Origin of the sequence: Spirosoma profusum, from assembly GCF_014699005.1 — a bacterium.
GTDB lineage: Bacteria > Bacteroidota > Bacteroidia > Cytophagales > Spirosomataceae > Spirosoma > Spirosoma profusum.
The window spans coordinates 1-42,693 of the sequence record NZ_JACWZY010000047.1; the positions used below are offsets into that span (position 1 = coordinate 1).

The window sequence follows — 42,693 nt, forward strand, 5'->3', positions numbered from 1 at the left end:
AGGCGCTGCATTTTATGGCCTTCTTTATCATTTTCTTTCGCAAGATCCCTAAAAAGAAGAAACCCTAAACAGGTTCACAGTAAATAATGAGTGCTGACGCTATTGCTGGTGTACAAATTCATATCATTGAGCAGAATCTAGATCCTCAGTCAGAATACGAGTTTAATAATTTATTGGATGCTTTCAATACTTTACAAGCGCTTGACTACCATCTCTTCAAAGAACCACTGTTATTGATGAAAAGCCTAATTGGGCTAATTAGTGATAGAATAGATAGCGGTTACGTACAGACACTCAATACGTTGATTCTTAAATTTAAAGAGATCATCCAATATCAAATGTATTATGAAGCCATATTTCAAAATATGACCCTTGATTTTGGAAATAAATATTATGCTTATCAAGACTTGTTGCTACGAGACCTAAGTATTTCGGATGAAGTAAGAGACTTTACTAATTATGTCCAGACCTCTGGAGCCAGCTACAAAACCTTTATAAAAAACTCACTCTTACAACACATTAAGGAGTTTAAAAAATATAGTGCTTTTGAGGCTGCCGACGTATTTGAAAAGGCGCTTTTAAGCATCTAACTAATATATTGGCATTTATCGAACAAATTTTTTAGTACAAAAATGGAAGATATTAGAAAGTATTTTAAACAACTTGAAAAGCCAATACCATTACAAGAAATTGAAGCTGCTGAATTTAAAATGGGCTTCTCAATTCCAAAATCTTATAGAGATTTCCTTCTGTTAGGTAATGGTGGATTTCCAAATGACGAAAAATGTTGTTTCCAAATTAATGTTGGCCATGAATACTATGGCGATTCTATATCTGACTTTCACGGACTGGCATCGGTTGTAGGCTCTTATGAAGGCGGAGTAGAAAGCGAACATGATGACGGATACCCATATTTTTATCACTATGAAATGCTAGGTATTGCAACAACTCATTTAGGTGGCGGTATTTATATAGGTTATTTGCCAAATAATTACGAGAAAATATTTTGGATAAACTATGTTATAGGTCAGGATGAAATAATGCCTGTAAAACTTTCTGACTCTCTAGATGAGTTTATGCAAATGTTAATATCAGATGAGCAGTTAGATGTATAAGTTCCAAGTAGTAAACCCATAACATGATTTGAGATACAAAACGGAAACCATGCAACGGATTGAGTTATACACATATTGAATATCAGACACATTCTCAAAAAAGGCTCCTATGTGAGACAGAGGGTTACGGTACTGCCTCAATATTGGGGCGTTTTAAGAGAATTTATGCTTACTATAAAATTTTGATAAATATGGTAGATATTTCCAACTTCTGGGTTCAGCCAGCGAGAGGGTATAACGAAAAAACAATTGGTAGAACACCAGAGCAAATCCTGGAAAGGGAAAGCAAGATTGGTTTCAAATTCCCAGCTCTTTATAAAGAGGTCATGATGATTCAAAACGGTGGCTATATTCATAAAAGAGCATTTCGATTTAATGATGGTATTCGGGAGCTTTTTTTCAATGGAGCAGTCATCGACCCTATAGAAAATCTATCTCAGGGCTATAATACATTTGAGGATGTTTTACAGGAGTATTTGAACAATGAAGAAATTCTTAGGAATGCAAATTCAGAGTTTTGCATGCCTAAAAGGCTGCCAATAATTTCTCATATGGACGGGCACTCGTTTCTATGCTTTGACTATGGCTGGCTTAAAGAAAAAGAGAACATAGAACCAGAAATTTGTTTATTTGATGTTGAAGGGCCTGAGCCTTGGAGAGAGACTTTAAGAGTAAAGAATTTTGAAGAACTAATTGGAAATCTTTATTTTTTCGGCTATGAGTCAGAATATTTTACGGTAGCTGTTAAAAATGAATTACCCCTTGAGGAAATCAAGAAAATTATTGAAAGTCGCTGGGACATCCATTTCGATGAGCAAGAAAATAACAGGTTTGGCGGTTGGTACAATTTTGATTCATGGTTCACTGCATTTTATGAAGGCCCAAACTCTACAAAATTCAGAATCAATCTTACACCAAATCAATTCCTTTCTGGAACATATCTTCAACAAAGCCACTCTGCCAACAATTGTATCTTAACTATTATCAATCAGATTGATACTTTGGACGAGGGGAAAATTCTGTTTATTGAAGATATGCTTCGCACACTCACCACTGCACTTACTGTTGAAGTTATTTTTAGGCCATATGCTCAGTAACAGCGGAAGATTTTGCTAGTATTTCGCTCTCTGCCGTCGATCAGCTCTCACGGGTGCTGGGTGGCGGGAACAGCCAGTAACGTAGGAGAGGGTTCACGTGTGATAGTCAGCGAGTTTTCTGCTTTTCCTAACTACGTCTCAGAATACCCTCCCCAAAATGAGACGCATCACAAACGCTCATTGGTCATTTGTGATAGCCAATCAACGATTATGATCCTACATGAATAACTATCGATTTAGGATTTTCTTGAACTCCTCGAAAGAGCAGATGGGTAATGGTGGAAACCGATTTGTTTCCCGTAACAAGTTAAGAATATGATGATCGTCGGACACCAACCAATCGGCACCAGCAGCAATAGCACAGTCCACAAATTTGTTGTCATCTGGATCGGCACTGACTTGACCAAAATGAAAGTAAGGTTCCTGCCGCAAGTGATTGGGAGCCGCTAGTAAAAGCGATGTGACCAGCTCAGCAGCTACAGAGCTGTAATAATAGCTCGTCATTTCAGCGTATTCTAGCAAGATTTCAGTACTGACAACCCAGATAAACTGCCTGTCAGCAAATGCATCATAAAGCCAACGGTAAGATCCATCCCGAGGAATCGACCGCAGCAGGCCATTTGTATCAATAACCACTTTCACTGAGCAGACCGTATTTGGCCTAGCCGCTCGCTACGATTCTCGAAAGTCAATTGCTCTTCAAGTTGTGCAGTGGTTATACCTTTTTGCTGAATGGCTTTTTGAGCCTCTTCTTCGAGCCGAGTACGGAAATGCTGCATTAGCGCTTGACGCATAGACTGCACCTCGACTTCACTCATCTCGAAGCTGAACAGTTCAAGCAAGGCCAATTGGGCATTGGTTAATCGGGGTGAGACAACCATAGCTAGAATAGATTAACAGTATACAAACTTAACGAAAACAGCCGATTGTTAAGTTTCATGCACAATTTTCATACGACTTTGCTACTTATTCACTAGAAGCCCAATTCTGGGAAAGCTACTTTTATTTGAAAAAGCTAAATCAGGCAAGTTTATTTCTGTCTTAAGAAAATGGGCGTTTAAGGGGAATTTGAACCAGCAGGTATGAGCCAAATTTGGCCGTGAATGAGACTAGGCACCATCTACTCGTGGACCACACGTCTTATCCACTAACTTAGCGACTGCACCAGCCTCAGGGCACAAAGCCAAAAATCCGGTTTTATCACATGGGGACATGGACCTACTAATTACCTCCCAACCGCAATTGACTAGTAGCGCTCAGCACCAGACGACTGCCTGGCGAATAAATTACACGCAAGGCCTGTCCCTGATAAGAAGCCGGCAAGCTCACCGTATGATTCAGGGTTACTACGTCCGTACTGACGGGTACCCGGCCACACGACCACACACTCCCGTCGTTCCAGGTGCCTGACTTCAGGGTGTACATGTTCCCACAGCCTGATGAGTTCACTACGTTCAAGGAGAAAACAGTCGACACAGACCCACCACTCCCATCGACCGCCACTACCGTTATCGCGAAGGGAGAGCCCACGGTTGTGGAAGGTACCCCTGTGATGGTATTGGGCGAAACGAAACTCAGAGTAGCGGGTAAGCCCGTCACCGAGAGGGTGAGACTGTTAGGCGTTTCAGGATCGGTGAAGGTGTTGGCGGGAATGGTATAACTAAAGGCGGTTCCCACCGTAGCGGATTGAGATGAGATAGTATTGGCCACCGCAGGCGGGCAGTTCTGGTAACTCACGTTAGTGCTGGCCGTAGCCAAACAGCCATTCGCACCTGTTAGGGAAAGTGAATAGGTTCCCGCTGCACTCACCGAAATACTGGAGGTAGTGGCCCCAGTGCTCCACCGATACGTACCACTGCCCACTGCCGATAAACTCACCGAGGACGTAGTACAGCTTAACGTAGCACTGGACTGGGCGATGCTGGCTGAGGGGGGGGGCGTATCGATAGCGATGGCCTGCGTAGTAAGAGCCGTGCACCCATTCGGAGCGGTGACGGTGAGTGAGTAGGTGCCCCCGGTGGTAATAGAGCGCACCGCATTCGTGGAGGTATTGTCCCAGCGGTACGTCCCACCTCCGGTAGCTGTCAGGCTAATACTGGTCGTCGTACAGGTAATCGTTGTACTGGCAGGTGTTAGAATGGTGGCCGTGGGTGGGGTGGTATTACTGCTGAGCGACGTTGTGGCTGTCGCCGAACAGCCTCCTGCCGATGTCACCGTCACCGAATAAAGTCCCGATGCATTGGCCACTGCTGTACCGCTAACGGGATCCTGACTCACCAGACCCGGCCCACTGAAGGAATAAGTAGCTCCGCCACTGGCGGTCAGGGTTACGCTGGTAGTGGTGCACGTGAGGGGTCCACTGGCTTGCAAGCTGGCTGTAGGTGGCGTGTTCACAGTCAGCGTTGTGGTGGCGGTTGTGGTCTGACCATTGTTGCTCACCGTCAGGGTGAAGCTTTGGAGATTAGCACTACTGGCGATCAGATTCTGACTGAAGGCGGTATTGCTGCTACTACCTGTAATGGTGCTGGTCGGCGCTCCGCTGGTACCGTTAGTCAGGGTATAGGTATAAGCCCCCGTTAGACTGCCAACCGTGGCGGTAAAAGTAATGGGGCTATTCACACAAACCGGATTGACAGTAACCGCAAAACCGGCAATGGTGGGGGCCAGGGGTTGGTTGAGTCGCACACTCACGTTATCGCTAGAAGCGTTAGCCGCAATGAAGTCCAGGTCGCCATCCCCATCCACATCCCCCAGCGCTACATTAGTGGGACCGTTACCTACGGCGGGGGTGGTGGGGTGGGGGGTGAAGTTGCCCGACCCATTATTGAGCAAAACACTCACCGTATTGCTATTGGCATTAGCCGTCAGCAGGTCCAGGTCGCCATCCCCGTCCACATCTCCCAGAACTACACTTTGGGGATAACTGCCCACGGCGGGGTTGGGGTTGGTGGCGGGGGCGGTGAAGTTGCCCGACCCATTGTTGAGCCGCACACTCACCGTATTGCTATTTCTGTTAGCCGTCAGCAGGTCCAGGTCGCCATCCCCGTCCACATCCCCCAACATCACACTAATGGGACCATCACCCACGGCGGGGTTGGGATTGGTGGCGGGGGCGGTGAAGTTGCCCGACCCGTCGTTGAGCCGCACACTCACGTTATCGTCACCAGAGTTAGCCGTGATGAAGTCCAGGTCGCCATCCCCGTCCACATCCCCCAATACCACACCTCTGGTACCACTGCCCACGGCGGGGTTGGGGTTGGTGGGGTGGGGGGTGAAGCTGCCTGATCCATTGTTGAGCCGTATACTCACGGTGAGGCTATTTATGTTAGCCGTCAGCAGGTCCAGGTCGCCATCCCCGTCCACATCCCCCAACACCACAATCCAGGGACCACTGCCTACGGCGGGGTTGGGGTTGGTGGCGGGGGCGGTGAAGTTGCCCGACCCATTGTTGAGCAAAACACTCACCGTACTGCTACCTAGGTTAGCCGTCAGCAGGTCCAGGTCGCCATCCCCGTCCACATCCCCCAGCGCTACACTTTGGGGACCGTTACCTACGGCGGGGTTGGGGTTGGTGGCGGGGGCGGTGAAGTTGCCCGACCCACTGTTGAGCCGCACACTCACCGTATTGCTATAAGCGTTAGCCGCGATGAAGTCCAGGTCGCCATCCCCGTCCACATCCCCCAGCGCTACACTTTGGGGACCACTGCCCACGGCGGGGTTGGGGTTGGTGGCGGGGGCAGTGAAGTTGCCACCGCCCGTACCGCCCACCCCCACCGTAAACTGATGCACCTGCCCCCGGACCAGATTTGCGCCCGCGCTGCTCTGGGCCTGGGAGGTCACTGTGGTCAGGATCGTTTCACCCGGCCGGAAGTTAGTGGTCGGATCAAAGGTAAGCGTGTTGCCGCTGGCACTGGTGCTGCCCCCCTGTCCGTTGCGGAGTTGGCCGCCCCGTTGCTGGCTGAAGACCCGCACGGCTCCCAGTGTAGCGGTGCCGTTGCTGATGGGGTGGTTAAAGGTGATGGCTACGTTGGTGCTGGCCGGGGCGTTACGCCCGTTGCGGGCGGGGCTCAGGGTCGTGATGGTCAGGTCCGCGAGTTGGTTGAGCCGCACACTCACGTTATCGCTATTTGTGTTTGCCGTCAGCAGGTCCAGGTCCCCATCCCCATCCACATCCCCCAACACCACGCTAGCAGGATAACTGCCCACGTCGGGGTCGGGGTTGGTAGGGTGGGGGGTGAAGTTGCCTGACCCATTGTTAAGCCGCACACTCACCGTATTGCTATAAGCGTTAGCCGCGATGAAGTCCAGGTCGCCATCCCCGTCCACATCCCCCAACACCACACTTTGGGGATAACTGCCCACGGCGGGGTTGGGGTTGGTGGCGGGGGCGGTGAAGTTGCCCGACCCATTGTTGAGCCGCACATTTACGTTATCGTACCCAGTGGCCGTCAGCAGGTCCAGGTCGCCATCCCCATCCACATCCCCCAACACCACACTATGGGGACCATAGCTCACGGTGGGGTTGGGGTTGGTGGGGTGGGGGGTAAAGTTGCCCGACCCGTCGTTGAGCCGCACACTCACGTTATCGCTATAAGCGTTAGTCGCAATGAAGTCCAGGTCGCCATCACCGTCCACATCCCCCAGCGCTACACTTTGAGGATGACTGCCCACAGCGGGGTTGGGGTTGGTGGCGGGGGCGGTGAAATTGCCCGACCCGTCGTTGAGCCGCACACTCACGTTATCGCTACCTAGGTTAGCCGTCAACAGGTCCAGGTCGCCATCCCCGTCCACATCCCCCAACACCACACTCCTGGGGCCACTGCCCACGGCGGGGGCGGGGTTGGTGGGGTGGGGGGTGAAGTTGCCCGACCCATTGTTGAGCAAAACACTCACCGTACTGCTACCTAGGTTAGCCGTCAGCAGGTCCAGGTCGCCATCCCCGTCCACATCCCCTAACACCACACTCCAGGGAAGATTGCCCACGGCGGGGTTGGGGTTAGTGGGGTGGGGGGTGAAGTTGCCCGACCCATTGTTGAGCCGCACACTTACGTTATCGCCAAAAATAGCCGTCAGCAGGTCCAGGTCGCCATCCCCGTCCACATCCCCCAACACCACACTATGGGGAGTAACGCCTACGGCGGGGTTGGGGTTGGTGGCGGGGGCAGTGAAGTTGCCACCGCCCGTACCGCCCACCCCCACCGTAAACTGATGCACCTGCCCCCGGACCAGGTTTGCGCCCGCGCTGCTCTGGGCCTGGGAGGTCACTGTGGTCAGGATCGTTTCACCCGGCCGGAAGTTAGTGGTCGGATCAAAGGTAAGCGTGTTGCCGCTGGCACTGGTGCTGCCCCCCTGTCCGTTGCGGAGTTGGCCGCCCCGTTGCTGGCTGAAGACCCGCACGGCTCCCAGTGTAGCGGTGCCGTTGCTGATGGGGTGGTTAAAGGTGATGGCTACGTTGGTGCTGGCCGGGGCGTTATGCCCGTTGCGGGCGGGGTTCAGGGCCGTGTAACGGATGGGCGAAGCGGGATCCACCGGCTGGACAAAGGCCGGACTTTCTCCCGAACAGCCGTTGGCATCAGTGGCTCGCACGGTGATGGTGAAGCTGCCACTCTGGGTAGGCGTGCCCGACAGCACACCCGTGGTGGACAAACTCAGCCCCGGGGGCAAGCTGCCGCTGGCCAGACTGTAGCTGTAGGGACCACTGCCCCCCCCAGCGGTGAAGGACGACGGGCCGAAGACTTCCCCCACCGTTGCCGTGTTTACGCTGGGAATGGTCACGGTGAGTCCCCCAGCCCCCTGATACTCGTAGGCCCCCATATCGATGCGGCTACCATATATTCTAGCGTTGCCCGCTAAGTCAGTGGCGCTGGTGTTGGCCGTATTGTCCCCCGTATTGACGGCCGGGCTACAATTGTAGATCTGCCCATCACTGCCGCTTACAAAGGGGGAGACGGTCGTGGTTAGGTTGCCCGTTCCACTGACGTAGCCCGTCACTGAGGCCTGGAAGAGGCTATATTGGGTGTTGATCGTGGCTTGAAAGTTGTAAAACGTGCTGGCCCCGCCGTTGCCCCACACCACGCAGTTGGTTAGCGTAGAGCCGCTGTTGCCCTGGTAGCCGGTACTGTAGATAGCCCCGCCAGCGGTAGCGCTATTGCTTTGAAAGGAACAGTTGATCAGACTGGAACGGCCAGTTCCTTGGTAGCCAGCGTTGTAGATAGCCCCCCCATTGGTGGCCGTGTTGCTTTGAAAGGAACAGTTGATCAGACTGGGATTGCTGTTGCCGCCTACACTACCATCGCTGAGGATGGCCCCCCCCCGATCGGATGCAGCGTTTCGCTGAAAAGCACAATTGATCAGGCTGGGACTGCTGCTGCCACCTGTATAACCAGCGTTGGCGATGGCTCCGCCAGCCGTTGCGCTATTGCCTTGAAACAGACAGTTGCGAATCAACGGGCTACACGTGTTACCCGTGCCACTGCCATTGTTGTACATGCCCCCACCGGTATCATCGGGAGAAACACTTCCATTGGCATTGCCCCCGGTAATCACAAACCCATCCAGCACAGCGGTGGTGGTCAGTCCTACAGGATTGCTAATGACATGGTAGCTATTATCGGCAGTCGTAGCCGGGTCACCAAGTTCGCCACTCAGGGTGGTGGACAAAGGGCGGGTCAGCACGCGTTGGTTCAGGGTGGTTTCGGTACCCACAAAGCCCCCGTAGATGGCTACCCCGTTCTTCATGGCAAAGCTTATGGTACGGTTACTGGTGCTGGTGGGTTTGTAGGTGCCGGTGGCTACCCACACCTGATCGCCCGAAGCACTGGCGTTGATCATGGCCTGCAAATCCCCGCTGGCATTGGTCCACGCACTGCCGTTGCCCGTGCCGCCAGCTTTAACGTAGCGGATGGTAGGCGTTTGGGCTAAAGCGGTGCTTATACTAACCAGCAACAGTAGGAACGTGTAGAAAAGACGGTCAGCAGACCAGGGAGAAAAACCAGGAAGAAGTAGTCGTGTTTGCATAGACCAAGTCAAAAGATTGAGAGCAGCCACCACCCGTTAACAGACGGATCGGACAGCCCCAAAAACCGGCGGATGTAGAGGGCGTAGTAAAGCCAAAATCCTCATTCATCGCTAGGGCAAGATTAGGGGTTTCGTCAGGGAGTGACTCGGAGATTTCACCCAAAAACTCGGAGAATTGTCCCACCCGGGAGTGAAAGCGATTATTTTTTGTTTACATCCCGGTAATGACTGGGCGAGAGGCCGAATTCCTCGGCAAAGACCCGGCCGAAGTAACTAGGGTCCTGAAAGCCAACCGCATCGGCTATCTGGGCAATGTTCAGGTCAGGTAACAGGAGTAATTCTTTGGCTTTTTGCAGGCGCAGTGTTCGCAGATACCGGTTCATCGATAGACCCGTCAGGGCGGTCATCTTGCGGTGCAGGGCGGTCCGACTCGTCCCCATCAACGCGCAGATCATATCGATATCCAGCGCCGGGTTATCCAGTTGCGGCAGTACGTGGCTGCGTAGCCTGAACAGGAACTGGTCTTCCCCTGGCTCTGGCGCTTCGTCCGGAATCGGCTCGGCTACGCCCAGGGCTAGTTGACCATAATAGCGCTGCAACCGGTGCCGGCTCTGGAGCAGGTTACTCAATACGACCAGCAATTCATCGTGCGAGAAGGGCTTCACCAGGTAGGCATCTGCCCCCCGGCGCAACCCCGCGATGCGATCACTCACCGCAGCTCTGGCCGTCAGTAGTACAATGGGAATATGGCTGGTTCGTTCATCTTGCTTCAGGGTATCACAGAGCGCAAAGCCATCCTTGATCGGCATCATCACATCACTCAGAACCAGGTCTGGAATGGTCGCCAGCGCCTGGTCAATACCGACCTGCCCATTTTCGGCCCGAACTACCTGGTATTCATCCCGCAGGCAGATCTGAATATACGTGGCTACGTCGTCATTGTCTTCCACCAATAAAACCACGGGCCGCTCACTGGCCACCTCCGGCGAGGGGACGATCCACTCGGTTTGGGCTGGGTTTATGGGTGCCAGTGCGGGAGCTTCCTCTTTCGCCAGGGGTGCCCGACGGGTCAGGGGAAAACGGACAACAAACTCAGCTCCCCCACTGGAAAGGGCTTTCCCCGAATCGGTCAACCAGGGTTGGCCGGGTCCTTCCTGACCGGGCACATCCATGCGGGGCCGATCCAGGCCGGGCCGATTACGAACGGCCAGACCACCCTGCATCAGCCCTACCAATTCCCGAACCAGCGAGAGGCCAATGCCGGTACTACCGCCCGATGTGCTCGGTGGGTTCTCAGCCGACCGCGGCCCGACCGAACCGTCGGACTGCTGATAGAAGCGGTCAAAGATCCTCGACAGACTGGCGGGCTCGATGCCAGGTCCGGTATCGCTCACGGTGATTTGAATCCACGGCTGATCGAGGTGGCTACTTGGGCTAAGTTCTTCGTGGTATCCTGCCGCCGTGAGCGGATGCCAGTTGTCCTGAACGGCAACGCTATAGATTACCTGCCCGCCCGTAGGGGTAAATCTTAGGGCATTGGCCAGCAGGTTCGCCACAATATCCTGCAGTTTATCTTTGTTGAAGTCGGCTTCACAGTACGTATCACTGGACTGAAACTGTAGCTGCACCCCTTTCGCCTGAGCGATGGTATGGAACGACTCTCCGACGTAGCGGACGAAGCTGACCAGATCGGCCCGTTCGAGGTGAAGCGGCATCTCTCCGGCTTCGAGTTTAGAGAGGTCCAGTATCTGGTTGATCAGCCGTAGTAAGTTGCTGCCATTACGCTCAATAAGGCTGGCCATCTGTCGCAGCTCGGGGTCGATCTTCTGGTTCAGGCTGGCTGCCATGCCCAGAATCACGGTGAGGGGCGTCCGAAATTCATGCGAGATGTTCGCAAAAAAACGTGATTTGGTTTCGTCGAGTCGTCGTAAGTCCTGTGCCTGCTGCGCAATAAGCTCCGTGGCCGCTTTGATCTGGGTCTGAAGCCGGGTTTGTTCCTGCTGGTATCGCCAGGCCCGCCACTGGCCCCACCCCCATACCAAACCGATCAGCAAAAACAGCATGAGCAAGAGAAACCAGCTGCGCAGATAAAACGGGCGTTGAACGATGACCTGGATAGCCAGGTTCGCCGACGACATCTGCCCATCGGCCGCCTGCCCTTTCACCAGCAACTGGTACTCGCCATAGGGTAAATTGCCCAACCGGAGTGAAGGCTCGGTCTGATACGTCCACTCGTTGTCCAATCCCGTAAACTGGTAAGCGTATACATTTTTGGGAGCGTCGGCATAATTAAGCAGCGCAAAGTCCAGTACGCTCGTACGATCACCGGGGTGGAGAATGATCCGGTTGCTTTTGATCAGTTCTTCGGTTTTGTCGACCAGCTTGTCCAGTGAATTATCAAACTGACGGAACGAGACGATACGTAGTGGAATGGTGGGCTGGGGTTTTTCCCGTTCGAAATCCTGGGGATCAAACGAAGTAATTCCGTTCAGGCCACCGAAATAAAGATGGCCGCTCTGGTCCTGAAAATGAGCAATGCGGTTAAATTCATTGTGCGTAATGCCGTCCTGAACCGTGTACGACCGGGTTGTCATCCGGACCGGATCAAACTGCATAATGCCATAATCGCTGCTCAGCCACAGATGGCCCCGCCGGTCGGCATACACGGCGTAAATGTTATCGTTCGACAATCCCTCGGTACGCCTGAACTGCCGGTAGCTGTTCTGCTGGCGGTCCCACCGAATAAGCCCGGCATTCGCCGTTGCCAGCCAATACAGGCCTTGAGGATCCTGGTAAACATGCTGATAATTATCAGTAGGCAGCCGAAAGCGCCCCTTGCCTCCACTCCAGTAGCGAGCCACGATACCCTTTGACGGATCAACCGTGTATAAACCCGCAGTCGAACAGATCCAGACGGTGCTCTGCCGGTCGGTACCGATGTAGAGGACATGCGACTTGGCTAGTTCAGGAAACTGGTTGTAACGGCTAAACGGTAAAACTTGTCCCGTTTTGGTCTCAACGAGCCAGAGACCTGAAATGCCGCCCGCCAGAAAGTGCTGGTTACTCAATGGATAGAATGTCCAGATCGATCCGCCATTAGGCAATGGAGATTGCGAATGCGTACCAGTTCGAATGTCATAGGTGACTAAGTTTAGCTGGCCTATCAGCAGTTTCCCCGGCTGGCTAGTGATTAAGCCGTAAGAAATATTGCTCATCAACTGCTTTTTTGCCGATTCACCCGACAGGTTGTCGCTAAACAAACCTGTCTTTTCCAGGTTCGCATATAGCTTATCCCCAACAACGGAGATACCCCGAATAGCTGCTGTCTTTACCTGAATATTGGTTGGCTCATAAAAGAAGCGGTGAAAATAGTTTTCAGCTACTTTAACCTGATACACACCGAAACTGGTCCCTAACCACATCCAGCCGTTTCTGTCGGCGAAAAAACAGCGATTATCAATCGACTGACCCGCCAGTTGCTCCTTCAAATCCAGCAGGGTTCCTGTGGTTGGGCTTAGCAGCCGGGTGCCTGTCCAAATCAATCCGCTACGATCAAATGCATAATAAATCGGCGAGAAAAACGCGGTTCTTCCTTGCCGCAAAGAAGTCGGTAATTGGCGTCGGTTCCCCAACTGATCTACACTATATTGTACTCCCTGGAGATCGGTGTTCGAGCTGTAGATCGTATAGAAAAATTCGATACCCGCATGGGGCTGGCCTAAACAGACGTAAATGGTGCCTGGATCATGTCGAAAGGTGTGAAGAACACGACCATCTGCGGTTAGTTCGACCAGTTGATTCCCATCAGCGACGGCCCATACGGTGTTACGGGCGGTAACGTGGTGAATAACCAGATTCTTATAGTGGGCAAGGGGCACGTAGCGTAGACCTGATTTGGGGTGGTAGGATGTTAGGATAGCAGGTTGATAACTGGCGAAGAAAATCGTGCCATCAGGGCTACCAAACAATTTCTGCCCGGTAATCAGGGAGCTGGTCAGAGGATGCTTTTTAAACTTCTTTTCGAATGAAACGGCCGTGCCCGTCAGCGGATTAAACAGGGTAATCGGCGTCTTACTTTCCGTATAATCGCCCATAAGCCACAAAAGGCCATCGGCATCCTGGGCAATAGACTGTATCTCATCGAAGTCGAGCCCGTTACGGTCTTTGGTGTAGGTGGTGAATTTGAGTCCATCGAATCGGTTCAGCCCGAACTTGGTACCAAACCACATAAAGCCCCGCCGGTCCTGGAAAATAGCGTTTACCTCCCGATGTGATAAGCCGTTTTCAGGGCCATACTGTTGTACAGACGAGGCAAATTGCTGGGCCTGTGCCACCGAACAAAGCGAGAGTAGTATTCCCAGAATAAAGCTTACCGCTTTCAAGTTGACTAATAATGCGAACTAAATCAGTCTGTAAGTTCGCTCATTTGTATTAAACTAGCTATAAATTCTATTCTAGAATTTATAGCATCTTAGGGTTTGAAGTGGAAGATGTGGGTGCGATAGCGGCCCGCTTACAAGAGCAGGGTGGGCAACTGGAACGAAGCAATCAAATGGATTGGGGTGAATCCGTTGACGGCCGGGATTTGGATGGTCATCGGGTAACGATCTACCGCAGACGTTAATCGATTCGTTGCGAACCGTAGGGGGTAACTGATAAAAATGGTTCTTTCTATCAGTTACCCTTATTTTACGAAATCTCGTTAAACGCTCCTGCTTGAGATAATTTACATTCATGTAGCTGCTTCAATAATGGTCCATTCAAAATGGCATTCGATCCATACTATTGGCACGCCATTAAACCCCAGATACATAATGGCGTCTAAACCAATGATGCTCACCAGCTACTACATACTGATAAGCTGTCTGGGTATCATTTTAGAAGGGCTTTACCGGGTAGCCCCGTAAAACTTGTACGACTTTAACCAGAACCATGCACGGCGTCAAGACGCCGTGCAGCATCCCAATGAATGAATAAAATAGAACCTGACTCAGGTGGTCAAAAACGTAATTACCACCTCGAATTGCCCGCACAATTCACCAGTTGGAACCAATTTTATGATGAGTTAACTCGGTTGGCGTTCATTCAGCCGGCCACCACTACCATTCGCATCAAAGTCTTCCAGTCAGCCCATACCCTGAAGGATGGCGAAAGTCTTTCTCTGTATTTAACTTATGAGCGTCAGCATATTGAGCGGATGTGTCTGGAGGAATTGCGTAAAGAACGATCCAATCAACCAAGCTATCTGTTAACCGTTCAGGAGGTAGAGCAACTAATTGGGATCGTTAGCAATCAAGCCTCCCGAATCGGTGATTGGGATTTACTGGTCAAGCTCAATGAGCTATTACGTTATAAGCAGCAACGGGATATAAACCAAAGCAACAATCATATATAGCCTGGGCAGTAGATGACTTTGTGAATCCCCAAACATCCTATCGTTTTAACAAGAAAAGTGCTTTTCACTTTATCTCTTCAAACCCTCCCACTTGAGACGAAGCAGCATTCATGTGTTTGCTTCTTAATTGGGGCGTTTTAAGGAACAGTATTTAGCCTGATATTCCGTACTTTGGCTATCATACAACTAATTATTCAATAGCTATGGGACCTGAATTTGAAGAAATAATCTTTGCTGATAAGCCCCCTTTAATTGATGACATCTTAACTACTCTTCATCAGCGAACGAGCTTGCAGGTAGACTGCCAACAAAATGACGCGCTTCAAGGGCCTGACTCATATGCAGCAGCATATACTTTAACCAATTCTGAAGATGAAAGAGACAGCTTGGAATTACTGTATGATCGAGGCGATCAGCTCTATTTGCTTTGGGGGCCACCAACAACTTATCTAATAGGGGCCACTTTACATACACTGATAGCGATGGGCGGTTCTTATGACTCAAAACCGCCTACTTGGACATTAAAGAAGTGGCCGGAAGTAGCCGAGAAAGTTAAATCACTGCCAAGGTATGAACACCCTAATTGGATATTCGATTAACTTATAGCTCACTCATACAACATGGTTTTTAATATAATTTACTCGATCTTTTTCGGATTAACGGATTTACTTATCTTCTTCCTACTTACGCGATCAGTTACTATAAATTGGAGCATTCTGTTGGCATATGGAGTGGTATTCATTCTATTTATAGTCTTACATAGTGGCCTCTTTCCTCTGAGGTCTTTAATGCCTGAAAAAGATTTTTTTGATCTTATGATGTTCAGTATTGGATTAGGTATTTTGAACATTATGGGGAGAATCCAAAACTGGCAATTCGATCAACGTCTTCAAGACCAGACCTCACCCACTTACTTTGCCTTCCGAAAAACAATAGATTTTATACAAAATAAGTTGGTGTATGTAATGATTTATTTCTACCAACTTTTAGCCATATGGATAATTGAACTCAGGTAAATTGTACTTTCTAAGGATTTTACCCTCTCGATATTGATTCTGCGTATTAAACTAATCTATTTACAAAATGTGAGTTATAAAACGAAAGACTGGAATCCAAAACGTCTATTCTCAAATAAGGCTCCTACTTGAGACGAAGCAGCGTTCATGTGTCTGTTTAAAAATTGGGGCGTTAAAAAAGCCAGACAAGACACTATAATTCAACTATTCATGGTTAGCATCAGCCGATAATTCTCAAATTAATTTAAGCTACGATACTCTATAGGAGAAACCCCCACTTTTTGTTTAAAAAAGCGCGTAAAATGCTGAGGGTATTTGAAGCCTAATTCATACGCAATTTCACCGACCGATTTGCTGGTATCGAAAATCCGCTCTTTCGCCAGATCAATCAAATGAAGCTGGATGTATTCCAGAGCGGATTTCCCGGTTTCTTTTTTGATTAAATCGCCGAAGTAATTGGGCGATAGATGGAGTTCCTGCGCGAAATAAGCCACCGTCGGCACGCCATCGGTTTTGAGTTTTTCGCCTAATAGATACTCATTTAATTTCTGCTCAAACTGTTCAATGAGGCCATGATTCACATGCCCACGGGTCATAAACTGACGGTCGTAAAAACGAGAACAGTATTTCAGGAGCAGTTCGAGGTTCGCGACAATCAGTTCTTTACTATGCCGATCAATATTCTGGCTCACCTCAGAAGCAATATTGCCAAAACAAGCCATCACAACCTCTCGCTCTTTGTCGGAAAGATGTAAGGCTTCGTGGGATTGATAACTGAAAAACGAATAGTCATGAATCTGCTTGCCTAAGCTGGTACCTTTGATGAGGTCTGGATGAAAGATGAGCGCCTTCCCATAGGGCTGATGCATTTCGCCTTCTGGCTCGTTCCCAATGATCTGCCCAGGCCCGAAAAAGACCAACGTCCCTTCGGCATAATCATAATATTGGTTGCCATATCGCAAATCACCACAAAGGGTCTCTTTCAAGATTACTGCATAAAAATTCAGTGTGAACTTCTCCCGTTGTAATGGCTTGGACTGATTCAAATCGACCAAACTGATTAGCGGGTGCTGGGTCTTATTACTAAAGGTATCCGCGTATTTCTTTATCGTGTCGTAGACTATCATCGCTTGCGGTTCGGCTTACCGATTTTTAATCAAATCTACCACCTGAAAACGTCCCGACTGGAGGTGGCAGTAAAAGTGGTATGTAAAACAGTAAAATGTATAAAAGCTATAGAATGCTCATCCGGTAATTTTGCATCGTGATCATTGAAAACGAAATAAATAGCTGTCAATGAAACATCTAGGTTCCAACGATTATGAAACGCACTCACTTATTACTTGTTCTGCTCTTACTCTTTTTCATGGGTAGCATGGCCTGCAAAACAGATAATCTCACTCCTGATGAGCAACCTATTAAAGCGGACTCGACTGGTTTCGTCAATAATCCGGTGAATGACACTTCCGCCAAGCGGCTCCGCATTAAGATCGGCTCTCACACCTATACGGCGACTTTGCAGAACAACGCTACGGTAACTGCGTTCAAAGCCAAATTACCCCTCACTCTTTCGATGAAAGAGCTAAACCGAAATGAAAAGTTTGCCGAGTTGCCAACCAATTTACCAACGAACGCAGCCAATCCCAGAACGATTCAAGCGGGTGATTTACTGCTGTATGGAACCAATACGTTGGTGCTGTTCTATGAATCCTTTCAAACTTCCTATAGCTATACCAGGCTGGGTCGTGTCGATAACCCGGAAGGGCTCGTTACGGCTCTGGGTTCGGGAAATGTCACGGTCACCTTTGAGTTGGAATAAATCAATATCAAACTAAATGAACATCAACATGAAACAACTAACGATTGCACTAGCGGTTTTTGTCCAGATAGCCGGGCAAGCTTTCAGTCAGGGATTGTCATCCCGAACAGAGAAAGCCGAGTATCTAACCTTTACGCTCAGCGATAAGGTTACCAAGCAAAATGTGCAGTACAAAAATCGGTACGGCATTACCGTTGCCTCTCATTTGTATATGCCTAAAAATATGGATACATCTAAAAAGTATCCTGCTGTTGTCATTGGTACACCCTATGGCGGAGTGAAAGAGCAAGGAGCTGGCATTTATGCCCAAAATATGGCCGAACGGGGTTTTATCGCCTTAGCCATTGATGAATCCTACAATGGAGAAAGTGGCGGAGAAAACAGGCATATATCATCGCCGGATGTGTTTACCGAAGATTTTAGCGCAGGGGTGGATTTTTTAGGCACTCGCCCTTTTATTGATCGGGCTAAAATTGGGGCTATCGGTATTTGCGGCAGCGGTGGGTTTGCCCTGAAAGCCGCTCAGGTCGATCATCGAATAAAAGCGGTGGCCACCACCAGTATGTACGATATGAGCGGAGTCATGCGCAACGGCTGGAAGAACAGCATGTCCGCCGATGAGCGCAATAAGACGCTTGATCAATTGGGGGAACAGCGGTGGAAAGATTTTGAAGCGGGAAAGCCCGAATTGCCCCCCTCATTTCCTAGCCAACCTGTCACCACCATACCAGCAGGATTAGATCCTATCGCCAGTGAATTCTTTGAATACTACGCCATGAAGCGCGGTTTTCATCCGAATTCCATCGGTGCATTTACCAAGACAAGCAGCATGGCCTTTATGAACTTTCCCCTGCTGAACTACATTGAAACCATTTCACCCCGGCCTATTTTGTTCATCATGGGTGAAAATGCCCATTCCCGCTACTTCAGTGAAGATGCCTACAAACAGGCAGCGGAGCCGAAAGAAATCTATATCGTTCCGAAAGCCTGCCATATTGATTTATACGACCGCGTGGAGATGATTCCCTTCGATAAACTCACCTCGTTCTTTACCCAATACCTGACGGAAGCAAAACTGAGTGATAAAGCAACTGTTATTGGAAACAATCACTAAAACCAGACCATCAACGAATTACCAGATAGCAAAACCATGATTGACCAAGTTGTATTTGTAACCGGGGGAGCAATGGGTATGGGCGAAGCCGTAGCCCTGCTTGCTGCCGAGCGCGGTGCTAAAGTTGTCGTAGCCGACGTAAACGAAGTGGCTGCCCAGACAGTCGCCGATAAGATTAAATCGTCAGGTGGAGAAGCGATCGCTATCAAATGTGATGTAAGCTCCGCCAGTGATGTAAAAGCCGCCATTGATCGCACAGTAGCAGAATATGGACGACTTGATGCCGCCTTCAATAATGCCGGTATCATGGTGCCCATGACCGATACAGCGGACTTAGAAGAAGCTATTTATGACCGGGTTTTGGACATCAACCTGAAAGGGGTGTGGCTCTGCATGAAATATGAGCTGCAACAGATGCGAAAACAAGGCAGCGGGGCCATTGTCAACAATTCGTCGATTGGCGGTTTGGTCGGTGCCCCTGGTCGTTCAGCCTATCATGCCGCCAAGCATGGTGTATTGGGCCTTACTAAGAGTTCAGCCATCGAATATGCCCCTCAAGGTATCCGTATCAATGCCGTGTGCCCTGGCACCATCGAAACGCCGATGGTTGATACCATGTTCAGAACGGGCGATCTGTCGCAGCAGACGACTACGGAAGGAGCGCCCATTAAAAGACTGGGCAAAGCGAATGAAATAGCCGAAGCAGTATTATGGTTGTTTAGCCCAGCGTCCAGTTTTGTCATTGGCCAGCCTATTTCGGTCGATGGCGGGCTGAGTATCCAATAGTTTTTCACATTAAATATAAACTGCCTGACAAGGGGTTGTTATACCCAAACGGGCGTCTCATCGTATGTCAAACGTTCAAGATAAAGTTGTCATTATTACGGGTGCTTCCTCGGGTATTGGCGAAGCAACGGCTAAACTTTTAGCCGAAAAAGGGGCTAAAGTTGTACTGGGTGCCAGGCGTGAAGATCGTCTTAACCAATTGGCTGAAGCGATTAAAGCGAGTGGCGGACAAGCGGTTTACCGCGTCACTGACGTAGTGAATCCAGCAGATAGCAAGGCTCTTGTTCAATTGGCTAAAGACACTTTTGGCGGTGTAGATGTAATCTTTCTGAACGCTGGACTCATGCCGAACTCCCCTCTTTCCGCCCTAAAAACGGACGATTGGAACAGTATGGTTGATGTGAATATCAAAGGGGTATTGAATGGCATTGCCGCCGTGTTGCCAACCTTCACGGAACAAAAATCGGGTCACATCATCACCACTTCGTCCGTAGCCGGATTGAAAGCTTACCCCGGTGGAGCTGTGTATGGAGCAACCAAATGGGCTGTTCGTGATTTGATGGAAGTGTTGCGGATGGAGTCGGCTCAGGAACGAACCAACATCCGCACGGCAACCATTTATCCAGCCGCGATTAATACCGAATTGTTGAGTACGATTTCTGATCAACGCATGTCAGAGGGTATGACTGCTTTGTATGAACAATATGGTATTGCACCTGAACGAGTAGCCAATGTGGTCGCCTTCGCCATTGAGCAACCAGCCGATACGAACATCAATGAGTTTACTATTGGGCCAACCGCTCAGCCTTGGTAAAACTCGAGGAACCAACATGGCTCGAAAACAAATAAAAGAATGAAAACTATACTCTTTGGGTTGCTCTATTCAGGGCTTTTATTTCTTAGTATAACGGATTCAATCATGGCTCAGAACATAAACAGGGCATCGGCAGCAAGCCCAGGTCCAGCCTCAAACTTTAGTGGAAGTGTTCAGGTAACCATGTTAGTTGCCGCCAATCCCGAAACGGATTGCATTGTGAGTAGTGTTACGTTTGAGCCAAAAGCCAGAACTTTCTGGCATACTCATCCTAATGGGCAGCTCTTGGTAGTGACTAAAGGGACTGGCTATTATCAGGAGAAGGGCAAGCCGATTCAAATTATCCACGAAGGGGATTCAGTTACGATACCTCCCCAGGTAACGCACTGGCACGGTGCAAACCCGTCCGGTCAATTCACCCATATTGCTATTAATCCGAATGTCAGTAAGGGGGGAGCCGTTATCTGGCTGCAAGCCGTAACGGATGTAGAATATAATAAAGTACACTAACAGGCATGAAAAACCGACTAACTACAACTAGTCGGTTTGTTTTTTATTAACTGTTCATCTATAAACGTCCATTTATAGATGAACAGTCCTTTTTTTTGGACGTTGATTTTTTCTCAGGAAACGCTCCCAAGTGAGACGAACGAGCGTTCATGTATCTGCTTTAAAAATGGGGCGTTTTGTAAAACAGTATTTAGCTCGATGTTCCGTACTTTGGCTAACAGACAACAGATTATACAACTATAATGGATGAACTCTTTACTAGGCTAGGCCAGCAATGGGATGAGACAGGATTTTTTGGATTACTTCGTGATCAAAACCTTAGATTTGATTTGGGGGAGCAGGCATTAGAAATCTTAAAAGAAATTGATTTCAGTGAGCTTGACCAAATACCGAAGCAGTACATCTCACTTTTATGGTTCATACCGATTTCTATGGAGTGGCAAGGCCAAAGGCTCGCTGATAGGACGGAGAAATCAATTTTACATCAATACATTAAGCTTCAGTCCGAAATACTAAATGAGTTAGAACGCATTTTAGATGTTCCATAAGTTAAACTAGTTCACTTAAAGCCACTTATAGAGCTGATTTTACACATTGACTATCAAGTAATTAACTAAATGAAATCGCTATTTCACCTCATATTTGAGATAATAAAAATAGGGGTTTTAAGTAGTGCCTATGCATTGCTCCTACTAGTGATTCTAAAATTGGTTCAAGCTTACAGTTCAAAGGCTTGGGTAAATCGGGTTTTAAGGAATAAAGTACGATTCTGGCTTTACACAACGCTTTCTATTTCGGTTGCGCTCTTCTTTTTTATGTTTACTTACTATGGTGATCATGGGCTCGGTGATAGTTCAAGACTTCCAATCGGGTATGGCAAAGATGTCAAGCAAATAAACGGTACGGATACATTTATAGAAAGTGAAGATGGTGGCCAATTAGGAATTACAATCTTTAACTATGATAACAGCTATTTGTACGCCGAAATACAAAAGCAGTCTGATGAGGAGAATAGGTATGTGGTCTGGAACTTACGTACTGACGACTGGATATTTTATAAAACCAAGGGCGACTACGTAAAATATGTAACAGATAAGAACTACATACCTATTGACAAGTTTGAAGACTTTACTGCTTTTTACAGAACATATTGGGGCGGGTGGAGATTCATATTTTTGCCCTAGTAAAATTGCAAAAATACAATTCTTAACTATTGAGAATTTATGTACGAATCATTCTTTGAACGCTCAATCGATGGAAATACATTAGAAAAAATAAGGAGCTTTGGTGAAAAATTAAAAATTAATCTCCCTGCCGAGTTTGTGCAGTTTTATCATCAATTAGATGGGGGAACATTAAAACCTGCTTATAGCCGTGTCGTCTATATTGGAGAAGGACTCTGTTACATTGATGACATTTTTTCAATCGATCAAGTTGAGAAAATGTGGTTTATGGTGAAAGAATGCGAGGTGTATTACAACACAACTAACTACAAATCTGACTCTCTACTACCGATTGCACAAGGTGGGCAAACGTTTATTTGTATAGGTTACAGAGGGGGGTATTTGAACAGAATCTATTGGATTGATATAACTGACGGTATGTATGAGGACTTCAATTTTCCGGTTTTATTTCTAGCAGAAACTCTATTCAGTTTTCTCACTACTCTCAAACCGTATCCTTCTGAATAAGTGTCTATATGTTAGCTAAACTCCCAAAAATTCGGTTTCGCGGATAATTCTCACAATACCCTCCCACGTGAGACGAATCAGCATTCATGTATCTGCTTTAAAAATGGGGCGTTTAAGGAGATGGCCTACCCATTATTTCTGATCTTGTTTTTTCTAAAGTCCGTAATGGTTTTTCCATCATAACGAAACACGCCACTTGTAGACCCCAACGCGCCAAACCAAATACTGCCATCCGTAGCTTCCAGAAGCCCACAAAGCATGCCCGGTCCTTCTATGGACATTACTTCGGTTACAGTTGGCTTTGCATTGTACAGCGATGATTGATCGTACCGGGAAAGTGCCCAGACCTTTCCATTAGGCGGATCTATGCTACCCGTAGTCCAGATGTTCCCTTTTTTATCTTCGATCATTGCTGAAGCACCTCGCTTCGATACCAGGGTATAGCTACTGCCGTCATAGCGCCAAAGACCATCATTGTCACCCAGCCAAATAGCCCCTTTTTTGTCTTCGATGATCGACCAAACGTTGGTAAAGGCTTTACCCGCTTTATTTCTGAAAACAGTAAATGTCTTTCCATCATAAAAACAGGGCTCACCCCTTGTGCCAAACCATAATTTCCCGGTTTTGTCTTCTAGGATGGTAGTAATACTATTATTAGAAAGTCCGTCTTTCGTGCTGAAATTTCGAAAGGATTTCCCATCGTAACGGCTTACTCCATCTCCGGTGCCCAACCAAATAATGCCGGCTCTATCTTCATAAATTGTACAAACAAAATTATTGGCAAGTCCTTGCCGGGTTGTAAACTGTTGAAAGGATTTTCCATCGTAATAATAAACCCCTGAATCCCTGGTAGCTAACCAAAGATTTCCGTTTCGATCTTCCAGGACATCCCAGAAGCTGGGCGAACTTATTTTACTGGTTATATTGGTGAACGATTTTCCGTCGTATCGAAAAATACCCTTCCATGCGGCAATCAAAATAGTTCCGTTTCGCCCTTGCTTGACATTGCGAACCATTGAGTTCGGCCCGTAAGCAGTGACTGTGTCTCTGCTATTGTAATGGATAGTATCTTTTGGGATGTCTGTTGTTTTTTTTCCTGCACAGGGAGTGCAAAAAACAAGTATCCATAAAACACAAACGAATACGCCTTTAGTCATTACTGGTTTTGTTTTCAAGGCTTTCAACCACTGCGGTGGACCGCAAAGCTAAAAGTTTCGATCCTATCGTCAGTTAATGACCTGTAAAAGAAGGTTAACGAAATGTAAATGCTGCCGCTTCGGCGCAGGGCGGCCTGTGCCGTCCGATTTTAGTGACTACTATGGATCTTAGCTCCTAAGATTAGAATATACTTTACAAGAATGTTCACAACTATCTTAGAAAAACCCTCCTAGGTGATACGATAGAGCGTTCATAGATATGCTTCAAAATATGGGCGATTAAATAGACCGTAAACGAGCCAGACATTGGCGCTCAACAGATAACGTGAAGTCCTCATTTCAATAAACCACAGGCTGGCCAAAGCCTGGATTTACTAGCACTCCACTGGTCCCCCACAGGTGGTGGTGCAGATTCCGACCCACCACCGCGGTTCCATCAATTCCATACCCTCCGGCTGGTTATTGAGCTGCGTTTCGGGATACCTAACCGGTGCGTACCCGCCAGGGTGTCACCGAAGACTACGTTGACGGACTTCATTCGCATTTTTTGGTGTTTGGGCCACAATTGAATCATTTGTTATGGCATTTGAATCATTTGTTATCGTCCGAAGGGGAGAGAGTTCCCTACCTTTGATGGAGTCTTGGGCATGTGCTTTCCTCAGGCTAACCACAGTGGACCCATTCGGGGGAGGCCATCGGCCACCTGGGCCTTACTCAATCTTTTAGTCTACTACACCTACTATCGACTGGGGTGTTAGTGGTGCTTCAATGGCTTTGGGTTCGCCGGACAGCATAACCAGACAGCCTAGGTTGTGATCCTTCTGCCGGGTCCGGATGTCATGGCGGTGATTGGGGCTTTGCGGAGTAAGCAAACTTCTGGTTTCGCCCTAAAGGGCTACATTGGATTGTCTCATCTGGCCAAGGGCATCATCTATGGATAAATGGACCGATTCGATTTAGTTTTTAGCGACCCCAGAGCAGGTGTGGCATTTTCTTTTTCCATTAATAACGCATGCAACGAATCATGTTTATGACTATTTCTTTATCATTCGCTCTTCGTTTCGGGCAATGGACGGTCAGTCTGCTGGTACTGATGCTGGGTGCCAGCCTGCTGGTTCAGGGCCAAACCATTCGCTACGTGCGGGTCAACGGCACTAACAACAACCCGGCAACGGCCACCACCTGGGGCAATAGCACCACCAACTTGCAGGGCGCTATCAACGCCAGTAACCCGGGCGATCAGGTCTGGGTAGCCACGGGCGTTTACAAACCCGGTGGCAATGCTAACACCAGCCGTACAGTGAGCTTTGCTATGAAGAATGGGGTGAGAATTCTGGGGGGCTTTGCGGGGAGTGGTACGCCCACCCTGGCCCAGCGCAACCCCAGCAGCCTGACCACCGTGCTGAGTGGCGATCTGGGTGTGGTCGGCAATTATGTCGACAATGCCTACCACGTGATCAGCAATCCCACTGGACTGACCAATACAGCGGTGCTGGATGGCTTTGTCATTACGTGGGGCAATGCGAATGGGAATGCTGATGACCAAAATGGGGGGGGCATGATTAATGTGAATACCAGTCCAACGGTAACCGGTTGTGTCTTTCAACGTAATGTAGCTTTGGTCGGGTCAGGCGGAGGGATGTACAACAGTAATAGCAATCCCAGTGTGAGCAGCTGTAGCTTTCAGGGAAATTCGGCGAGCGATGGCGGGGGTATGTCCAATAAGGGAAGTGCTCCCAGTTTGAGCAATTGTAGTTTTCAGAATAATTCGGCCGGCTACGGCGGGGGGCTAGTCAATCTTGAGAGCAGCAATCCCAGTATGACTACTTGTAGCTTCGTGAGTAACACGGCTAGCTACGGCGGGGGAATGTCTAATCTTATGGGCAGCTCTCCCCGGCTGACCGGCTGTAGTTTTCAGAGTAATTCGGCTACTACTGGGGGAGGCATGTTCAATGATGGTAGCGGTCCCAACGTGGATGCTTGTACCTTTTTGAACAATAGGACTACGGGTTCAGGCGGGGGCATGTACAACGATGGTAGCAGTCCCACTGTAACCAACTGTACCTTTCAAAGTAATACGGCTACTTCGGGCGGTAATGGTGGAGGCATGTACAATGATGGTAGTAGTCCTACTGTGACCACCTGTGGTTTCCAGAGCAATTCGGCTACCACTGGCGGGGGCATATATAATGTCCTCAGCAGCTCTCCCCGGCTGACCGGCTGTAGTTTTCAGAGTAATTCGGCTACCACTGGGGGAGGCATGTTCACCGATAGTGGCAGTCCCACCGTGGATGCCTGTACCTTTTTAAACAATAAAACTACGGGTTCAGGTGGAGGCATGTATAATCTTGCTAGCAATCTCAGGGTAACCACTTGTAGATTTGAGCGTAATACCGCTTCTGGGGACGGTGGGGGGATATCTAATAAAGACAGTGATCTCAGGCTGACAAGCTGTAACTTCCTGAGCAATTCGGTTACTAGCTATGGAGGGGGTGTGTTCAATGAGGGAAACAACTATCTCGGTCTGATCAATTGTGTCTTCCTCAGTAACTCGGCTAACTATGGCGGGGGGATCACTAATAGCAGCAGCAGTGCCACTGTGACTAACTGTAGTTTCCTCAATAATTCGTTTTTTGGCGGGGGCGGAGGGATATACAATATCGCGGCCAATGATATTATACTAACCAACTGTGTGCTGTTTGGGAATGGAGGAGCCAATACGTTTTATTATACCAATAGTGTAACGGTCCGATACAGTCTATTAGAGCCTTCAGTGACGAGCTATACTAATGGCGGTAACAATCTGATCACTCCCGTCTCGCCGTTTGTGAGTTCCACCGATATCCGGCTCAACGGCTGTAGTCCGGCTATTAACACCGGCAATAACGCAGGATACACCACCAATGGCGGTCCCACCAATGACCTGGCGGGAAGCCCTCGTTTTTTCAACAACGGTGTAATCGATAGGGGCGCCTACGAGTACCAGGCGGCTCCCGCCAGCCTCACCCTCACTGTCCCCAGTGTGAACACGGCCACCGTAGGGATAGCCTTCAGCCAGCACTTTGTGGCTGCTGGCGGCACCAGCCCCTACAGCTACAGTCTGGCCAGCGGCAGCCTGCCTACGGGGCTGAGTCTGGCTACCACGGGCGTGCTATCGGGCACGCCCACCCAGGCTGGCAGCTTTACCCTCACCGTGCTGGGCCGGGATGCTACCGGCTGTTCGGCTAGCAGTGCGGCCTACCGGCTGACGGTGAGTGCTCCGCCTACGACCCTGACCGGACTGGCCGCTACCCCAACCACCGTGTGCGTAGGAAGTCCGGTTACCTTCACCGCTACGGTGGGCAACCTCACCAGCAGCTACAGCTACACACTCTGGGGCGGCAGCAACCCCATCAGCGGCACAGGCACCACCTCGGCCTTTAGTCAGAGCCTGACAGCCACCGGCTCAGGGGTGCAGACCTTCACCCTAACGGTGAGCCGCCAGGGGCAAGTCGCCACCGCCACCACCTCCGTTACGGTGACGAACCTCTACAGCCTGAAGGCCGGGGATTGGACCGATGGGAGTGTGTGGTCGTGTGGCCGGATACCCCTACTGTCTGATGCGGTGACGCTGAATCATGTGGTGAATTTGCCGGCCAGTTACCAGGGGCAGGTCTTGCAGGTGCTCTACAGTGCCAGCGGTAGGTTGGTGTTTGGTACTGGCAGTAAGCTGCGGCTGGGGGGGAATTAACCCCCGACCAACGTGTGGGGTATCCAGAGAACGGAGCAGATAGACCAGGGCTATTCTCTGGATACTCCACAGGGCTAACCAACCTCGCTCCTAAATTCTCAACTCATTCTCACAAGCGACAATTGTTTATGAAACCAACGCCCTACTTAAAATTCCACCTTCCTAATAGTCAACCCCAGGTGAGCTGGACACTGGCCGAAGGCAATTATACCCATGTGTATTTTCGCAACGGAGGGTACTACCTATTGTCCATTATGCTAGGTACCATCTGCCAGCGTTTCCCCTAGCTGGTGCGCCTGAGCAAGCATCTGGCAGTTGATCCTGGTCTGATCGTGGGTCGGCATCGCAACGAGTCCCGACAGTTGGTAGTGGTGTTAAGGGTTGGTAATCATAAGCAGGATATAGCGATTCCCCGTTGGCGTATTCGGGATATAAAGCAGTTCTTACGCCAGCTAGGAGTCTAGTCTAGGCTAGGGCTGGTGACTAGCATGGACTAACGGGGGTACAAGGAGTAGAGCCGCCAAATTTTGCTCATGCTTAATTCTCATAACCCCAAGGACACCCGTTTTTCAATTCTCACAAAAGGCTCCTCAATGAGCGACGAGGGAGACTTACAGTAGTGCCTCGATTCCGAGCGTTTATAAGAAAGATGAACGAGATGCACCCCGCAAGCTTATTGGGGAAGCAACTGGCTTTTTTTCCACTTATTGCCTATATTCACTAGTCTAAACCCGTGACCCTCAGTATGGCTACCAAAGGACAAATTCTGGATATGACTCCGGTCGGTATGAAGTTTACTGTCTTACAAGCCAGTGCCGACACCCTAGGCAAGTCCTTAGATCTTCACTGGGAGTTGTTGCCGGGTTGTAACATGAAGGACCCCTTGGTGCATGTCCACCCCCATGCCATCGAAACCTATCAGGTGTTGGAGGGGGACATGGAGTTCTTTATCCATGATCGGTGGATTGCCGCCAGCCAAGGGGACCACCTCTCGGTGCCTAAAGGGGTTACCCACTGTTTTCGCAACCCGACCGATCAGATCGTACGCGTCTTCAATACGCATCAGCCTGCCTTGAAGATGGAAAACTACTTCGAGGATGTCTGTAAAGTACTGGATAAGGTCACCGACCAGCGTCGAAACCGTTTTCGGATGAATCTACGAACGGTTCTGTATATGAGTGTGCTGATGAACAACTATCGATCCGAGATTATTGCTAAAAGCCCGCCTGATGTGGCCATCAAAGGGCTGGGTTGGGTAGCCAAGGTTTTCGGCTTACAGTATTAGCGGGTGGGGAGATCATCCCGCTAGTAGGCGATTCTATTAGAGGCAGTGCTGACTTCAGTAACTAAAAACTTTATTGTCTCCTGAAACGCTCCCACTTGAGACGAACGAGCGTTCATCTGTCTGCACCAAAAATGGGGCGTTTATTAAAACACTTAGACAAATTGCCTTAGATGATTACTCGCCTCGATTAGGATACTAAACAGTTAATAAAATAGAAAGGTAAGCAACTGGGTAAACTTTACTACGAACAAATAGTTAACCTGCTCATAGTCTCTAGTTGGGCCAAGAGCAATTCAGGTCAAGATCTGAGGACTACTCACTCTACTAACAAGGGGCTAACCAGTACCTTTGCCAGTAAACCACTGTAAATGAGTATACCTCTTCCGCCAGCATTGACGCAAAAGTTCTCCAGCGCCCGTGTGCTGGCCCCATTTTTATTTACCCTCACCTGCTTATCCGTCATTATTTATTCGCTTTATCAGAGCCAGCAACTGCGCCAGCATCATGAGGAGTGGGTGCTACAAACGAGTACCATCATTTCGATGTTGGGACTCGTCAATACCTTAGCCGTCGAGGCTGAAACAGGTACCCGAGGCTACTTATTGAGTGGGCATAGAAGCGCTTTAGAGCCCTATGAGGTTGCCTTACAGGAACTTCCTATCCATTTAAATACTCTGCGGCCTCTCATGGCTAGTTATCCTGAGCAGAAGCAGCTCTTTGCGATTCTTCAGCAATTAATTCGTCAACGAGTACAGCTTAGTCAAAGCCTGATTCAACTTCGCCAGAAGGGGCCGAATCCGGGATTAGCCCAACGGGAAATTAAGGAAGGGAAACCCCTGATGGACCGCATTCGTCACCAGATAAGCCAGATGACCGCCCTGGAAAAGCAACGGCTGGTTCGTCGTCAGTCAAGCCTTGGGGAGGCTACTCGCCAAGGCAAATGGTGGGGGCGCTGGTTAGTCGGAATCTGTCTGTTGATGGTGCTAACAGCGGCTTCGCTGGCTCAAGTGCTGCGAAAGAGCGTTCGTCACCAACGGCGACTCCATCAACTTCAGGAAATGCTGGTGGGTCAACTGGCTCAGCAACAGCAACTCGAAGCGGATTTGATCCGACAAACCGATCAGTTGCGAACCACCTTAGATGCCTCTCTCAACGGCATTCTTTCGATGTCGGCGCTGCGTGATGAACAGGGGGAAATCATTGATTTTCGGATGGATACAGCCAACACGACGGTGAAACGAATGACGGGTCGGGATGTGGATGAGCTTCTGGGTCGTACCCTATTAGACATATTTCCCGGCAACGCCCAGAACGGTTTTCTGGCGCTGTATAAACGCGTCGTCAATACGGGTGAGGCTGAACATTCGATGCAATATTATCAAGACGATCAGGGACTAGAAGGGTGGTTTGAGGTATCGGCTGTCAAACAAAACGATGACCGGGTTGTGGTGACCTTCATCAACGTAACCGATCACCAGCAGGCTAAAGAAAAAGCCGAACGAACACTTCATCAATTGCAGGAGTCGAATGACAATTTAGCCCAGTTTGCGTTTGTGGCGAGTCATGACCTGCAAGCCCCGTTGCGCAAGATTCAAAGCTTTGGGGAACTGCTCTTGCAACAACATGGGCCTATCTTACCGGATTCGGGAACCCAATTAGTAAACAGGATGCTCCAAACCGGCGAACGAATGAGTCATCTCATTCGTGGTTTACTGAATTATTCCCAATTGGGCGGCTCCCACAGTCCACACCAACGAGTCGATTTAGGCAGGCTCATGGATGGGATTCTCGACGATCTGGAATTAATTATTGTTGAAAAGCAGGCTCTCGTTGAAGTCGATCAACTGCCTCAGGTTTGGGGCGATCCGGTTCAGTTGCAGCAACTCTTTAGTAATTTAGTGTCCAATGCGCTCAAGTTTACCAAACAGGGCCGAAAACCGCGGATATCGATACGCTGTCAGGTGGTGGCAGCACACACGCTACCTGGTTCCTTATTACCCGTTTCCAGAAGCCATCACTCGTACTACGAACTCAGTGTGCTTGACAACGGGATTGGTTTCGAAGAGCAATATATCGACCGGATCTTTAAACTGTTTGAGCGACTACATGGCAAAAATTCGTATCCGGGCAGTGGGATTGGGTTAGCCATTTGCAAGCAGATTGTGATGAATCATGAAGGCATGTTGCGGGTGGAGAGTAAACTCGATGAAGGGGCTAGTTTCCATATTTACCTGCCTGTCATGAATCAGCCCGACCTGACCTTGCCCAATTGGGTTTAAGCTAAAACCGACTCCTGTTCTTGGCTCAGGCAATTTTGTTACCCTACCAACGAAACGTTCTAATTTAGGCTCTAACAGGCATTCGCCAGGTTCTTCACTTACATAGAAGAGTTATTTACAACTAGCGTAAAAACACGGCAATGTTCGTTTCTTGTTTATTATCCACTTTTTATAATCTCAAGTAACGCTCCAATCTGAGACGAACGAATCTTTCTGTGTGTGCTGCTTAAATTGGGCGTGGCTGTTGCACAACGCAGCTTGTTAGCCTTGAGGCTGTTGCCTATCATTAACTATGGTAGGCAAACAGCAACTCTCCCCAGCATCAGGTACGCTTTCCCTGCTCGGTAAGGTGGTACCAATCACTAATTTTTTACCACAGATTGAAGCAAAGTATTGATCTGTCATTCCACTATGAGCAAACACAAAGCTCGCTTATGAGCACTAAACAAGCGCGTCAAGCCAAGAACTTGACAAAAACAGGGGTCTCATTGATGTACTTAGCAAAGGCGCTGAGAAACTAAATTTGGGGTTACTTTATTCAGGTTACTGGTCGAGTGCTTTCAACGCTTTTAGGGAATCCTCGTTTTTAGGATTAATGGCCAGCGATTTACGATACATAGCAATGGCACCCGGCTTGTCGCCACTTTCTAATAGGGCTTCTCCGTAACTGTTATATACATTATCGCTTTGCGGGTAAAGTCTCGTATTTAACTTAAGGGTAGTGAGCGCTTCTGATAAGTGCTTGTGTTCCAAGAAAGCATAACCCAGATTATTCATCTCATTTTCATTCAAAACATAATGGAGTGAATCATTTTTCAGACGAAGTAAAAGGGAAGTGGCATAGGTTTCGCCCTTTGCGTATAAGGCTTTACCATACAGCTTTGTCAACGATTGGGGGACCGTCAGCGGAGCTTTACCATTCAATATTCGCAGGGCATTAAGGGCTTTGGGATACATTTTTTCACTGTTGACATTGTCAAGCATCACTACCGTTTGCTTTTTAGTTAGGTTTCGCAAAAAAATCGCGGAACAACCGGGCATGCCGCCCGTATGCCACACGATCGTACCCATGCTTTTATCGCGGAAAATAAACCAACCGAGACCGTCATCGGCAGTGCCCATATTGCCAATGTTCAACCATATCTCATTTACCGAACCGTTTTTTAGCCTGCTAGGCGTGAAAAGCTGGTTCAAGCTTGCCCTGGTCAGAAAAGTGCCATTATAGAGTGCCTCATCGTAGCGCAATAAATCAGCGGTGGTCGTGATGATACCACCGTTCCCGGACATGTTATCGTTATTGTAGTAATAACTACGCGTACCATCAAATTTTGTCCTCACGGTATCAAAGGTGGCAGCATAATCATAATTATCCGCATAGGGTTGCAGAAGGTAAGGATGATAGGTCCGATTCCTGAGATAGGTATATAGCATGCCTGCGGGTTTAAATAAATGTTTATCAAGGTAATCACCCATACGTTCACCCGATTGTTTTTCTACCAATCCGCCCAATAGTTGAAAACCAATGTTGCTGTACCACCATTTTTCACCTGGTCGTAACTTTAACTGTACGTTTACTTCGGCAAGTACAGGAACCAAATCGTTGTTGGCTAATATTAACTCCGGATGTTTTGCTTTATAAGCACCAAAAATCGGTGCTAGCTCTTGGTCAGACATACCTGAAGTATGGGAAAGCAGTTGCCGGATGGTAACGTCCTTGTAGGGAAAGTCTGGAAAATAGCGGGCATACGCTGCATCGAGGGTAATCTTGTGCCGTTCAACCAATTGCATTACGGCGATTGCTGTACAGGTTTTGCCAAGGGAAGCCGTATTAAATCCAGTGTTTGGGGTATTTAAGACTCGCTGTTCAAAGTTTGCATAGCCAAAAGAATGCGCATACAGCACCTTTCCGTTTTGGGCTACCAATAGATTGCCATTGAGTTCGCTTCTATCTTCCAGACCTTTATAGTACGCCTTTAGCTGTTCAATTGCGGCATGACTTTGTGCTTTACTGGGAAAACCAGTATTACATACGAGTAACACAAAGAGCAGAGTATAGGTCTTCAAGTTCTTCATAACTCAAAATTGAGCCATAAATCCTGTTGAAAATAGAATGAAATTTGCCTTCTAGAGTTTCTGATATATTTTGGGCAAAAAGCCAGTCTGCTCACGGAAATTACGGATAAAATGACTCTGGTCGGCAAAACCGCAAGAATAAGCCACCTCCGTTAAAGGCATACCGGTAGCAATCAGTTGCAAAGCATGCTGTACTTTGAGTTTTTGCAGGTATTCGCCGAGTGTACACCCCATGTATCTTGAAAAGTGTTTCGATATGGTAATGGGATTGACCCCCACCAGTATGGCCAGCCCACTTAGAGTTGGGGGCTGTTGCCAATTATCCTGGAGAAATTCCAATAGGGTTCTCAGCCACTTTGGTGGTTGCTTTTCAGTTAGCCCTCTAGTAAGGTCGAGCAGTTCCAGTAACAACATTTGAATAGATACTGCTGAAAGTTGGTCTGCCTGGCCAGCTTCCCAAAACATTTTTAATAGGCTAAACCTGACATTGGGGTGTCGGGTGATGGTTTCCAGCCCATTTTCTCCCAGTTCATGGCATTTCATAAACTCCCCAGTGATTTCCAAATTAATATTTTTGGAGGGATGGTTGGTATGTAGGTTCCGGTGAAATTCATCCTGGTGATAAAAAAGAAGCGTGCCCGGCTGCGCAATCATTGTCTTTTGCTGACGTTCTTCCCGGTTACGCCCCTTAATAATCAAACTGATGTGAACATTATTATGTGCGTGCCATCCTTCAAATACCATTGTATGGTATTCTGTTTCGGTCAATATAAGTCCCCCGGCCTCATATTGCTTCTTATTGACACCCAAATACTGGCCGTTGCTTAGGTTAATCATTTACAATGATGTGAACGAGATTGTATACGGTTACGATGTTCAAGATTTAAACAATCAGTTAGTTTCGGATTATCAATACTAAGTGGGAAGTCACAAAAAGTAGACCAAGCGGAGCCAACTTGCCGGATGTTGTTGCTTATGTATTCTAGCCTTGATCGATAGGACGAAACGCTCAGCCGATATCACCAGCTCAGTAGTTACTAACGATTTCACTATCTGATAAATTATATAATTATTACCCTGCATTGACAACAGTACATTGCTTATTATAAGATCCATTATTGGTCTTTAGCACTTTACAGGGCCAAAATGAAAATAGCCCCATAAAGTGCTAAATTTCAGTTATAGTAAAGAAAACGGTCGTTTCTTTTACTGCCCTAAAATTTCTGAGTCGTAAGTTTTCAAGCTAATTATTGGGCAAGAAACTTAGTGAAATAATGAAAGTAAGCTTTGTTTAGCCATTGACGAGATACTTGCTTGGCAATTGGTTTCCCTATTTTCATTTTGGTCCGGCCTGGATGGCCCCGTTTTGCAGTACAGACCGATCTGGGAGCACTGACAACATTACTTGCGGAGTTGCTTAACAAAAACCAAAACCGAGCAGGATTAGCGTAATTTCAAAATCTCATAAATCGCTCCTACGTGAGACGAAGCAGCATTCATGTGTCTGCTTTAAAAATGGAGCGTTTCAGGAGATGGTGAACTACCAAGATTTAATGGAATTGTTGTTGGGTGAAGCCTTGATTTCCACATATCAGAAACCCAGCCTCACCTTGGCTCCACTCTGATACATTACCTTCCCAGTATTGCTGTTTCGTAGCGTTTTGATCGGTGCTACGTAGCTGGTCGGCAACGTCACGACGTGGTTGAGCTGAACAATGTCTGTGCTGATAGGCACTACGTTACAGGCCCACACGGTGGGGTCATTCCAGTTACCGGCTCTAATGGAGGTGACGAGTCCCTGACACGTAGTGCCCCATTCGAAGGCGCCCATGTCGATACGTCCCTGCGCAAACCGGGGAGTGCCGGCCGGATCGGTGGTACCTACTGTGGCCGTGGTCGTGTTCGGATCGCCCGTGTTGATAGCGTGGGCGGTGGGGGCCAGTTGGGTGCTGGTGGTGGAAGCAAAGGGCGACGTAGTCACAATCAGATTTCCCGGTCCACTAGTGTAGCCGTTGACTGAGGTATCAAAGAGGCTGTAGCTGGTCGTTAACGATGCGTTGTTGTTGACAATGGTGTTGGCTCCTCCATTATTGAACACCACGCAGTTGATCAGCACGGGACTGCTCCGGGTGGTGCCGACCGCTCCCACGTTATACATCACCCCGCCTTTCACTGTAGCCATGTTAGCCTGAAAGGAACAGTTGGTCAGCCGGGGACTACTGGTGCCATCGGGCCCATCATCCCCATCATTGATCATCGCCCCGCCAGATTGGGCCGTATTATTTTGAAACGAACAGTTGGTCAGTAGCGGGTTGCTGTTGCCCATAAAAGCATTGTTGTACAATGCCCCGCCCCCATTGGCCGTATTGCTTTGAAAGACACAGTTGTTGAGCACTGGACTACTATTGTCGTTGTACAAGGCCCCCCCCACCCTTGTGGCGGTATTACCTTGAAAGGAACAGTTCGTCAGCTGTGGGTTGCAAATACCCGATGCATAACCACTATTCCACATCGCCCCGCCTTGAGTGGATGTGTTATCTTGAAAGGCGCAGTTGGTCAGTGTTGGGTTACTGATTCCTCCTTGACCTAGGTTGCACAACGCTCCACCCGCTGATGGTGCAGAGTTGCTTTGAAAAACGCAGTTGGTCAGCACCGGACTACTGTTACCCGACAAGCTGCCGTTATTAAAGACGGCTCCTCCAAAAGCAGCCTGGTTGGCCACAAAACTACACTGACGGATCAGCGGACTGCACACCTGACCACTTCCACTCCCATTGTTATACATCCCGCCACCGGAATAGTCCGAAAAATTGTTGTTGGCGTTACCCCCGGTGATGACAAAACCGTCGAGAATAGCCGTGATGTTCAATCCAGCGGGATTGTTGATGACGTGGTAGGAGTTGTCGGTGGTGCTGCTGGGACTGCCAATCTCACCGCTGAGCGTAGTGCTGGAAGGTGTGGTGTTGTCGATAGTGGGGCGTTGGCTCAGGGTAGTTTCAGTGCCTGCAAAGCCCCCGAAGATCGTCACCCCGTTTTTCATAGAGAAACTAATAGTACGGTCGATGGTGGACGTAGGTTTATAGGTGCCGGCCGCCACCCAGATTTCATTCTGGTTGCCCGAATAGGTCAGGGCTGTTTGCAGATCAGGAAAGGCATCGGTCCAGTTCTGACCAGTGTTCGCCCCCGATGCCGAAGCCCGTACGTAGAGCCGGGTGGAAAACTCATACGCCCCCATGTCGATGCGACCACCCAAAAAGCGAGAGTTGCCTGCCAGATCGAAGTTGCTCACGGCAGTCAGGTCTCCAGTGGTGGAGGTAGTAGCCGGATCACCGGTATTGATGGCGGGGGAGTCAGCCGCCAGTCGGGTATCGGTGCCGGAGACAAACGGCGAATTGGTGGTGGTCAGATTACCGGGTCCGCTGGTGTAGTACGTTACCGAAGCGTCGAACAGGCTGTAGCTGACGGTTGCGGCAGCTTCAGTGCCATTGTTGAAAAACGTAAAGGCTCCTCCATTGTTCCATAGCACGCAGTTGATCAACTGGGAATCTCCGTTGCCGTATATCGCCCCACCCGAATAACCAGCTGTGTTACTTAGAAAGGAACAATTCGTTAACCGTGGGTTGCTGGTCCCAGCGTTGAGCATCGCTCCTCCATGATGGGTGGCTGTATTGTTTTGAAAGACACAGTTGGTCAGCAGGGGGCGGCTGCTGCTATACATATCACAAGAGTTGATCATCGCTCCCCCATTATTTGTGACCGTGTTATTAAGAAAGACACAGTTGATGAGCACTGGGCTACTGCTACCTCCCTCTTGACCATCGTTGTGCATCGCTCCGCCAAAGCCCGCCTGGTTGGCCACAAATACGCATTGGCGAATCAGGGGACTGCATACCTGCCCAGCGCCTTTCCCAATGTTCAACATCCCGCCACCAATATTGTCCGGCGGCCCCAGCGTAATACTGCCGTTAGCGTTACCGCTGGTGATAATAAAGCCATCAAGAATGGCACTAGTAGTCAATCCCGGCGGGTTACGAATGACATGAAGGGAGTTGTCGCTGTTGTCGCCGATGGTACCAATATCTCCACTAAGGGTAGTGCTGGAGGGCGTGGTGGTGTTGATAGCAGGGCGCTGGCTCAGATTGGTTTCGGCACCCAAAAAGCCCCCGTAGATGGCCACGCCGTTTTTCATGGCAAAGCTGATGGATCGGTCGGTGGTGGCAGTGGGCTTGTAAGTGCCAGACGCTACCCAGACCTGATCCCCTGACGCACTGGCGTTAATCATTGCCTGCAAATCGGGCGAGGCATTGTTCCAGGAAGAACCGTTACTCAAACCGGATGCGATAGGTTTAACGTAGCGGACGGTTTGGGCCAGCAGATGAACCGAAGAGAGTCCTACCAATAGGCATATCAGCAGGATAAAACGGGAAACGAACCAATAGGCAGAGGAGACGTAGCAATAAGGCATAGTAAAATGTAGCCAATGGGTTCTAAAACTATAAAGTCAGTAAGTTTATAGAACCATCTGTTAAGTAGAGATTATTTACGGCTTGTTTCTTTGAAGCTAGTCAATCGTGCGACCAGCGATATGTCGCTATCGTCATTCGTAGTAGAAAAGTTTCCTACTAGGTATTCTACTCGAATTTCTCTACTCCTGCATTGGACACGAGGACTTAGGCACCTGTTATATCCTATCAAGAGCTTTAGGGCTTATTGAGTAGCAATGCCATGCTTACTTACTAACCGAGATCTAGGCTTAGAAAAGTCGTTCCAAATTTGTGAACTTGCGTTATATATTCTCACAAATCGCTCCCAAGTGAGACGAAGCCGCATTCATATATCTGCTTCATTATTGGGGCGTTTAAGGAGATGCTTTCCTACCAGTTTTACTGCGCATAGTATTGAGCATAACCAAACAAGCAGGTCAGGTTAGATAAGCCCAGCACGGAATGCCGGACCACGGCTGACCGGTCGAGGGACGCTTCTTTAGATTTCCGAAATGTATTGGGTGTGCTGATAAAATCACTAGATTTTATCAGCACAAGCCTCCTTACAGAATCACTTCGATTTTTTAGTAACTGTCAACACTAAACCGTAGCATACGGAACCCTGTCGGCAAGTACACAACGCCTGTCTACCACACAGTCCGTCAGGCGGATTGACCGCAGCCGCGGACGGTGCCAAATGAGGTCGGGATATAAGTTAAAATGAAAACAAATGAACGTCTAATCTTAAATCATTGGGGGCCTAAGAAGTGAGGAGAGGGTAAACAGATATAACTACACATGACACCCCACACTATTGCATCAATAAAATCACTCTGTCTTCAAATTTTTTACGGGGTTAGAGAGGGCAGCCTTTACTGTCTGGAAACTTACTGTTAATAATGCCAGCACCACTGCAAGTCCTCCTGCAACTGCGAACATCCACCAGCTAATGGTAATTCGGTAAGGGAAATTGTCCAACCACTGGTTCATGAAGTACCACGCAATAGGAGAAGCAAGCAAAAGAGAAATCAGCATGAGCTTCACAAAATCTTTTGAGAGCAGCACTACAAGTCCCTCCACTGTAGCACCCAACACTTTTCGCACCCCCAGCTCTTTTCTTCTCTGCTCCGCAGCATTAGCTGCTAAACCCAGTAGACCAAGACAAGATACAAAAATAGTTATTGCTGTAAAAAGCGTAAGCAAGGTTTTAAGCTTGTCTTCTCCTTTATACATCTTACCAAAGCTTTCATCAAGGAAATTGTACTCAATAGGATAGTCGGGGCTGTAACGGCTCCATACATTGCTGATTTGGTCAATAGCTGTTTCGATGTTTGCGCCAGTTATCTTGACTGCCACTTTAGAATAAGCCTGCGGGTAGATTTGAAGCACGGCGGGTTCTATTTTTTCGTGCAGGCTTTTATAGTGAAAGTCTTTGACAACGCCAATCACCGGCCCTGTTTTTAATGAGTCTGGGTTTCTCCATGTAGGCCATGACAGCGTTTTCCCGATAGCTTTTGCAGGACTGCTTAATCCCAATTCACGAACAGCCGTCTCATTGATGATGTAGGCGCTTACGTCACTAGCAATATCTTTCGAAAAATCCCTGCCTGAAAGTAGATTTAGCCCCAGCGTTTTAATATAATCTTCATCAACCATCACCAGTGTGGCTTTTGTTGGCTTTATTTCAGGATTTTCTTTTACGGTCATTAAGCCATCGCCGAAGGCATCACCGGGGAAGCCATAGCCAATAGATACCGACGCTATTCCCGGGTAGCGTATCAATTCATTTTTAAAGCTTGCATACTTCTTTTGAAGGTTCTCACCTTTCATTGGAAACAGAACCTGATCCTTTCTGAAACCTAAATCTTTATTGTGCATATAACGCACCTGGCTAATGATCACAATGGCACTAATGATAAGCAGCACTGATAATGAAAACTGTATTACCACCAGTCCATTTCTCAGCCATGTTGCACCTGCGAGCGCCGTTTCATATACGGCACTCCCTTTTAAAACTTTCACAGGCCGAAAAGCGGATAGTACCAGTGCAGGATAGAAGCCTGCAAGGATGCCTACTATCAATGTGAGCGCCACTAATGTGAGTCCAACCATGGGGTTGCTGATCAGGTCAAAAACCATGCTCTTTTCCGTAAAACGATTAAGGGAAGGCAGCAGCACACATGTGGCTGCAATAGCAATGACCATACTAATAGCGGCTAACATTATTGTTTCACCAACAAACTGTACCATTAGCTCTTTTCTGCCCGCACCAACAGCTTTTCTCACTCCTACTTCCTTAGCTCTTTTTATCGACCTGGAGGTAGCAAGGTTTACGAAGTTAAAGCAGGCGATGAGTAATATGAAGATGCCGATAACAGAAAGAGCTTTCACATACGTGATGTTACCCCTGATGGACATATCGTACTTAAAATCTGATGAATAGAGGTGTACCTGCCCAAGTGGCTGGAAGTACGGCACATTGATATCACCCTCGCCTTTCATGAAAGGCTTTGAAAAGCTTTGGAACTTTGCCTGGAGCTGAGCTGCGCTAGTGCCATTTCTTAGCTTCACATACGTGTTAAAAGGATACCATTGCCAGCTTTGCATCATGTCGGCAGGGATGCCTGCAGTGTTCAGCGAAATCAGATAATTAAGTGGTAAGTGGAACTTCTCGTTATTTTCCAGCACACCCAGCACACGCAGTACATCTTTAGAAAGCGTAAGTTTCTTACCAACCGGATCCTCTTTGCCGAAATATTTTTCCGCCATAGCTGCAGAGATCACAATGGATTTTGGATCGCTGAAGACTCTGGGTGCTGATCCATATCGGAAACGGAGCGGAAACAGCTCAAAGAAATTGCTGTCCACAAGGAACCCGTTCTCTTCGTACAGCTTTTTATCGTTCGCTTCAACTAGTTGTTTTGACTTAAAAGCCATCACACGAACCGCTTCCTCGACCTCTGGAAAGTTCTGCTTGAGTGCTACTGCAAATGTCGGAGGCACCGTGGCTATGATATTATTTACATCTCCTTTCGTCTGTTGATAAACGCGATAAACATTTTCAGCTCCCGGAACAAACTTGTCGTACTGCTGCTCATCTCTTACAAATAAGCCAATAAGCAAACAAGCTGCCATACCTAATGACAGACCAGCAATGTTGATGACGGAATAGCTTTGGCGCTTAATCAGGTTGCGCCAAGCGATTTTAAAGTAGTTCTGTAGCATGACCGTATGGTTTGTGAGCTCTCAAACCCAAGATGCTTGAAAGGCTATGCAGGTTGCTTACTATTATCACAACCGAATAATATTTTGAGAAACTATCTAACTAAGGGGCGGGACATAGCCAGCAGCAAGGCCAGATCGGGCTCGAACCCCGCCCGCAGTTCGTGTATTTGGGCCGTAGCTACCAAAGATTACTCTGTTTTCGGGCCAGTTGCAAAGTGGCCGGATTCCGCGCATTTTTAAGCGAACAAAGTAGACAACAAAACCCTATGCCTACCTGCTACCGTATGCTACGGGTTAGCGTCGACAGCTATTAAAAATAAATCTGGTGGTTTGGACAGTACACCCACGAACACGCAAAAGCCGCGCCCACTGCTTGTGAGCACAGCTTTTGCACGAGGTGATTATTTCAGCACAGTTTGCTCTTTTTTAGAAACCTTATCAACTTTTCGGACACAAACGGTCTCACTCCGAAATACCTGCTGTACTGGTCGGAAATGTGATGACAGTGGCTAGCCACCTCTTTTTTTGGTTTTGTCTACCAGTCTCACAAATCCCTCCCACGTGAGACGAACGAGCATTCATGTGTCTGTATTAATATTGGGGCGATAAAAGAGACTTTATGGTAAGGTGATGTAGGATGGCAGTAATTTCAAGCGACTTGTCATTATATTGTTAAAGGATTTCTTTGCTATTTAGAGTCCGATTTAGCTGAAGAGACGTAAAAAAACACGGAACTAGTAATGGCTAACTATCAGTCATTTAGTCAACAAAATTTCCGCAAAATCGCGCCCAATACTATGTTGGGTGCAGCGCCAAAATGTGCTTGAATTTACAGCTTTCGTGCGACAGGCAGCACGTCACAGTAGTCAAGTTTTTGACTCGTTCGGCAGGTTCCGGCTGACATTGTGAACGCCCCAATTGGGTAAATTTGGGCCTCCATTTCTGGGTTTCGGTTGACAAAGCGAACGCCCCGGAAATTGTATCTTGATAAAATTCATAAGTTGAATTGTATGGAGCAGCAAGAGACTTTTGAAGATAGATTTTGGGGATTCGAGTTCGATTGGTTTGCCCTTGACAGAGATGGCAGAATAGCTTTATTTTCAAGTGGAGGTTATGGAAACGTACCGATTGAGGTGCAAAAGAACTATCAGGTTTATGACTCAATTGTAGAGACGTTTCAACTACCCAATTATGGTAGTCCTGAGGTGTGGCGTGATTATACGAAATATGGCTTGTATGTGTTTGATTGGCATCATTATGAAGGCCCCTACCAAAAAGTAGCTACGCCTTACTTTTATCAAACCATGCCAACCGAACTTCGAGACAAGATTCTCCAAATTGAAAACCTACAAAAACTGGATATAAGCTTTAAAACAGTTGATAGCATTACCGTTACGCCGGTTGGGATTTTTCTTATGAAGTAAATCCTCCCATTGTGTGGGCAACTCTCTTGCGACAGGGTGCTCGCCGGTGAGGAAGCTAGGCAGCCCAACATGCAAAGGGTATAAAGATTGACGCTACGCTACGTTCGTTGTCTTGAGTAGTTCGCCAATCCATCAGCCCTTTGGGGCGTTGGGTGGACTCAACAGGCTGAAAAACAACGTAGTGGTCGGCTCCGGTCGACACGAGGAACGTAATGACAGGGCCGCTTTTAGGTTCGTTTGCCAGGTTCAGTCGACACGAGAAACGTATTGACGGAGTAGCTCTGGGCTCGTTGGCCGACTCCGGGTAACAGAGGAAACGCCTTAATACAGAGTGTAAAAGAAAAAACAGACTAGTTAATGGAGAACCCTATACTTGAAGCATTTTTAAGTGCCGTTCGCAGTAAAATTCCTAACATTGATGAATGCATGAATGATGGCTGCTCCGAGGAAGAGATTGCCGAACTTGAGCAAACAGTTGGCAAACAGTTACCTAAAAGCTATGTTGATTTACTACGAAAATTTAACGGTGAAAAAAAGCTCGTGCTCTTTATGGGCGGTTTTGTTCTAATGAATATCAAAAAGGTTTTAGAGACCGTCTAAAAATTAGAATCTTCGAATCATTATTCGGACCATTGCTACTTGAATCATGGCTTCGGAGACTT

The 42,693-nt window shown here is 48.2% G+C and carries 30 protein-coding genes; 19 read left to right on the top strand and 11 right to left on the bottom strand.

Translation table 11 applies throughout. The features are described from left to right. Positions 1-86: 86 nt before the first annotated feature. The 3 genes from IC229_RS31385 (at position 87) to IC229_RS31395 (ending at position 2,212) form a co-directional block, all read left to right on the top strand. Positions 87-590: a hypothetical protein gene (locus tag IC229_RS31385; protein WP_190892357.1), complete on the top strand. Its 504-nt coding sequence runs from the start codon at positions 87-89 to the stop codon at positions 588-590. Between the two features lie 42 nt (positions 591-632). Then, positions 633-1,115 (top strand): SMI1/KNR4 family protein, encoded by a 483-nt coding sequence (locus IC229_RS31390; RefSeq protein ID WP_190892359.1) that lies wholly within the window; start codon positions 633-635, stop codon positions 1,113-1,115. 191 nt (positions 1,116-1,306) lie between these two features. After that, positions 1,307-2,212, top strand: coding sequence for an SMI1/KNR4 family protein (locus IC229_RS31395; protein WP_190892360.1), 906 nt, complete (start codon positions 1,307-1,309; stop codon positions 2,210-2,212). 228 nt (positions 2,213-2,440) lie between these two features. Here the strand turns inward: IC229_RS31395 and IC229_RS31400 are convergent, their stop codons facing one another. The 4 genes from IC229_RS31400 to IC229_RS31415 form a co-directional block, all read right to left on the bottom strand. Next, on the bottom strand, positions 2,441-2,854 hold the full coding sequence (locus IC229_RS31400; RefSeq protein WP_162390675.1) for a putative toxin-antitoxin system toxin component, PIN family: 414 nt from the start codon (positions 2,852-2,854) through the stop codon (positions 2,441-2,443). Then, on the bottom strand, positions 2,851-3,093 hold the full coding sequence (locus tag IC229_RS31405) for a hypothetical protein (protein ID WP_190892362.1): 243 nt from the start codon (positions 3,091-3,093) through the stop codon (positions 2,851-2,853). Before IC229_RS31405 ends, IC229_RS31400 begins: the two co-directional genes overlap by 4 nt. Positions 3,094-3,433: 340 nt before the next feature. Beyond that, on the bottom strand, positions 3,434-9,229 hold the full coding sequence (locus tag IC229_RS31410) for an FG-GAP-like repeat-containing protein (RefSeq protein ID WP_190892364.1): 5,796 nt from the start codon (positions 9,227-9,229) through the stop codon (positions 3,434-3,436). A gap of 200 nt (positions 9,230-9,429) precedes the next feature. Then, a complete protein-coding gene (locus tag IC229_RS31415) occupies positions 9,430-13,611 on the bottom strand; it encodes a hybrid sensor histidine kinase/response regulator transcription factor (protein ID WP_190892365.1) in 4,182 nt (1,393 codons plus the stop codon). Positions 13,612-14,198: 587 nt separating this feature from the next. Between IC229_RS31415 and IC229_RS31420 the strand changes: the two genes are divergently transcribed. Both IC229_RS31420 and IC229_RS31425 read left to right on the top strand, forming a co-directional pair. Then, complete coding sequence (locus IC229_RS31420; RefSeq protein ID WP_190892367.1) at positions 14,199-14,624, top strand: hypothetical protein; 426 nt, start codon at positions 14,199-14,201, stop codon at positions 14,622-14,624. A gap of 203 nt (positions 14,625-14,827) precedes the next feature. After that, a complete protein-coding gene (locus tag IC229_RS31425; RefSeq protein WP_190892368.1) occupies positions 14,828-15,223 on the top strand; it encodes a hypothetical protein in 396 nt (131 codons plus the stop codon). A 656-nt stretch (positions 15,224-15,879) separates the two neighbouring features. Here the strand turns inward: IC229_RS31425 and IC229_RS31430 are convergent. Further along, complete coding sequence (locus IC229_RS31430; RefSeq protein ID WP_190892369.1) at positions 15,880-16,767, bottom strand: helix-turn-helix domain-containing protein; 888 nt, start codon at positions 16,765-16,767, stop codon at positions 15,880-15,882. A gap of 194 nt (positions 16,768-16,961) precedes the next feature. Here IC229_RS31430 and IC229_RS31435 point away from each other — a divergent pair, with 194 nt between their 5' ends. From IC229_RS31435 to IC229_RS31470, 8 genes are all read left to right on the top strand, one after another. Continuing rightward, entirely contained in the window at positions 16,962-17,459 is a 498-nt protein-coding gene (locus IC229_RS31435) for a cyclophilin-like fold protein (protein ID WP_190892370.1), read from the top strand. A 28-nt stretch (positions 17,460-17,487) separates the two neighbouring features. Further along, entirely contained in the window at positions 17,488-18,573 is a 1,086-nt protein-coding gene (locus tag IC229_RS31440) for an alpha/beta hydrolase (RefSeq protein ID WP_223834309.1), read from the top strand. A gap of 36 nt (positions 18,574-18,609) precedes the next feature. Then, a complete protein-coding gene (locus tag IC229_RS31445) occupies positions 18,610-19,359 on the top strand; it encodes a glucose 1-dehydrogenase (protein WP_190892374.1) in 750 nt (249 codons plus the stop codon). A gap of 64 nt (positions 19,360-19,423) precedes the next feature. After that, on the top strand, positions 19,424-20,173 hold the full coding sequence (locus IC229_RS31450) for an SDR family oxidoreductase (RefSeq protein WP_190892376.1): 750 nt from the start codon (positions 19,424-19,426) through the stop codon (positions 20,171-20,173). A 39-nt stretch (positions 20,174-20,212) separates the two neighbouring features. Then, the gene (locus IC229_RS31455; protein ID WP_223834310.1) at positions 20,213-20,683 is read left to right on the top strand and encodes a (R)-mandelonitrile lyase; all 471 of its coding nucleotides are present in this window, start codon (positions 20,213-20,215) and stop codon (positions 20,681-20,683) included. Between the two features lie 242 nt (positions 20,684-20,925). Further along, complete coding sequence (locus IC229_RS31460; RefSeq protein WP_190892378.1) at positions 20,926-21,231, top strand: hypothetical protein; 306 nt, start codon at positions 20,926-20,928, stop codon at positions 21,229-21,231. 69 nt (positions 21,232-21,300) lie between these two features. Beyond that, a complete protein-coding gene (locus tag IC229_RS31465; protein WP_190892379.1) occupies positions 21,301-21,867 on the top strand; it encodes a hypothetical protein in 567 nt (188 codons plus the stop codon). Positions 21,868-21,906: 39 nt separating this feature from the next. Then, entirely contained in the window at positions 21,907-22,374 is a 468-nt protein-coding gene (locus IC229_RS31470; RefSeq protein ID WP_190892380.1) for an SMI1/KNR4 family protein, read from the top strand. 125 nt (positions 22,375-22,499) lie between these two features. Here the strand turns inward: IC229_RS31470 and IC229_RS31475 are convergent, their stop codons facing one another. Continuing rightward, a complete protein-coding gene (locus tag IC229_RS31475; protein WP_190892381.1) occupies positions 22,500-23,531 on the bottom strand; it encodes a ligand-binding sensor domain-containing protein in 1,032 nt (343 codons plus the stop codon). A gap of 722 nt (positions 23,532-24,253) precedes the next feature. Then, entirely contained in the window at positions 24,254-24,403 is a 150-nt protein-coding gene (locus IC229_RS31480) for a hypothetical protein (protein ID WP_190892382.1), read from the bottom strand. Positions 24,404-24,543: 140 nt separating this feature from the next. Here IC229_RS31480 and IC229_RS31485 point away from each other — a divergent pair, with 140 nt between their 5' ends. From IC229_RS31485 to IC229_RS31500, 4 genes are all read left to right on the top strand, one after another. Continuing rightward, entirely contained in the window at positions 24,544-27,261 is a 2,718-nt protein-coding gene (locus IC229_RS31485) for a beta strand repeat-containing protein (protein WP_190892383.1), read from the top strand. A gap of 128 nt (positions 27,262-27,389) precedes the next feature. After that, complete coding sequence (locus tag IC229_RS31490) at positions 27,390-27,548, top strand: hypothetical protein (RefSeq protein ID WP_190892384.1); 159 nt, start codon at positions 27,390-27,392, stop codon at positions 27,546-27,548. Positions 27,549-28,006: 458 nt separating this feature from the next. Continuing rightward, positions 28,007-28,546: a cupin domain-containing protein gene (locus tag IC229_RS31495; RefSeq protein ID WP_190892385.1), complete on the top strand. Its 540-nt coding sequence runs from the start codon at positions 28,007-28,009 to the stop codon at positions 28,544-28,546. A gap of 368 nt (positions 28,547-28,914) precedes the next feature. Then, a complete protein-coding gene (locus tag IC229_RS31500) occupies positions 28,915-30,825 on the top strand; it encodes a sensor histidine kinase (protein WP_190892386.1) in 1,911 nt (636 codons plus the stop codon). Between the two features lie 543 nt (positions 30,826-31,368). On the opposite strand, the gene IC229_RS31505 is transcribed toward IC229_RS31500, so the two are convergent. From IC229_RS31505 to IC229_RS31520, 4 genes are all read right to left on the bottom strand, one after another. Continuing rightward, on the bottom strand, positions 31,369-32,898 hold the full coding sequence (locus IC229_RS31505) for a serine hydrolase domain-containing protein (RefSeq protein ID WP_190892387.1): 1,530 nt from the start codon (positions 32,896-32,898) through the stop codon (positions 31,369-31,371). A gap of 51 nt (positions 32,899-32,949) precedes the next feature. Beyond that, complete coding sequence (locus tag IC229_RS31510) at positions 32,950-33,735, bottom strand: helix-turn-helix transcriptional regulator (RefSeq protein ID WP_190892389.1); 786 nt, start codon at positions 33,733-33,735, stop codon at positions 32,950-32,952. Between the two features lie 754 nt (positions 33,736-34,489). Then, entirely contained in the window at positions 34,490-37,363 is a 2,874-nt protein-coding gene (locus tag IC229_RS31515; RefSeq protein WP_190892391.1) for a choice-of-anchor Q domain-containing protein, read from the bottom strand. Between the two features lie 847 nt (positions 37,364-38,210). Continuing rightward, entirely contained in the window at positions 38,211-40,607 is a 2,397-nt protein-coding gene (locus IC229_RS31520) for an ABC transporter permease (protein ID WP_190892393.1), read from the bottom strand. Positions 40,608-41,617: 1,010 nt separating this feature from the next. Between IC229_RS31520 and IC229_RS31525 the strand changes: the two genes are divergently transcribed. Both IC229_RS31525 and IC229_RS31530 read left to right on the top strand, forming a co-directional pair. Further along, complete coding sequence (locus IC229_RS31525) at positions 41,618-42,031, top strand: hypothetical protein (protein WP_190892395.1); 414 nt, start codon at positions 41,618-41,620, stop codon at positions 42,029-42,031. A 357-nt stretch (positions 42,032-42,388) separates the two neighbouring features. Beyond that, positions 42,389-42,631, top strand: a complete 243-nt coding sequence (locus IC229_RS31530; protein WP_223834311.1) for an SMI1/KNR4 family protein — start codon at positions 42,389-42,391, stop codon at positions 42,629-42,631. Positions 42,632-42,693 lie beyond the last annotated feature (62 nt).

Bases quoted from the DNA above. Each gene is read 5' to 3' on its own strand.
- IC229_RS31385 (WP_190892357.1), top strand. From the start codon at position 87: ATGAGTGCTGACGCTATTGCTGGTGTACAAATTCATATCATTGAGCAG.
- IC229_RS31390 (WP_190892359.1), top strand. From the start codon at position 633: ATGGAAGATATTAGAAAGTATTTTAAACAACTTGAAAAGCCAATACCA.
- IC229_RS31395 (WP_190892360.1), top strand. From the start codon at position 1,307: ATGGTAGATATTTCCAACTTCTGGGTTCAGCCAGCGAGAGGGTATAAC.
- IC229_RS31405 (WP_190892362.1), bottom strand. From the start codon at position 3,093: ATGGTTGTCTCACCCCGATTAACCAATGCCCAATTGGCCTTGCTTGAA.
- IC229_RS31410 (WP_190892364.1), bottom strand. From the start codon at position 9,229: ATGCAAACACGACTACTTCTTCCTGGTTTTTCTCCCTGGTCTGCTGAC.
- IC229_RS31420 (WP_190892367.1), top strand. From the start codon at position 14,199: ATGAATAAAATAGAACCTGACTCAGGTGGTCAAAAACGTAATTACCAC.
- IC229_RS31425 (WP_190892368.1), top strand. From the start codon at position 14,828: ATGGGACCTGAATTTGAAGAAATAATCTTTGCTGATAAGCCCCCTTTA.
- IC229_RS31430 (WP_190892369.1), bottom strand. From the start codon at position 16,767: ATGATAGTCTACGACACGATAAAGAAATACGCGGATACCTTTAGTAAT.
- IC229_RS31435 (WP_190892370.1), top strand. From the start codon at position 16,962: ATGAAACGCACTCACTTATTACTTGTTCTGCTCTTACTCTTTTTCATG.
- IC229_RS31440 (WP_223834309.1), top strand. From the start codon at position 17,488: ATGAAACAACTAACGATTGCACTAGCGGTTTTTGTCCAGATAGCCGGG.
- IC229_RS31445 (WP_190892374.1), top strand. From the start codon at position 18,610: ATGATTGACCAAGTTGTATTTGTAACCGGGGGAGCAATGGGTATGGGC.
- IC229_RS31450 (WP_190892376.1), top strand. From the start codon at position 19,424: ATGTCAAACGTTCAAGATAAAGTTGTCATTATTACGGGTGCTTCCTCG.
- IC229_RS31455 (WP_223834310.1), top strand. From the start codon at position 20,213: ATGAAAACTATACTCTTTGGGTTGCTCTATTCAGGGCTTTTATTTCTT.
- IC229_RS31460 (WP_190892378.1), top strand. From the start codon at position 20,926: ATGGATGAACTCTTTACTAGGCTAGGCCAGCAATGGGATGAGACAGGA.
- IC229_RS31465 (WP_190892379.1), top strand. From the start codon at position 21,301: ATGAAATCGCTATTTCACCTCATATTTGAGATAATAAAAATAGGGGTT.
- IC229_RS31470 (WP_190892380.1), top strand. From the start codon at position 21,907: ATGTACGAATCATTCTTTGAACGCTCAATCGATGGAAATACATTAGAA.
- IC229_RS31475 (WP_190892381.1), bottom strand. From the start codon at position 23,531: ATGACTAAAGGCGTATTCGTTTGTGTTTTATGGATACTTGTTTTTTGC.
- IC229_RS31485 (WP_190892383.1), top strand. From the start codon at position 24,544: ATGCAACGAATCATGTTTATGACTATTTCTTTATCATTCGCTCTTCGT.
- IC229_RS31490 (WP_190892384.1), top strand. From the start codon at position 27,390: ATGAAACCAACGCCCTACTTAAAATTCCACCTTCCTAATAGTCAACCC.
- IC229_RS31495 (WP_190892385.1), top strand. From the start codon at position 28,007: ATGGCTACCAAAGGACAAATTCTGGATATGACTCCGGTCGGTATGAAG.
- IC229_RS31500 (WP_190892386.1), top strand. From the start codon at position 28,915: ATGAGTATACCTCTTCCGCCAGCATTGACGCAAAAGTTCTCCAGCGCC.
- IC229_RS31505 (WP_190892387.1), bottom strand. From the start codon at position 32,898: ATGAAGAACTTGAAGACCTATACTCTGCTCTTTGTGTTACTCGTATGT.
- IC229_RS31510 (WP_190892389.1), bottom strand. From the start codon at position 33,735: ATGATTAACCTAAGCAACGGCCAGTATTTGGGTGTCAATAAGAAGCAA.
- IC229_RS31515 (WP_190892391.1), bottom strand. From the start codon at position 37,363: ATGCCTTATTGCTACGTCTCCTCTGCCTATTGGTTCGTTTCCCGTTTT.
- IC229_RS31520 (WP_190892393.1), bottom strand. From the start codon at position 40,607: ATGCTACAGAACTACTTTAAAATCGCTTGGCGCAACCTGATTAAGCGC.
- IC229_RS31525 (WP_190892395.1), top strand. From the start codon at position 41,618: ATGGAGCAGCAAGAGACTTTTGAAGATAGATTTTGGGGATTCGAGTTC.
- IC229_RS31530 (WP_223834311.1), top strand. From the start codon at position 42,389: ATGGAGAACCCTATACTTGAAGCATTTTTAAGTGCCGTTCGCAGTAAA.